Raw genomic sequence first — 55,010 nt, forward strand, 5'->3', positions numbered from 1 at the left:
GAGCAACGTGATGCCGTGCTGCCTGAATGGCTGCATTACTACAACTGGCACCGACCCCACATGGGGATCGGCAGCCAACCGCCTATTTCCAGAATCCCGCTGAACAACGTGGTGGGTTTACACAGTTAGTCGACTGCTCTTCGTTCCGGCGGCGCAAAACCCCGCGCTGCGCGCGATAGTCGACTAACAGTCGACTCTACCCCCTCCTCCACTGCTGGGAGGTGACCTTGCCGTTACGGCACTGCCGCCGTCACCACGATCTCGACCTTCCAGTCGGCGTGGGCCAGCTTGGCCTCGACCGTGGCGCGCGCCGGGGTCGCACCTTCCACCACCCACTCATCCCATGCCTTGTTCATGCCATCGAAATCGGCCATGTCGGCCAGGAACACTTCGGCGCGCAGCACGTGCTGGCGATCACTGGCCACCAGCGCCAGCAGCTTGTCGATCTCGGCCAGCACCTGCCGGGTCTGCCCGGTGATGTCCTGGCTGGTGTCTTCCGGAATCTGGCCGGAAAGGTAGGCGACCTTGTTGTACACGGTCATTTCGGACATGCGCGGTCCGACGTCGTAACGCTCCATCATGGGCGTGGCTCCTGCGGGTGATCAGGCCTGCATTGTCCTCCAAACCGGTCAACGATGGGTGCAGGGCAGCCTTCCACACACGGTCACTACCGGCTTCCGACAGCGACGCTGGTCAAATGCCAGCGACAGGCGCACGATGCGCCACGGCTGCATTGACACCGCCCTCGCCCTCCCTGACGCACCCTTGCGCCGATGACCGAAACCACCGACCCCGCCACCGCTCCCTCCACCCCGGCATGGAAGCGGGTCCTCACCATCGTCATCCCGCTGCTGATCCTTGCGCTGGCGCTGCACGGCCTGGCCAACGAGTTCGATGAGAACGGCTACCGCGCCATCCGCCATGCCTTCCACCAGCTCAGTGGCACGCAGATCGCGCTTACTGTCGTGCTGGGCCTGGCCAGCTATGCCTGCCTGATCGGCTTTGATGCCATCGGCCTGCGCCGCAGCGGCATCCGCGTGCATCCGGCGCGCATCGGCATCACCGCGTTCCTGGCACACACGCTGGGCCAGACCGTGGGCTTTGCCGCGCTCACCGGCGGTGCGGTGCGCCTGCGCGGCTACCGTACCGCCGGCCTCGACCTGGCGCAGATCGGCCAGGTCGTGCTGATGAGCACGCTCGGCTTCGTGTTCGGTGCGTGGCTGCTGATCAGCGTGGCGCTGTGCATGGAACCGGCGGCAGCGGCGCTTGCCCTGCCGCTGGACCCGGATGCGGTCCGCGTGGTCGGCATCGTCGCGCTGCTGGCCTATGCGGCCACCCTGCTGCTGGTCGGCCGCGATGGACGCCAGTTCAGCGTGTTCGGCCATGCGCTGTGGCTGCCCGACCGGCGCACGATGATCGGGGTGACCGTGCTCAGCGTGATCGAGCTGGTGCTGGCCAGTGCCGCGTTCTATGTGCTGCTTCCGGACTCGACGCCGACCGGCCTGCCCGGCTTCGTCGGCCTGTACCTGGTCGCGGTGCTGGCCGGCCTGGTTTCGACCGTGCCCGCCGGCCTCGGCGTGTTCGAATGGAGCCTGCTGAAGCTGCTGCCACAGGTGGCACCGGCTGCAGTGCTGGCCGCGGCGTTGATCTACCGCGTCACCTACTACGTGCTGCCCCTGCTGCTGGCCACCCTGCTCGCGCTTGCACCCGCGCTGCGCCAGCCGCTGCAGGCCAGTGCCGGGGCAACCCGTGCCGGCTGGAACGCGCTGCGCCCATGGTTGCCGCAGATCATCGCGCTGGCGGTGTTCAGCATCGGTGCTGCGCTGGTCATCGACGGCACGTTGCCCACGCCGCGCCGTCACCTGGTCAACGCATCACTGCCGATCCTGGAAACGTCCCATCTGATCGGGAGTCTCAGCGGCGTCGCCCTGCTGCTGATCGGCCAAGGCCTGGCCCGGCGCAGCCATGCCGCATGGATGCTGGCGATGGCCGTGTGCGTGATCACCCCGTTGCCACTGTGGCTGCGCGGTGGCCAACCGTTGATCGCGGTCTCCGCCCTGCTGGTGGCGATGGCGCTGTGGGCCGCACGCCGCGAGTTCTACCGCCAGGGCGCACTGCTCGATGAAGCATGGTCGTGGCCATGGCTGCGCAACCTCGGCCTGGTACTGGTGGCGGTCACCTGGCTGTTGTTCTTCACCTACAGCCATGTCGAGTACCAGAACGAACTGTGGTGGCAGTTTGCGATATCCGGCAACGCACCGCGTGCGCTGCGTGCGCTGCTGGTGGTGGCGATCGCGCTGGTGATGTTCGGCCTGGCGCGGCTGCTGCACAGTACGCGCAGCCCGCTGCCAGCCGCCGACGAGGCTACGCTGCAATCATTGGCGCCGGTACTGGCCGGTGCCACCGATACCCAGGCCTGCCTGGTACTGACCGCCGACAAGGCAGTGCTGCGCGATGATGCGAAACAGGGCTTCGTGATGATGCAGCGCTACGGCGGTTCGCTGATCGCGATGGGCGATCCGGTCGGCCCGCCTGATGTGGCGCGCGCGCTGATATGGCGCTTCCGCGAGGAAGCTGACCGGCTCGGCCTGCGCCCGGTGTTCTACCAGGTGGGCGAGACCTACTGGCAGACCTATCTCGACCTGGGCCTGGGCCTGGTCAAGCTGGGCGAGGAAGCGATCGTGCCCTTGCACGACTTCGGCCTGGAAGGCCGCGAACGCGCCGATCTGCGCCAGGCCTGGAACCGTGGCAAGCGCGGGGGCCTTTCGTTCCGCGTGGCACCGGTGGAAGAGATTCCCAGCCTGCTTCCCCGCCTGCACGCGATCTCCAACGCGTGGCTGGAAGACAAGGCCGGCGACGAGAAGGGTTTCTCGCTGGGCAGCTACGATCCGGATTACCTGGCGCGCTTCCCGGTGGCACTGGTCGAAGCCGAGGGCCAGATCGTGGCATTCGCCAACCTGTGGCAGGCACCGGCCGGTGCCGAGCTGTCGGTGGACCTCATGCGCCATGTCAACGAGGCACCGAAGGGCACGATGGACTTCCTGTTCATCGAGCTGTTCCTGTGGGGCCGCGCTCAGGGCTATGCGCGCTTCTCGCTGGGCATGGCGCCGCTGTCCGGGCTGGCCCAGCATCGCCTTGCTGGTCGCTGGAACCGACTGGCCGGCCTGCTCGCGCGGCATGGCGAACGCTTCTATGGCTTCAGTGGCCTGCGCCGCTTCAAGTCGAAGTTCGACCCGCAGTGGCGACCGCGCTATCTGGCAGCACCCGGCGGCATGCATCTGCCGGCCGCGTTGCTGGATGCCACGCGCCTGATCTCTCTGGACCCGCGGCGTAACTGAAGCCCTGAGCCGCCGGGCATGGCCCGGCGCTGCAAACCACCCGGTAGGTGTCGACCTTGGTCGACACGGCGGCGACAGCGTTCGGGCGTGGCCCGGCGCTACGCCCCGCCCTTGAGGATCACTTCGGCCAATCGGTCGTAATCACCATTGAAGTGATGGTCGCCCGGAAGCTTCACCTTCTGCACGCCGTCGTTGGCCGGCAGGCCGGGGCACAGCGCGTCGTCATCCTTGTCGCCATACACGCAGAGGGTCTTGGCCGCCGGCAGCTTCGCCACTTCCGGCGCGATCGGCAGACCATCGCCGCCACCACCCAGCCAGTTGCTGACGTGGAATTCAAAGTCGGCCTTCCTGCCTACCGACAACAGCACGATACGATCCAGCGCTGCGCGGGTATCGGCATCGAGCTGGTTGATGGTGGCCGGCAGCACGTCGGCACCCTGCGAGAAACCGATCAGCATCACCTTGTCGCGATGCCACTGCTGGCGGTAGTGATCGATGATCTTCTGCAGGTCAGTGGCAAATCCCTTCGGCGTGCGTTCGCTCCAGAAGTAGCGCAGTGAGTCGATGCCGACCACGGCCACGCCATGCTCGTTGAGCGACGATGCCACGTCCTTGTCCAGGCCGGCCCAGCCGCCATCGCCGGAAACGAACACGGCCAGCGTGTCGCCATTACCGGCAGCGGGTACTTCCACTATCGGCAGGCCCTTCAGCGCGGCTGGTGGCGGTGCCAGGCTGACGCCGGCCTGCGCGCCGATCACCCGCGCCGCCGCCACCAGGCCGGGTGAAGCATCGCCGCGCGCGGTGCGCTTGAACTCGCGTGCCATCGCCACCTGCTGCACGAAGCGGCTGGCCTCGCCAACCTTGCAGCCATGGTCGCCGGCGGCGCTCAGCCACGGGGAATTCAACTCGGCAGGCTGCAGCTTGTTGTGCTTCACACCATCGCCGCAGACCATGCGCTCGTGGCTGTGATCCGGGCAGAAGCCGGTGGTCAGCAGGCCGGCGAATACCTGGGTATCGGCCTGTGCGGCCAGCGTGTAGGCCATCTCGGCGCCTTCACCATCACCACCGACCAGCGGCAGGTGGTAGCCAGGCAGGTGCAGGGAGGCCTGCAACCAGCGCGAGAAGTTCTCGACGTCGCCGGAACCGAACGAACAGGTCGGATTCCCCTCGCGCTTGAGCACGCTGCGCAGATGCGCGATGTCCACGGCAGCGACCATCGCGCCATCGGCACGCAGGGCCTCGATCGGAAGGCGGCTGGTATCACCACCGGCGGTGGATTCATGGAACCAGATCACCACACGCTGCGGCGTGCCAGCCGGCATGTGCACCGGAATCTGCTCGAACCGCCCGTGGCTGAACTGCTGCACGTTGGCCGCCGCCATTGCCGGCAGCGCTGCCAACGCCAGAACCACACCCATTGCCCTGCCCAGCCCTGCACGCTTCATGTCGCATCCCCGATGGAATGCGCACACGATACGCCGCCGCCGCGTGCACGGCACGTACCGGCGCAGGCCGTTGGGGATTCAGTGGGCTGCGGCCCGACGGCTGCGCCGGTACAGGGCCATCGCCAGATACAGCAGCCAGCCAACGATCACCGCGATCACCACTTTCTGTCCCAGCCCACGCGGTGGTCCACCACGCCACAGCACATGCAGCCACAGCAGCACGAAGGCCAGCCATGCCCAGCCCCAGAGCAGGCCCGCGGCAGACTGCCAACCCGGTTCGCGGCGCAGATACCAGGCCTGCAGCAGCATGCCGACGCTGGCACACAGGAACGCGGTGTTGGCTGCCAGTCCATGGATGAACGGTGCCAGCAGCGGGGTCGCTTCAGGCAGCCAGCTGTCACCGATGGCGACCGTCGCCAGCCCCAGTGCAGAGACAGTGAACAACAGCGGCGCCGCCGCACTGCGGCGCGGCCCGATGCTGCCGCGATACAGCGCAATGCCAAGCGCCGCAATGGCCAGCGCCAGCAGGCAGTAGGCAGCGCGCAATGCCAGGCCCCACGGCCCGTGCAGGTACAGGCTCAAGGTTGCCCGCACCCAGTCCAGATCACTGCGCGCGACCTGGGTCCACAGCGCGGTACCCACGAACAGCAGCAGCGCCACCAGTGCCAGCACCGCCGCCGGACGCGCACGGCTCATGGCGTTGCCTCCGGATGCCGTGCCTTCCATTCGGCCAGCGCCTTGCGATAGCGCTGCAGCTCATCGGCATACAGATCCAGCACGCACAACGGACAGCCGCTGCCACAGCACTCGTTGGGACCGGGCTCTTCGGGGGGCAGCGGGCGGGGGTCGGGATCAGGGACGGACACAGTGGGAAGCGACAATCGGTGAGAGCAGGCCCAAGTGTACCGGTCCAGCTCAGCGGGCCAGCTGTCGACGCAGGTTTTCCCGAGCCGCCGCATCCAGGCGCTGGTGGAAGAAGTCACTGAGGAAGATGCGCGGCGCCCGCAGCAGCCCCTGCAGGAAACGGCGACGCCCGGCGCGGTACAGGAAGCCCGGCACGACCCCTTTGTACTCTTCGGCCACGCCACGATCGTAGGCGGCGAACACCGGCTCGGGCGCGGCCAGGATCGCCATGTCGCAGTCCAGGAACAGCGCGGCCTCGGCATCAACGTCGTCCGGGCCCAGATCGCCATGGCGGGCTGTCAGCAGGATCAACTGCTCGACCCGCGCGGCGTCGACGCCGGCCAGTTCCGGGGCCCGTGCGATTGCCTGCAGGGCCAGCGCCGCCGAACGCCCTTCGTTGTCTTTGCGGCCCGCCACATAGATCGCGTCGTGGTAGAGCACGGCCAGGTACACCTCGGCGGGCCTCTGCCAGCCCGGGCCGTCAGCCACGTCCTGGCAGTGCTGCAGCACCGCGCGTACGTGTCCGAAGTGGTGGTAGGCGCGGGGCGGCGTTGCGTAGCTGTCCTGCAGCGCCTGCCACTGCGCAGGAGCCAGCGTCAGCGGAGAGAAATCCATACCCGGATCATCCCGCCTGCGCAGCCCCGCGGCAAGCTGATGGTTTTTTCACCACATACTCACAACGCTTGCCCGGTGAGGCCTGGACGCGGTTGTCCACAGCTTTGTCGAGCGCTGGTCCACATCGGTTGTGGATGAAACGCCGTACCGGCCACGCGCCGACCAACGGTCACTGCAGCGCGGCGCCGCCGGGTCTACACTCGCTGCAGGCGGGAGCGCCCGCCGCTGCCGGGAACTGTCATGTACCGCCCTGCCGCCCGCATCTTCGTCGTGGTCCTGGCCGCTTTGATGGCCGCGCCGCTCTGCGCACAGGACCACCCGCGCACCGATGCACTCCCGCCCATCGGAAGCGTCCCCCCGGTGGAGGTCCCCTCACCGGAACAGGTCTTCGCGATTCCTCCCGCAATGCGCGCGATGCTGCAGGCGCAGGTGATCGACCGCAGTTCATCGCGCGAGCAGCGGCTGCAGGCACTGGTGGAAATGATCTTCGGCCGCCAGGGGCTGGACCTGCAGTACGACGCGAACGCGACCTATACCGTGGACGAAGTCTGGCAGCAGCGCCGCGCCAACTGCCTCGCCTTCACGCTGATGTTCGTGGCACTGGCGCGCGAGGCTGGCATCCAGGCCCGCGTCCAGGAAGTCGGCCAGGTCGTGTCCTGGTACCAGGACCAGGACGCCGGCGTGGTCTACAGTGTGGGCCACGTCAACGCGGGCGTGGAGATCGCGGGGCGTTACGCCACGGTCGACCTCGATCGCAACGTACTCTACGACCGCCGCGGCCCGCAGCCGGTCAGCCGCGCGCGTGCACTGGCGCATTTCTACAACAATCGAGGTGCCGAACGCATGGCCGAAGGAGACCTCGTCGGCGCCCGCGCGTTCTTCGATGCCTCGGTCGTGCAGGATCGCGCGTTCCCCTCGGTCTGGAACAACCTGGGTGTGCTCGACAACCGTGAGGGCAACACCGGTGCGGCGCGGGAGGCACTGGACCGCGCCCTGCGCCTGGACGGCCGCCAGGATGCGGCGCTGACCAATGCCAGCGCGCTGTATCGGCAGCTTGGGCTGGATGCGCAGGCCAAGGCTCTGGAGCGACGCTTGAAGTCGGTGCAGCGTGAGGACCCGTTCGCGCAGTACATGCTGGGCACGCAGGCCGAGCAGGCCGGAAAGCTGGCCGAAGCCATCCGCTATTACCGGCAGGCCGTACGCCTGTATGACACCGCGCACCAGTTCCACTTCGGGCTGGCGCGCGTGTATTTCCTGTCCGGGCAGCTTGAACGCGCCGACCGTGAACTGACCCGCGCGCAGCTTCTGGGTGGTGCACCGGAGCAGGCACGCTACCAGGCCAAGCTCGACAGCCTGGCCCGCTGGCGCGCGCAGCAGCAGGCCAGGCGCTGAGACCGATCAGGCCTTCTTGAGGAAGCAGGTCTTCAGGACCAGGCCCTTGATCTTGTCCGAGTTGCCTTCGATGTGCTCGGCATCATCTTCGACCAGGCGGATGTTGCGGATCACGGTGCCCTGCTTCAGCGGGATCGAAGACCCCTTCACCTTCAGGTCCTTGATCACGGTGACGGTGTCGCCGGCCTGCAGGGTATTGCCGTTGCTGTCACGCACGACCAGGGTCGAACCGGCACTTTCCTCGGCGGTCCATTCGAAACCGCAATCGGCGCAGATCCACAGCGCGCCATCGGCATAGGTGTTTTCCAGGGTGCACTGCGGGCAGGCGGGAACAGACGACATCGGCAAGTACCTCAAAGTGAATCAACAGCCGCCATTGTAACCGCCCGGTCCGGGGCCCCGGCTCCCTGGCAGGTGCCCGGCCGCCGCCATGACCACGGCTGGAGCAGCCGCGACGCTGGAACTTGCAGTCGGCGGCGAACTGCAGCAGAGTGCGCGGCCCCTGACCGCCCCCGGAACTCCCCATGCGCCTCGGCATCGACTTCGGTACCAGCAATTCCGCCGCCGCCATCGTGCATGAGGGGAAACTGCTGCCGATCCGTTTCGGTGACGCCGAACAGTTCCGCACCAGCGTGTACTTCCCCGGCGTGGTGCCCGACCCGGACGACTTCCAGCTCGACGACGGCCAGGAACACCAGCTGCAGCAGATGATCAATAGCGCCGCGCGTGCAGCCCGTGCCGCCGGCCAGGAACGCACCCCGCAGGCGCTGCGCCGTGAAGCCCTGCGCGCCCTGCGCCGTGAATGGATGGAGGCCCGCGCCGGCAAGGAACGCAGCGCCAGCGACCTGCTGCAGAACGCGGTCTACGGCGACGACGCGCTGGAAGCCTATTTCGAGGAACACGAAGGCAACCTGGTGCAGAGCCCGAAGTCGATGCTGGGCTACAACCTGCACCCACGCGCGAAGCAGACCATCACCGGCATCGCCGCGCACATCCTCGAACACATCCGCCTGACCGCCAGCGCCCAGCTTGGCCAGCCGCTGCGTGCCGCTCTGCTCGGCCGCCCGGTGCAGTTCCGCAGCTCGATCGGCGCGGCCGGCAATGACCAGGCACTGGATATCCTGCGCGAGGCCGCCACCCAGGCCGGCTTCGACCAGATCGATTTCCTCGAAGAACCCGCCGCGGCGGCCATGCACTACCACGCCGAAAGCCGCGAGCGGCACCAGGCGGTGATCGTCGACATCGGCGGCGGTACCACCGATATCGCGCATGCCGAAGTCGGCGGCGACGACGCCCCGCGTATCCACCGCGCGTGGGGTATCGCCCGCGGGGGTACCGACATTGATCTGGCGCTGAGCCTGTCCAGCTACATGCCGCTGTTCGGCCGCGGCATCACCCGCGTGCCCGCCCACCACTATGTGGAAGCAGCCACCGTGCAGGACATGACGCGCCAGCGCGACTTCCGCCAGCACAAATACGATCACGTCGACGAGCCGTGGGGCGGGCGCCTGCAGGCCCTGCAGGACACCGGCAATACCGCCCGCCTGTACCGCGATGTCGAACGCGCCAAGATCGCCCTCAGCGCCGCCAGCGAGCACCGCAGCACGCTGGACTACATCGCCCGCGACCTGCATGCCGACAGCAGCGCCGATGGCCTGGCCGCCGCCGCCCACGGCTACCTGGAGCAGATCCGGGAACTGCTGGCCCAGGTCCGCAGCGACATCGGGGGCGACCCGGATGCGGTGTTCCTGACCGGCGGCATGTCCCGTGCCGGCTACCTGCGCCAGGCCGTGGCCGAGGCCTTCCCGGGGGCCCGCATGGTCCACGGCGAGCCCTCGCTGGGCGTGGTCCAGGGCCTGGCGTTGGCGGCAGCCTGCCAGGATTAACAAAACGTTACGCGGTCTAAGTTACTCTTGGTCGGCTAGAACCCCGCTGCACCTTCCACCGGCCACGCCGGTGTGTGTCCACGGTGCAGCCTGGCCCGCCCTGCGGGCCTAGCGGCCATGCCTTCCTGGCTCGTTCATGGTCCGCGCAGCACCTGAGCCGCCATCGAGACCCGCTTTGGGCACCCGCCAGGCCCCTGTGGCCTTACAACCTGACGCAGCACCTGCACCCATCGACTGCCGCCGTTGTGACGCGGTCTGTTGCCGGCTGCCCGTGCTGCTGCAGCCCGGCGACCACGTGCCTGGCCAGTTCCTGTCACGCGACACCCACGGCCGTGCCGTGATGGCGCGCAACGAGGAAGGCTGGTGCGCGGCGATCGATCCCTATCACCTGCGCTGCACGATCTATTCGCAGCGCCCGGCGATCTGCCGCCAGTTTTCGATGGGCGGCGATGACTGCCGCCGCGAGCGGCAGGACTACCTGCGCCAGGCCGATGCCTGGGCGCTTTCCTCCCCTTCCACCTGACAGGAGCAACCATGCCCCGCAAGGCAAAGACCCCCGCGAAGGCCAGCAACAGCATCCGCAGCGAACGCAAGGGCGCGGCCGCCAGCACCGTGGTCAGCAGCGATTCGATCGCTTCGGACCTGGCAGCGTTCCGCAAGGCCGGTGGCAAGATCGAAGTCCTCGGCACCACCTGGGCGCTGAAGAAAGCCAGCTGACCCAGTACCGACCGCGGCGGCGCTGCCGCCGCGGCCTGCCGGACCGTGCTCAGCGATCCAGGCGTACCCGCACACTGCCCGAATGCGACTGGATGCGGATGTCTCCATCGCCGCCCCCCAGACGCGTATCGAGATGGCTGCCCGGCCCGTAGCGCGGCCGCTCCACCTGACCGGCGTCGCTGTTGATCGAGCCGCTGAAGCTGTTCACCGACAGCTGTGCCGACACCGTGCGTGGCAGGCTCAGCGTGACCGAGGCACTGACCGATTCGACATTGATGCGGCCGCCGGGCGCCAACCCGGCTGCTGCCAAATCGATGCTGCCCGAAACGGTTTCCACCGCCAGTCGCTGCACGCGCCCGGCGTCGACCTGGACCCGTCCGGACACCGTCTGCGCACCGATATCACCGGACACGCCACCGCCGGCCTCGATGCGGCCACTGACGGTGTTCACATCCAGCTTCGGTGTCTGCAGGCGTGCGCTGACACTGCCACTGACCGTGTTGAGCTTGCTGTCGCCACTGCGGCCAGCCGCGCTCAGGCTGCCGCTGACCGTGTCGGCCTGCAGCCGTCGCACGTCGATACCACTGATGTCCTGGCTGGCGCTGACCGTGCTCAGCAGCAGCTCCACCGATCGCGGCACGTTCAACACCAGCGTTGCACCACCGCTGTTGCTGCGGCGCGGATATTCGATCTCCCAGCGCACACGGTTGGCGCTTTTTTCCTGGCGCAACTGCAGGCCGTCGCTGAGCGTGCCGGTGAGCTGCACGTCATTGCGGTCCCAGCCACGCACGGTCACCTTGCCGGCCACGTTGCTCAGCTCGATGCGACCGCCCGCAGCCAAGGTGTGGCGCTCGTCGATGCGGATGTCGGCCAGTGCCACGGCAGGGGTCAGCAGCAGCGCGACACAGCAGGAAATCAGGGTTCGGGTCATGGGGGTCTCCTCAGGTCGTCAAGCCGGACTCGGCGGCATAGGCCGCCTGCCGGGTCAGTTCCAGCCGCAGCGCATAGGTGCGCTTGAGCTGGCCAAGCAGGTGCGGCGCACGCGGGTCCTGCGCCAGGGCGGCACGGATCTGCGCCGCGCTTTCATCCAGTTCGTGCAGGGCCGGCTGCCATTCCGGCGCCCGTCCATCGGGCAGCGAAGCGACGGCCTGCTGATACTGCTCGGTCATCGCCGCGGCCTGCAGCTGCAGGGCGGACGGCGCCGGCGTATCCGGCTGCGCATGCCGCCACGGCGCCACCGCATACAGTGCCAAGCTGGCAGCCAGGGCAGCGCCGGCCGGCAACCACCAGCGGCGCCGCGAACGCACCGGCAGGACCACCACGTTGTCCGTTGGCGCGGGCGCTGCCTGCGATTCACGCGGCGGCAGCCGGGCGGACAGGCGTGCCCAGCCATCGGCGGGTACATCGCGCTCGTTCGGCAGCGCGCGCAGCCGGGCCAGCAGGTCGTGATCGGAATCGTGTTCGTGTGTACTCATGTCATGTCTCCCAGCCGTGCGCGCAACAGGCCGCGCGCACGATGCAGCTGTGCCTTGGAACTGCCGACAGCCATCTGCAGCTGCTCGGCGATTTCCTGGTGTTTCCAGCCTTCGATATCGTGCAGCACCAGTACCGCACGCGCCCGTGGTGGCAGTGTCGACAATGCGCGCTCCAGGTCACGCTCGGTACCCGCGCAACGGTCATGCACCGCCAGTTCCAGCAGGCCGCCATCGACATCCTCCAGACTGTCGTGATCCTGCCCTGCGGCGCGACCACGCAGTTCCATCAGTGCGGCGTTGACCCCCAGCCGATGCAGCCAGGTGGACAGGCTGCTCTCGAAACGGAACCCTGGCAGGGCTTTCCAGGCCTGCAGGAAGGCCTCCTGCAGCGCATCCTCGGCACGTGCCTGCTGGCCGCCACACAACCGCCACAGGACAGCGAATACACGCGGCGCGTGACGCCGGTACAGCAGTTCGTAGGCAGCGGTGTCGCCGGCGGCCGCCGCCCGTACCAGAGCGGGTTCGTCGACGGCGTCGTTGGCGGCGGGCGGCGCGGGCATGGTGGTGTCGAGCATATCGCTTGGATGCGGCGACCCGGGAAAAGGTTTAGAGCCGATCGACGGCCGATGCCATGCAACCTTTTCGACGGCTGCTGCATCCATGGAAGGTCCTTCGCGAATCTGCCGTCCGGGAGTCCTGCCATGTCCAGCCCTTCCTGCGCCGCCCTGCTGGTGATCGCTGCCTGCGTCCTGCTGCAGGCGCTGGGCCTGTCACTGCAGCTGCGCCCCGACAACGGCCGCGCCTGCCTGCAGCAGCACCGCCAGGAGCTGGTCTGCCTGGCCTGGACCCCGGCGGTCGAATCCCCCGCACGCGCCGGGTAACATCGAGGGCCGTTATTGCCACCCGTCGTCGCCCCCATGATGTTGTCCCTGAAGGATCACCTGCCGACCTGGACCTACCCTTGGCTCCACGACGCGGGTATCGCCGTGAAGATCCTGCTCACCCTGCTGGCCGCGTGGCTGCTGCGGGTGCTGGCACGGCGCTTGATCCGCCGCTTCGCCGAGCACTACACGCTGCCACCGGAAATGGTGATGGGCGCGCGCCGGATCACCAGTTTCGTGGTCTATTTCAGCGCAGTGCTGTACATCCTCAGCCTGCTCGGCGCATCGCCGTCGGTACTGTGGACCGCGTTCACCGGCTTCGCGGCGGTGGGTGCGGTGGCCTTCTTCGCGGCCTGGAGCGTGCTCTCCAACATCTTCTGCACGCTGCTGATCTTCACCACGCGCCCGTTCCGCCTGCATGACTACATCGAGGTGCTGGAGAACGGCGAGAAACCGGGCCTGAAGGGCCGGGTGATCGACGTGAACCTGATCTACACCACGCTGCAGGAGACCGGCGACGGCCACGAGGGCACGGTGCTGCAGCTGCCGAACAACCTGTTCTTCCAGCGCACGGTGCGGCGCTGGCGCGACCCGGCGCAGGCCCCCGGCGGCATCCAGGGCGACGGCTGAGGGGGGGGCCTTTGCAGGGCTGCGCCCTGCACCTGCAGAGGCCGAAGCCGAAGCAAGATCAAGAGCGGCATTCCGTGGGATGGCGGGGCGGTGTGGGTGGTCAGGACACGCCGTGAACCCGTCCATGGGGGCTCGATGGCGCCATCCATGGCGCCAACGGTCCTGCCCACCCACACCGCCCCACCTCTGACAGATTCCGCGCGCTGTTGGTGGGTGCCGACCGTTGGTCGGCACATCTGTCAGATATCGATAGTCAAAATTGAATCCGACCCCGTGCCGACCAACGGTCGGCATCAGCAGCGGGTTCCAACAGATCGCGGAAATCTGTCAGAGGCGGGGCGGTGTCGGAGTGCGGGGTGTCCGCGGCATGGATGCCGCGGCCAAGGCCCCATGGACGGGTTCACGGCGTCCCCGCACTCCGACACCGCCCTGCCAACCCACGGAATGCCAGCCTTTGATGTTGACGTTGCTTCTGCAGGTGCAGGGCGCAGCCCTGCAATAAAACACCCCTTACCTCAGCTGGCTGTCCTTGCTGCCACGCCGGTTGTACCCGGCATGCGCCTGCTCTTCGTCGTCATGCGCCTGCTGGCACGCCACGCACAGCCGTACCCCAGGCACGGCCTGGCGCCGCGCCAACGGAATCGGTGCGTCGCATTCCTCACAGTGTTCCAGACCAGGGCCCTGCCGCAGCTGGCGCCGCGCGCGGGCAATCGCATCGTCGACGGTGGCGTCGATCTGGTCCTGGACCGCGCCGTCTCCCGCCCAACCGGTGGCCATGGCCATCCTCCGCAGGTGTGTCGCCTGATATGGGGACGATACACCCGCGCACAAAGGAGCAGACCTGTGTTGAGCAGAGCCATGCCCGGCTGATCTTCAGCAATCTGAGCAGAACGTGGAGGGCTTCAATCAGGTCGATCGCGACTTAATCCCCTCCGTCCCCTTTTTGCTTACCAGACCAGGTCGTCGGGCACCTGGAACTGCGCGTAGTAGGCGTCGTCCTCGGCGTTGCCGGTGGAGATCTCCGCGGTCGAGCCCGGCTGGCCGTGGTCGACGATGATCGCTTCCGGGGCGCGCTCACGCACCTTCTCGGCAGCAGCACGTGGCAGCAGCGCGTAACCGTCGCCGTGGGCAACGATGACCAGCACGCCGACCGACAGCGCCTTGCGCAGCTTGGGGTCGATCAGCAGGGTGCGGATCGCCGTGCCATCGCTGAAGCGGTACTCGTCATCGCCCTTGTGGGGCACGGCATGGGCCGCGATGATCTGCTTCGCCTGCGCCTTCTGTTCAGCCTGCCTGGCCTGCGCATTGCGCTCGGCGGCCAGCGCGCGGTCGCGCTCGACCTTCTCGGCGCGGGCCCGTTCAGCCTCGCGCTGGACGTCGGCCGAGGTCGATTCGGCCTTGCCCTGCCGGGCCTTGGCCTGCTCGCGCGCGGCGGCGCTGGCCTGCGACTTCTTGGCCAGGCCGGCCTTGAGCAATTGTTCCTGCAGCGCGTTGGGCTTTGCCATGGTCGGTGCGTACCGCGTGTAATCTTGGATGCCCCATTCTACCGACGCCCCGCCGCCCCTGCATGGCAGTCCTGAAGTACCTCACCGGCTATCCCGAACCCTTGGTCGCCCAGGTCAGCGAACTGCTGGCGCAAGGCAAGCTCGGCCCCTGGCTGCAGCAGCGCTATCCCGACCCGCACGAGGTACGCAGCGACCGCCAGCTGTACGACTACACCCAGGAGCTGAAGGACCGCTACCTGCGCAAGTCGGTGCCGCTCAACAAGGTCTGCTACGACAACACGCTGGAAGTGATCAAGCACGCGCTGGGCACTCATACCGCCATTTCCCGCGTGCACGGCGGCCGCCTCAAGGCCAGCCGCGAGATCCGCATCGCCACCGTGTTCCGCCAGGCACCAGCAGCGTTCCTGCGCATGATCGTGGTACATGAGCTGGCCCACCTGAAGGAATCCGACCACAACAAGGCTTTCTACCAGCTGTGCCAGCACATGGAGCCGGAGTACCTGCAGCTGGAGTTCGATACCCGCCTGTACCTGACCGAGCTGGCCAACCGCGGCCAGCGTTGACCGGCCGCAGCAGCTACACTGCGCGCCCCCTGCCCGACCTTGCCGCCATGGAACCGATCCGTCTCGACAAACGCCTGTCCGCCCTGCTCGGCATCCCGCGCGGCGAAGCGCGGCGCTACATCGAAGGCGGCTGGGTCACGGTCAACGGCGACGTGGTGGAGCAGCCGCAGCGCCCGGTCGATGACAGCGCGGTGATCGTCGTAGCCGCGCAGGCCAGCGATGAAAAGGCCGAGCGGGTCAGCATGCTGTTGAACAAGCCGGCCGGCGTTGCCGCTGAGACCCTGTGTGCGCTGGTCAGCAGTGACAGCCACAGCGAACTCGATGCCAGCGACATCCGTCCTCTGCAGCGTCACTTCCATGGCCTGCAGCTGGCCGCCTCGCTTCCGGCCAGCGACAGCGGCCTGGTGGTGGTCAGCCAGGATCCGGCCACGCTGGCCCATCTGCAGCGCAATCTGGGCCGCACCGAGCAGGAATACCTGATCGAAGTGGCCGAAGGCGGCCCGGAGCGTGGGCCATGGCTGATGGCGCGTCTGCAGCAGGAGGCCGGCGGCGGCAAGGTCAGCTGGCAGAGCGAACAACGCCTGCGCTTTGCCGGCAAGGGGCTTACCGCCAAGGGCCTGCGTGCAGCGGTGACAGCCGCCGGGCTGCAGGTGACCGGGGTGCGCCGCCTGCGTATCGGACGCGTGGCGCTGGGGCCGCTGCCGCCGGGGCAATGGCGCTACCTGGGCAGCCACGAGCGGTTCTGAGGTGTGCGGGTCAGAGCCCTTTCCTGTGGAATGGGATCCGACCCCATCGGTGACGCCCCCTCGGGGCGGGATCCCGTGCCGAAGGCAAGGGCTCTGACCCCCTGTCGATCCTGCAGGCATTCCTTCACGCATGGCGTGGCTCTACCATCGGGGCATGAGCCTGCCCAAGCCGCTGTGGCGACGCCTGCTGCGCATCGCTGCAATCATTCTCGCTGCGCTGGTGCTGCTGGTGCTGTCCGGCCTGCTGCTGGCCGACCACCTCACGCCGCAGGCACGGGGCACGCCTTCGCATGTGCTGCCACTGCAGTCGGCGCAGACCCGCATCGACCAGCAGATCGTGCCATTGCAGGAGGCCCATCCCGGCCAGTCCGGCGTGGCCTTCCTCAGTGATGGCATGGATGCCTTCGCCGCACGCGCGATGATCACCACGCACGCAGGCCGCAGCCTGGACCTGCAGTACTACATCTGGCACGACGACCTGATCGGCCACCTGATGGCCAAGGCGCTGTATGACGCCGCCGAGCGCGGCGTGCGCGTGCGCATCCTGCTTGATGACATGAATGCCAAGGACAAGGACGCGCTGATGATGGCGCTCGATGCGCATCCGAACATCGAGATCCGCCTGTACAACCCGTTCCGCAACCGGACCGGCATCCTGCGCATGGTGGAGATGGTGCAGCGCTTCTTCAGCGTGAACCACCGCATGCACAACAAGAGCTGGATCGCCGATGGCCGCGTCGCGATCGTCGGTGGCCGCAACATCGGCGAGGAGTATTTCAGCGCGCGCACCGATGTGAACTTCCAGGATCTGGACCTGCTGGTCGCCGGCCCCGCCGTGGAGCAGGCCAACCGCATCTTCGACGACTACTGGAACAGCGAAACCGCCATTCCGGTATCCGCGCTTGCCTTCCATACCGACGCACAACTGCGCCTGCTGGTGCGCGAATCGGACCACGAGGCGCAGCGGGACGTGGCCCGGCCGTACCTGGCGCGCGTGGCCGAATCGCGCAAGCGGCAACGCCCGAGCCCCGAGCCGCTGCGCTGGAGCGGTGCAGTGCGCATCGTGTCCGACCCGCCGATGAAGCACCGCAAGGACGATCGCGCTGCCTGGCTGGTGTCGACCCTGATCAGCGAGCTGCAGGCCGCCAGGCACAAGGCCCTGTTGATCTCGCCCTACTTCGTTCCCGGCAACGAGGGCCTGGATGGCTTTTCGGCCATGTCCGGGCGGGGCGTGCAGGTCGGCGTGGTCACCAACTCACTGGCCGCCAATGACGTCGCCGCCGTACATGGTGGCTACATGGGCTACCGCGTGCCGTTGCTCGAAGCCGGCGTCCACCTTTACGAACTGAAGGCACAAGGGCAGTCCGGCGATGCCGGCGTGTTCGGCAGCAGCGGCGCCAGCCTGCATACCAAGGCGTTCCTGGTCGATGACCGCCGCGGTTTTGTCGGTTCGTTCAACCTCGACCCGCGCTCGGCCTATCTGAACACCGAGATGGGCGTGCTGTTCGACGATCCGGTGCTGGGCGCACAGCTGCGGGACGAGTACCTGCGCCTGGCTGATCCCAGGCACAGCTGGTGGCTGGCGCTGGATGACCGTCGCCGGTTGCGCTGGCTGGAGCGCGAACCGCCACCGCACTGGGTGGAGGCGGAGCCGGGGGCAACGGCGCGCAAACGCTGGTTGTCGCGGGTGATCAGCTGGCTGCCGGTCGAATCGCAGCTGTAGCGCTCAGGGCGTTGGACCCGCCTCTTCCTGTCCGGCCTCATCACGTGTTTCCACGCTGCGTCCATGCAGGCGCCGCCAGATCCAACGCAGGGCATGCGGCGGCGCTGAAGGCAACTGTTCGAGCAGGGCCAGCATGCGACTCTGGCTGGCATGTCCATGCCGGCACAGCAGGCTGGCTGCCGCCGCAGCGCTGGCCAGACGCAGGCTGTCGGCGAGTGGGCCATCGGCCTCCGGCGCCAGTGCCTGGTGCACGGGCTCGGGCAGCTCCCAGGCTGCAGCCACGCGTTGTGCCAGCGGCAACGACCATTGCTGGAGCAGTTGCAGGGCCAGCGCCGGCTCCACGGTTTCGTCGCGTGCCTGCGCTTCCTGCAGCAGCTGGCGCATCACCAGCACTGACCCCAGCCCCTGCACCAGGCCCAGCCACTGCGCAGCGAAGGCATCACCGAAGGTGACCGTGCGCGCATGATCGGCGGCCGCACGCGAAGCCAGCAGTGCGTGCTCCCAGATGATCGTGCTGAACTGCGGAAACATGCCGCACTGCACCTGCATCACCGGCTGCACCAGCACTGCGCTGATGATCTGGCGCACGCCCTCGGTACCGACCAGGGTCACCGCACGCTGCAGGCTTTCCACCGGCCGCTCATGCACCTTGTAGGCCGGGCTGTTGGCGATGCGCAGCAGATTTCCGGTCAGCACCGGGTCCTGGCCGATGATGGCCGCCATCACCCGTGCCGAGGCGGCATCGTCGTTGACGGTCTGGATCAGCTGCGGCAGCAGTTGCGGGCGCCGCGGCAGGTGCCGGGCGGCCCAGTCACGGTCCTGCAGCGCGCGCGCCACCGCTTCGCCCAGTGCCGGATCCTGCACGGGGGCAGGCTCGCCGGCCAGCCGTGGGTACAGGGCAAGTGCATGCAGGCCGCGCTGCAGGTGGGCGGCGATCTCACCGGCCTGCAGCGCCTCGCCCTGAAGGCTGGCTGCGGCAGCAGCGACCGCCTGTCGCGATACGGCCGCGAGGCGCAACGGAGCCGTCCCGGTCGAGCGCGCCAGCCAGCCGCGCAGCGATCGCCACCAGGCCGGCGTCATCGCCGCCTGCCCTGTCGTTGTGGTGCCCTTGCCGTCACTGACCGCCCTGCCTCTTCACGCGAATCCGGCCACCCGCCGTCGTCGCAGCATCGGCCGCACTTTCATCTTCTTTAACCGGAAGGGCGGCGATGTCGACGGCAGCAACCGGGGGAATGGACTAGAATGGCGCCGCGCGACCCGTCCCCCTGCACTGACGACGTCGCTTTTTTTGTTTTGGGACCCTACCGTTCATTGGCCGTTCGCTGCAGTTCGCCGCTGTTCGCGCCATCGGAGACGCCATGCTATTCGAAACCCTCGCCACCACCGGCCACGAACAAGTGGTGTTCTGCCACAACCACGATGCCGGCCTGAAGGCGATCATCGCCATCCACAACACCACCCTGGGCCCGGCCCTGGGCGGCGTGCGCATGCGCCCTTACGCCAGCACCGACGAGGCGCTGGCCGATGTGCTGCGGCTGAGCCGGACGATGACCTACAAGAATGCGCTGGCCGGGCTCAACGTGGGCGGCGGCAAGGCGGTGATCATCGGCGACCCGAAGACGGACAAGACCGAGGTACTGTTCCGCGCCTTCGGCCGCTACGTCGATTCGCTGGGCGGCCGCTACATCACCGCCGAGGACGTTGGCACCGACGTCAACGACATGGAGAACATCTATCTGGAGAGCCAGTTCGTGACCGGCGTGCACCAGGTCCATGGTGGCTCCGGCGATCCGGCGCCTTTCACGGCCTACGGCGCACTGCAGGCACTGATGGCGTCGATGCGCTTCAAGTTCGGCCATGAGGAAGTAGGCAAGACCAGCATCGCGGTGCAGGGCCTGGGCCACATCGGCATGGAACTGGTGAAACTGCTGCGTGACCGCGGTGCCAAGCTGTATGTCACCGACCTGGACAGTGCCCTGGTTGATCGTGCAGTCAGCGATTTCGGCGCCGAGGCGGTCAAGCCGGACGAGATCCACGAAGTGAACGCCGATGTGTTCGCACCGTGTGCGCTGGAAGGCGCGATCAACGCCGATACGCTGCCGCGGATCAAGGCCAAGATCATCTGCGGCACGGCCAACAACCAGCTGTCGAGCCTGGAGATCGGCGACGAACTGCATGCGCGCGGGATCCTCTACGCCCCGGACTACGCCGTCAACGCCGGCGGTGTGATGAACGTGTCGCTGGAGATCGACGGCTACAACCGCGAACGCGCGATGCGCCTGATCCGCAGCATCTACCACAACCTCACCCGCATCTTCGAACTGTCGCAGCGCGAGAACATCGCGCCGCAGCGGGCCGCCGATCGCATTGCGGAAAGCCGCATCCTGTCGATCGGCAAGCTGAAGATGCCGCTGGGCCGCAGCACTCCGCGCCTGGGCAACCTGCGCGGCGGCTGAGGCTGCAGACGTCGCGCCGGGAGCCTTCCCGGCGCGACCGATTGCTAGAACCCGGTGCTGTAGCGCAACGCAGCCTGCCGCGCGCCCTCGCCACCGATACGCTGGTCGAAGCCCAGGCTCAAGCGGCCATTGCGGCCCCACCACGATTCCAGCGCCACGCCGATCAGCGCACTGCCGCGCGGCGCATCCCAGCCTGCCAGCGGCGCCCAGGCATCCACGCCGACAAAACTGGCCTGCCAATCGGCGTCACCGCCGTCCAGCCGCTGCTGCCACTCGGCGTGTCCGCGCAGGTTCCAACGCCCCCAGCCCCGCTCGCCGCGGATGCCGGCCAGCATCTGGCTGCGCTGCGCGCGGGTGGCATCACCCCGCAGGCCGAAGCCGAAACCGCCCAGCTCATTGAACGCATCGGTATCGACACGCGTGGTGCTGGCACCGAGGTAGGGCGTCACCGAAGCGCCTGCGCGGCCCAGGCGATATCCGCCTTCCACGCTGGCGCTGCTGAAACGCCCGCCGTAACGCGCCGAGACACCGTAGGCACCCGCACCCAGCAGCAGCTGGCGATCCAGCGCGCGGGTGAACTGGCCACTGCCGAACTGGGCCAGCGCATAGCCGCGCCCCAGGCTCCAGCCAGCGTACAACTGTGCCTGCGCCTGGCGGTCGCGCCCGCGATCACCGTCGAAGCTGCTGCCTCCATTGCTGCGGGTCTCACCGAAGGCGACGCCCATCAGGCCGTTGCCGCCCAGCGGCAGATCCTGGCCGGCCATCCAGCCCCGGCTGTCGGCGGCGTTGCCGGCGAAGCTGCCCTGCCCCGCCTCACCCAGCGCGCTCTGCCAGCTCCCGCGCAGGCGCGGGGTGGCCTGTACACGATCGAAGCGCTCGGCAATCGCACGCCGCGACATGTCGATGCTGTCGAAGGTGGCGGCCTCGGCGCGGGCATGCGCTTGGCCGGACAGGCTCTGCAGGCTGTCGGCCAGGCCCTGCTGGCCGCCTCCGGCCCACTGCAGCGCACCGGCTGCCGCACCGAAGGGCGATCCCTGCAGGCCGGTGTTGCCGTCGAGCACTGCGAATGCGCCTTCCAGGCGCTGCGCTGCGGCCTGTGCGGAGGCGCTCAGGCCACTGGCTGCGGCGGTGACGCTGACCTGGTTCACGTTCAACCAGGCGTTGTTGCTGTCGTAGCCATACGTGGGTGCCACCAGGGTCAGCCCCTGCAGACCGGTGGAAGTGGCTTGGCTACTGAAGGTGCCGTTCAGGCCACCCGCGGCGTGGATGAGGTCCTGGCGCGTTCCGCTCTGCGGCACATAGCCGGAGACGAAGCCGTGCACACGCACACCGCCATTGATCGTTGCGTTGCCGATGACCTGAAGTGCGTTGGCACCGAGCGCGATCATCAGCTGCGCGCCGGGCTGCTGGGTGTAGTTGCCCTCGATGGTGCCGGTGGTGTTGCCGGTGGTGAGGAACACGCTGCCGCCGTTGACCACATTGCCGATCACCCGCGGCGTGCCACCGTTGAACTGCAGACCGGTGGAGTCCGGGTCGGGCTGGGCGAGGATCGTCACATTGGAACGGATCACGCCACCGTTCTGCAGCGTCAGGATGCCGCGCTCGATGCGGGTGGCGCCGGAATAGCTGTTGTTGCCGGCCAGTACCAGCTTGCCTCCGCCCTGCTTGACCAGGCCACCGCTGCCGGTGATGTCGTTGCTCCACATCGAGTTGGTCGAGCCGGCATCAACGTTGGCAACCACATCGCCCCAGTCGAAGCGGCCGGGACCGTTGATCGCGCGACCGATGTCGAGCAGGCCATAGCCGAACACCGGATCCACGCCGGGCGCACCGATGTCCTTGGCAGTGCCCAGCAGGGTCTGCCTCACCAGATCGTTGCTGAAGTAGGGGAAGCGCTGCCAGACCAGCGCCGCCGCACCGGAGACCAGCGGCGCGGCGAACGAGGTGCCGTAGTTCCAGTAGTAGCTGCCACCGTTGGCATCCGGGTAGACCGCGCTGCCCGGCGCTGCCAGGCAGTAGCGGGCCGCCTGGCCGCAGGCGTTCGAATAGCTGGCCAGCGCGCCAGGCGTAAACGGGTCCACCGCCGTGGCCACCAGCCAGCCGCGCTCCAGATCGGCCGCCGGAAGCGTGCCTGCCACGCCCTTCTGGCTGGGCAGCGCGGCCAGGCTGCTCGGCTCGCTGCGGCCGTCATTGCCGGCGGCGAACACCACCAGGCCACCGTGGTTGATCACGAACGGCCGGTATTCGGCGGCTACCTGCGCGGTGGTCGGCAGGTCGGTCCAGTACAGGCCGCCCCACGAGTTGTTCATCACCTTCACGTTGTAGCTGATCAGGTCCTGGTGGACCTGGGCCACGCCCAGCGGCCCACTGAAGGCATTGCCCTGGCCACTGCCGTCATCGGTCGGCGGCTTGTCGGAAATGATTCTTGCCGAGACGATCTGGGCGCCTGGCGCGATACCGCCCGGCCAGGTCCCCACTGCTGCGCCGGCGGCGAGGCTGGCCACGGCGGTGCCATGCCCGACCACGTCATCAACCGCCAGGTTGTTCCTGGCGGGATCGATGTAATTGAAGTTGGCCAGCACGCGACCATTCAAGGCCACCGCGTTGCGCTGCACGCCCGAATCGACGATGCCGATGCGCACGCCCTGCCCGGTCAGGCCGGCGGCCTGTGCGGCACGCGCGTTGGTGACTGAAAGATGCGCATCAAAGGCCGGCTCCTGCGGCTTGGCCGGCGGTGGTGTCGTCGGCGGAGGCGTGGTTGGAGGGGGCGGCGTGGTCGGGGGTGGGTCGACGCGCACGTTGCTGCCGCCTCCGCCGCCTCCACCACAGGCCGTCAGCGCCATCGCCAGCGCGGTTGCCAGCACAGACCTCACCATCATCGTTCGCTCCATCGATTCCTTCCCGTGAACGTTGGCCTGCCTTCATCCCGGCAGGCGTTCGGCGCCGCACAGCGGCAGCCCTCCCCGACCCTCTATACTTGGGCCGACCCCCACGCAGTCTGCCGGGAAACCGGGGCGCATCCAACGGCCTCCGGTCTCCTTTCCGAACATTGCTTACGCATCAACGAGATTGCCATGTCCAACATCGTCATCGCGGCCGCCAAGCGCACCGCCATCGGCTCCTTCCTCGGCCAGTTCAACGGCGTACCGACCCCGACCCTCGGCGCGGCAGCCATCGCCGCCGCGCTGGAACAATCGGGTGTCCCGGCCAGCGACGTTTCCGAAGTCCTGATGGGCTGCGTGCTGCCGGCCAACCTCGGCCAGGCGCCCGCCCGCCAGGCCGCGATCGCCGCCGGCATTCCGCTGTCGGCCGGTGCCACCACGCTGAACAAGGTGTGCGGCTCGGGCATGAAGACCATCATGCTCGGCCATGACCTGATCAAGGCCGGCTCGGCCAGCATCGTGGTCGCCGGCGGCATGGAATCGATGTCCAACGCCCCGCACATGCTGCCGAACTCCCGTACCGGCAACCGTTTCGGCAACTTCCAGGCGGTCGACCACATGGCCCACGATGGCCTGGTCAACGCCTACGACGGCAAGGCCATGGGCGAATTCGCCGAGTGCGCGGTGGACAAGTACCAGTTCAGCCGCGAAGAGCAGGACGCCTATGCGATCGAGTCGGTCAAGCGCGCGCAGGCTGCCCAGGCCAATGGTGCGTTTGCCGATGAAATCGTCGCGGTGAAGGTAGCCACCCGCAAGGGTGACGTCGAGGTCGCCACCGACGAGCAGCCGGGGCGCTCGGACATCGCCAAGATCCCGACCCTGCGCCCGGCCTTCAAGAAGGACGGCAGCGTGACCGCCGCCAGTTCCTCCAGCATCTCCGACGGCGCCGCCGCGGTGGTCCTGCTGACCGAAGAGGACGCCGCCGCGCGAGGCATCACGCCACTGGCCCGCATCGTCGGCCACGCCACCCACTCGCAGGAACCGGAGTGGTTCACCACCGCCCCGATCGGCGCGCTGCACAAGCTGCTGGGCAAGACCGGCTGGTCGCTGGACCAGGTCGATCTGTTCGAAATCAACGAAGCCTTTGCTGTGGTGGCGATGGCCCCGATGCGCGAACTGGGCATCCCTCACGACAAGCTCAACGTGAATGGCGGCGCCTGCGCACTGGGTCACCCCATCGGTGCCTCCGGCGCACGTCTTGTGGTGACCCTGGTCAACGCTCTGCGCACGCGTGGTGGCAAGCGCGGCATTGCCACCCTCTGCATCGGCGGCGGCGAAGCAACGGCAATCGCCATCGAATTGATTTAAAAAGATTTAACGATGATTTCGCAAAAATGAATGCGGGATCGCTTGACACCCAATCTTGGCTTGTCATCATGTTGTCGGCGCGCAGCATGCGCGTTGCCTAATTCTAACGACGAGGATTTACACAATGAGCATCAACAAGCTGCTGGTCGCGATGTCCCTGGCTCTGGCCCTGGCCGCCTGCTCGAAGCAGGAAGCTGCCCAGGACGCCGCTGCTTCGGCCAACGAAGCCGCCACCGAAGCCCAGGCTGCTGCCGACCAGGCCGCCGCTGCTGGCGCCCAGACCGCCGACGCTGCCCAGCAGGCCGCTGACACCGCCGCCACCGCTGCTGACGCCGCCACCGACGCCGCTGCCCAGACCGCCGGTGCTGCCACCGACGCTGCTGCCGGCGCTGCTGCTGACGCTGCCAAGGCTGCTGAAGGCACCGCTGAGAAGGCCAAGGACGCTGCTGAAGAAGCCAAGAAGTAATAACTTCTTTCTTCACGCCGTTCTGGAAAAGCCGCTGGTTCGCCAGCGGCTTTTTCTTTGCGTGGATGCCGGCGATCAAGCCCCTGCATCGCGACCCGGTCTTCACAACGGCATGAATAGGCTGGCGTCCCCATCCATTGCAGTGCCGGAGACCGCCATGAAGATTCGTCCGATCACCACCACCCTGCTGGCCGCCTCCCTGCTGCTGGCCCTGGCCGCCTGCAAGGGCCCGGAAGCCGAACAGGCCAAGCAGGACGCGCAGCAGGCGGCCGACAGCGCCGGCGCTGCCGCCCGCGACGCCGTCGACAAGGCTGCTGCCGCCACCCGCGAAGCCGCCGACAAGACCGCCGCCGCTTCCGAGCAGGCCGCCGCCGATACCCAGCAGGCGCTGGACAAGGCCGCAGACGCCACTGCCAACGCCGCCGACAAGGCCAAGGACGCCGCAACCGACGCCGCCGCGCACGCCAGCGACGCCACCGCCGACGCCGCGCAGAAGGTCGCCGACAAGGCCCGCGATGTCGCTAATGACGCCAAGGCCAACGCCGCCAAGGAAGAAGCCAAGCACTAAGCCTTACCGGCAGCCGAGCACCGGCTCGGTTCCACAGGAAAAGCCGCGGCACTGCCGCGGCTTTTCTGCTTTTCGCTCCCTGCTTCTTCTGTTGATTCCGTGGTGTGCGCCCACGGAAAGTGTCCAAGGACGCGCGGGTAGGTTGCGCAGGGGCGTAAGCGCCATGGATGGCGCGCCCGAGCCTTATCTGATGAAAATCTGTCAGCGTAGGTGTCGAGAGCCGGCGTGGGCCGCCCCTACGGCAGCGCGCGCGCCAGCATCGCCGTCAGCTCCAGCCCCGCCGGCAGCGTCCCGAACGCCAGCCCATGCTCCGCTTCCAGCCGGCTACGCACGAACGCCTCCGCCATCGGACTGCGCGCACGCAGCAGCAGCGCCGCCTGCAGCAGCAGCGCAGTGCGCTCGCAGAACAGCCGCGCCTGCGCTTCCTCCGGTGGCGGCGCCGCTGCCCAACGCTGCAATGCCGCTGCATAGCGCGCATCACGGTCGGCCACCGACGCCAGCTCACCGCGCAACGCCGCCATCGCCTCCGGTTCACGCGCCAGCGCACGCAGCACATCCAGGCACTGGATGTTGCCGCTGCCCTCCCAGATCGAATTCAACGGTGCCTGCCGGTACAGGCGGGGCAGCATCGACTCCTCCACGTAGCCGGCACCGCCCAGGCATTCCTGCGCTTCATTGACGAAGGCCGGCGCACGCTTGCACAGCCAGTACTTGCCCAGCGCCGTCCCCAACCGCGCCATCGCCGCTTCATTGGCATCCACACCGGCACGATCCACCGCGCGTGCGATGCGCATCGCCAACACCGTGGCCGCTTCCGACTCCAGCGCCAGATCAGCCAGCACGTTGGTCATCAGCGAGTGCTCCACCAGCAGCTTGCCGAAGGTGCGCCGATGGCGTGCATGATGCAGCGCCTGCGCCAGCGCCATGCGCATCTCCGCCGCCGCACCCAGCATGCAGTCCAGACGGGTCATCATCACCATGCCGATGATGGTCGCCACGCCACGCCCTTCTTCGCCCACGCGCCACGCCTGCGCGCCACAGAACTCGACTTCGCTGGACGCATTGGACCAGTCACCCAGCTTGTCCTTCAGCCGCATCAGCCTGAATGCATTGCGGTCGCCGTCGGCCAGCCGGCGCGGCATCAGCAGGCAGGTCAGCCCGCCCGGTGCCTGCGCCAGCACCAGGAAGCCATCGCACATCGGCGCGGAAAAGAACCACTTGTGGCCGACTAGGCGGTAACGTTCGCCATCGATCGGCTCGGCGCGCGTGCTGTTCGCACGTACATCCGAGCCGCCCTGCTTCTCGGTCATGCCCATGCCCAGCGTGATGCCGGTCTTGTCCGCCACCGGCACGTCGCGCGGGTCATAGACCGGCGCGGCGGCCTTGCGCGCCCATTCGGCCAGGTGCGGCTGCGACTGCAGCACTGCCACCGCCGCATGGGTCATGGTCAAGGGGCAACTGGTGCCGGCTTCGGCCTGGTGGTGCAGGTAGCTCAGCGCCGCACGCGCGACGTGTGCGCCGGGCTGCGGCTCGTGCCAGGACAAACCCGCCACGCCATGCTGCTTCGCTGCGGACATCAGCTGGTGGTACGCAGGGTGGAACTCGACCGTATCAATACGGTGGCCCTGCGCATCGTGCGTACGCAGCCGCGGGCGATCACGGTTGGCATCGAAGCCGAGCCGGTACAACTCGTCGCCGGCCAAGGCCCCGTACACGGCCAGGCGTGGCGCTAAGGCACCGGCACCCTCGCGATGCACCGCCTCCGCCAACGCCACATCGTCGGTCCACAGCTGGCGGCCCGCGAACGGTGGCGGCTGGTTCAGCACCACATGGGTTTCAAACGGCGCGTTGCTGCTGAAGCTGGGTCCACTCATCCGGTCCATCCTGGCGGCAAGAGGTATGCGGCCCGATTGTGCCGCATGCCCCGCCAAGCCCGTGTTCAGGCCGGTTCTCACCGCCTGCACGAAGCGCAGGCCACAGTGGCCGCATGGAAGGCAATGACGATCTGGTGGTGCTGCGTCCGGAGGGGCTGTACTGCGCCGCGGGAGATTTCCACATCGATCCCTGGCGCCCGGTGCCGCGCGCGGTTATCACCCATGGCCACGGCGACCACGCGCGCCCGGGCATGGGTGAATACCACTGCAGCGAAGGAAGCCTGCCGATCCTGCGCTGGCGGCTGGGCGATGTTGGCGTGCAGGCACACGCCGAGGGGGTGCCGTTCCGCTTGGGCCGGGTGCAGGTATCGCTGCATCCGGCCGGTCATGTGCTCGGTTCGTCGCAGGTGCGCATCGACGATGGTGAACGGGTGTGGGTGGCGTCCGGCGACTACAAGCGCCAACCCGACCCGACCTGCACGCCCTTCGAAGTGGTGCCCTGCGATACGTTCATTACCGAAGCGACGTTCGCGCTGCCGATCTATCGCTGGCCGGACACCCCGGCGGTCGCCGCAGAGATCGTGGCGTGGCGCCGCGAATGCGAACAACGTGGCGAAGCGGCGATCCTGCTGTGCTATGCACTCGGCAAGGCGCAGCGGGTGCTGGCCGAGTTGTTGCCACTGGACGACCGCCCCGCGTGGCTGCACGGCGCCATCGCCAATGGCGTGTCGGTCTACCGGCAGGCCAACATCCCGATGCTGGAGACGCTCACCGTCGCCGAACAGGGGCGTCAACCCGATGCCGCCGGCCAGTTGATCCTGGCCCCACCCTCGGCCGCAGGCACGCCGTGGATGCGCCGCTTCGGACCGCATCAACTGGGGTTCGCCTCGGGGTGGATGCAGCTGCGCGGCAACCGGCGGCGCCGCAACGTCGACCGGGGCTTCGTCATTTCCGATCACGCTGATTGGCCCGCGCTGCTGCAGACCATCGAACAGACCGGCGCGCAGCGGGTCATCGCCACCCATGGCAATACCGATGCATTGATTCCGTTCCTGCGCGAGCGCGGCGTGGCGGCTGAAGCCTTTCGCACCGACTTCGGGAGCGAGGAATGAAGGCGTTCGCCGCGCTCTACCAGCGCCTGGACCGCAGTACTGCGACGCAGGACAAGCGCGCCGCACTGGTCGACTACTTCCGCCACGCAGCGGCGCACGATGCGGCGTGGGCGCTGTACCTGCTCAGCGGCGGCAAGGTCGGCGGCGCACGCCGCAGGATCGCCGCCAGTGGTGAGCTGCGCAGCTGGATTGCCGAGGAATCCGGACTGCCCGCCTGGCTGGTGGAAGACAGCTACGCTCAGGTCGGCGATCTGGCCGAAACACTGACACTGCTGCTGGATGACCCCTTGCATCCCGCCGCCGACCGGCCGTTGTCGGACTGGATCGAACAGCATCTGCTGGCGGTGGCCAACCAGCCCGAAGTGGTGCGCCGTGCGGCGGTCGTCGCCGGCTGGCAGCAGCTGTGCAGCGGCGAGCGCCTGGTGTTCAACAAGCTGCTCACCGGCGCGCTGCGCGTGGGTGTCTCGCAACGGCTGGTGCAGCAGGCGCTGGCAGAATGGTCCGGCCTGGACATCGCGCGCATCGCCCAGCGCATGCTCGGCGAGTGGGTGCCCTCTCCCGCGTTGCTGGGGCAGCTGCTGTCGCCGGATGAACTGCCACTGGACCGGCAGCAGCCGTACCCGTTCTTCCTGGCCTCACCGCTGGAGGGCGAACCGGGCGAACGGCTGGGTCCGGTCGAAGACTGGCTGCTGGAGTGGAAGTGGGATGGAATCCGTCTGCAGCTGCTGCGCCGACGCGGTGAAGTGGCGCTGTGGTCACGTGGCGAAGAACGGCTGGATGGCCGCTTCCCGGAAATTGAACAGGCCGCGATGGCGCTGCCCGACGGCTGCGTGCTGGACGGAGAACTGCTGGCCTGGGACGAGAGCGACGACCTGCCACGCGCCTTCACCGCGCTGCAGACCCGCATCCAGCGTCGCAAGCCCGGTGCAGCGACCTTGCGCAACACCCCGGTGCGCGTGCTTGCCTACGACCTGCTTGAACGCGATGGCGAGGATCTGCGCGGGCTGCCACTGCAGCAACGGCGTGCACAGTTGGCCGAGGTCATCGGTGCCCTCGGCGATACACGCATCCAGCTGTCGCCCGACGTACCCGCTGGAGACTGGCTGCAGGCGGCCACGTTGCGGGAGGCCGCCCGTGAGCGGGGCGTGGAAGGGTTGATGCTGAAACGCCGGACGTCCGCCTACCAGTCAGGGCGACGGCGCGGCGACTGGTGGAAATGGAAGGTCGCCCCCCTGACCATCGATGCCGTGCTGCTGTATGCGCAGGCCGGCCATGGACGGCGCAGCACGCTGTACACCGATTACACCTTCGGCGTCTGGGACGGCGATACGCTGGTGCCGGTGGCCAAGGCCTATTCGGGCCTGGATGACAAGGAAATCCTGGCCCTCGATCGCTGGATCCGCGCCAACACCCGTGAACGGTTTGGCCCGGTGCGCAGCGTGCGTGCCGAACAGGTGTTTGAACTGGGCTTCGAGGCAGTCAACCGCAGCAGCCGGCACAAATCCGGCATCGCCGTGCGCTTTCCCCGCATCCTGCGCTGGCGCCACGACAAGCCCGCCACGGAAGCCGACCAGCTGGCCACGCTGCAGGCGCTGGCGCGATGAACCGCCGCGAGGCGTTGCGTAGGCTGGAAGACTGGTTCGCTGCGCGCGGCTGGCGCTCACTGCCGTTCCAGCGCGCGATGTGGCGGCACTATCTGGCGGGCGACTCCGGGCTGCTGCACACCCCCACCGGCAGCGGCAAGACGCTGGCCATGTTCGGCGGCCCGCTGCTGCAGGCGATGCTCGATCCACCGTCGGCACCGCGCCGGGCCAGCGCGGTGCGGCCGCTGCAGGTGCTGTGGGTGACGCCGCTGCGGGCATTGGCCAGTGATACCGCACGTGCGCTGCAGGCAGTGGTCGACGGGCTGGGCTTGGGCTGGCGGGTCGGCCTGCGCAGCGGCGATGCCAGCAACCGCGAGCGCCGGCAGGCCCGCGAAGGCCGCGTCGACGTACTGGTGACCACGCCGGAATCGCTGGCACTGCTGCTGAGCTATCCCGACACACTGCCACGCATGCGCCAGCTGCGCTGCGTGGTGGTGGACGAATGGCATGAACTGCTGGGCAACAAGCGCGGCGTCCTGCTGCAGCTGAACCTGGCGGTGCTGCGCGACGCCGCTCCTTCCCTGCAGCTCTGGGGACTGTCGGCCACGCTGGGCAACCTGCCGCAGGCCCGCGACGTGCTGCTGCCTGGCCAACAGGATGCACCGATCGTACAGGGCGTTCGTCCGCGCGCGATCAGCGTGCGCAGCCTGCTGCCGGAACCCGGTGAACGTTTCCCTTGGGCGGGGCATCTCGGCCTGGCGCAGCTGCCGCGCGTGCTGGACGCGCTGATGGCCGTACGCAGCAGCCTGCTGTTCACCAACACCCGCGCGCAGGCCGAGCTGTGGCACCAGGCGCTGGCGGCGGTATGGCCGGAAGACGCGGACACGCTGGCACTGCATCATGGCTCGCTGGATCCAGCACTGCGCCAGCAGGTGGAAGACGGCCTGCGCGCAGGCGCGTTGCGCTGCGTGGTGGCGACCTCCAGCCTCGACCTCGGCGTGGATTTCCCGGAGGTTGAACAGGTACTGCAGCTGGGCAGCCCCAAGGGCGTGGCGCGGCTGCGCCAGCGCGCCGGGCGCGCACGCCATCGTCCCGGCGCCGGGGGGGCCATCGTCTGCATACCCAGCCACGCACTGGAACTGGCCGAATATGCAGCGGTGCGCCGCGCACTGCACGAAGGCGTGGTCGAAGCGCGTCGACCGCCGAGGTTGTCACTGGACGTGCTGGCACAGCATGCGGTCAGCCGCGCCCTCGCTGGCGGCTTTGACAGTGATGCGCTGCTGGCGCAGGTGCGTCGCACCCATGCCTTCGCCACGCTGGGCGATGAACAATGGCGGGCCGTGCTGGACTTCATCGTGCAGGGTGGGCAGGCGCTGGCGCAGTACCCCGATTTCCACAAGGTCGTGCGCGATGCCGATGGCAGCTACCGCATGCACGATCGCCGCCAGGCGCTGCGGCACCGCCTGTCGATCGGCACCATCAGCAGCGATGGCAGCGTGCGCGTGCAGTTCCTGCGCGGTGGCGGGCTTGGTGCAGTGGAGGAGCAGTTCGCCAGCCGCCTGCGTCGCGGCGACCGTTTCCAGTTCGCCGGGCGCCTGCTGGAACTGGTGCAGCTGCGCGACATGACCGCTTTCGTGCGGCTGGCACGAGGGCGCGGCGATGGTGTGGTGCCGCGCTGGCAGGGAGGCCAGTTGCCGCTGTCGATGCCACTCGGCCGTGAGCTGGAGTGGGTGCTGTCCGGCGCCGACGACAGTGCCGAATCCCGCTGGTTGTCACCGTTGCTGGCACTGCAGCAGCAGCTGTCGGCGCTTCCCGGCCCAGAGCACCTGCTGGTGGAAGAGGTGCGGCGCCGCGAAGGCCAGTTCATGTTCGTCTACCCCTTTGCCGGCCGCCACGTACACGAGGCACTGGCCGCGCTGTTGGCGCTGCGCTGCACCCGCCAGCAACGCAACAGCATTGGCTATGCGGTGAACGATCATGGCCTGGTACTGGCGCCGGCGCAGCCGATCGATCTGGATGAGGCGCAATGGCGTGCATTGTTCGGCAATGACCGCTTGCTGGCCGATCTGCGCGAGGCAGTGAACCTGGGCGAGCTGGCGCGACGTCAGTTCCGGGGCATCGCACGCGTAGCAGGCCTGCTGGTGCCCAGCCTGCCCGGTGGCATGCCACGGTCACTGCGCCAGCTGCAGGCGTCCGCAGGCCTGCTGTACGACGTGCTGCGCGAGCACGATCCGGAACACCTGCTGCTGGCGCTGGCGGAACATGAAGTGCTGTACGACAGCCTCGACCTGCCGGGGGTGCAGCAGGTACTGGAGCGGATCGGCACGCAGCAGCTGTCGCTGCAGCGACCGTCATCACTCACGCCGCTGGGCTTTCCATTGTGGGCCGAACGCCTGCGCGGTCAGTTCAGCAATGAAGACTGGCGTATGCGCGTGCAGCGCGCGGCCCAGCAACTGGAGCGCCGCCATGACCGATGAATTGCCGCTGCTGCTTGCTGGTGAGTCCGTGGTCCTGGTGGGCGCGCGTGCGCTGTACTGGCCCGCGCGGCAGGCACTGCTGATCGCAGACCTCCACCTGGGCAAGGCCGATGTGTTCCGTCGCGCCGGCATCGCGTTGCCCAGCGGCGGCACCGGCGAAGACCTGCAACGCTTGCAGCGGCTTCTGGACCTGCATGCCTGTCGCGAGCTGTGGATCCTGGGCGACATCCTGCATGGGCCGGCGCATCGCGCTGGGTGGTACCAGCAATGGCTGGGATGGCGTGAACGCAATGCTTCGCTGGACGTGCATGTCCTGCGCGGTAATCACGACCGCCAGCTGCCGCATGCGCAGTTGCAGGTCCAGATCCACGATGAAGTACGACTGCGGCCGTTCCTGCTTCGGCATGAGCCGATGCCCGATGCGGCGCTGCATGTGATTGCCGGGCATCTGCACCCGCAGGTCGCCTTGAAGCCACTGCGACGGCGCTTCCCCGCGTTCTGGCTGCGTGACCGGATGACGGTCCTGCCGGCCTTCTCCGCATTCACTGCAGGCATCGTGCCTGCCCCCGCCCGCGGCGAACAGATGATCGCCTGCGTGGAAAGCGGCCTGGTGGAACTGCCGGTCGCCTGACTCAGGCCGGGCCAATGCCCAGCTGCGGCATCAACTGGAAATCAGGGGTGTCATTCTCACGCCGCCGCGGCAAGGCCTGGATTGCCGCCAGCATCTCCTGCGCGCAGGTCCGGATGCGTGCGTGGTGTTCCGGCGACGCATGGCTGACCAGGCTGCCAACATGGAACTCGAATACATCCTCCAGTACGTCGGGCTGGTCCTCGTGCAGCATCTGCAGCAGTCCACGCAGCTTGCAGATTTCCGATTCCAGCTCTTCGACCGCGAACAACATGGCGTCCTCCTCTTCAACATCAAGCGGCACGTCCGGGCCGCAACAGGCCGCAACAGGCCGCAACAGCAGCGCTGCCCGGGCCACGCGCGATGTTGATCACGGAAAGGAAAACGGGCGACGCGCAGTCGCGTGCAACCTACTTCTCGCACATCCGCGGTGAGGCAACCGTTAATTCACGTGACGGCACGCTTCACACGCTGGCCGTGATCGCGTTGCTGCGAGGTATCTCCATCGTCGTCGCCAATGCGTCGATGAAGGCCGGATCCAGCGTAAGCGAACCGAACCACCCCTGCTGCGTGCCGCTGAGCACGCGCAGCATGTGGCCACGGCCTCCGGGCAGGCGCCCCATCGGGCCCAGCAGCACGTCGCGCGTCTTCGCCAAGGCATCGCGATCGGACTGGAACAGCGGCGTCAGCCAGCGACTCCAGCGCTGGTAGACCGCCACGTGGGCCCTGCGTTGCGCCTGGTAGGCCTGCAATGCAGCGGCACCACCGCCATGCGTGCGCACCGCATCGCGCAGCGCCAGCGCATCGAGCAGCGCCATGTTCACCCCCTGCCCCAGCTGCGGGCTCATCGCGTGCGCCGCATCACCTGCCAGCACCATGCGGCCCTGGTGCCAGCGCGTCATCACTGCATCGCGATAGACCGCGCGCGCCAGCTGGCCGGCATCGCGCAGGTGGGCGAAGCGCGCACTGGCCTGCGGCCACAGCGCATGCAGCTCGTCCAGCCAGGGCGTCATGCCATCGGCCTGCCAGCGCTCGAAGTCGGTGCGTGGCAGGCTCCAGAAGAAACTCAGGCGCGGCGTGTCATCGCCGGGGCGCGTGCCGACCGGCAACAGGCCGATCATCTTGCGCGCGGCCACGTAGCGCTGCCGCAGCTCCTGCACATGCGGCCAGTCTTCGGCCGGCAACAGGCACCACAGCGCTCCCCACGGATACACGCGGTCCAGCCCGGCACCGCCGGCAATGGTGCTGCGCAGCGTAGAGGCCGCGCCATCGGCGGCCACCACTAGGTCGAACGGGCCATGCAGGCGCCCTTCGCTGTCGCGCAGGCGGCCCTGCTCGGCATCCACGGCGGCGATGGTGACGCCCGCATGCAGATTGCCTGCCCCCGCGCGCGCCTGGTCCAACAGCGAGAACAACGCCCCACGCTGCATGCCCAGGCCATGCAGGCGCGCATCCAGACCGTCGTAGCGCATGTCCATCACCGCGCGCTCGCATGGCGTGTCGCCATACAGGCGGTGCACCGGCGCGGCATGCGCGCGCACCGCATCCAGCAGGCCCATCTGCCACAGCACCTGCAGGCCGCTGGGCTGCAGCAGGAAACCGGCACCCACCGGTCCCGGCGTCGGCACGCGTTCGAATATCTCCACTTCGTGGCCGTCACGGGTGAGGAGGATGGACACTGCCTGTCCAGCGGTGCCGTAGCCGATCACGGCGATACGCAGTCGTTCCGTCATGGCCACATTGTGCCCGAGGCGGGTGGATCGCGAACCGGCCGCGGGCACGCCGCGCAAAAAAAAACCCCGCCGAAGCGGGGTTTTCAACGCACTGTCGAGTGGATCACTCGGCCGGCGTGATGTTCGAAGCCTGGGCACCCTTCGGGCCCTGGGTCACGTCATAGGTGACACGCTGGCCTTCCTGCAGGCTGCGGAAGCCCTTGGAGTTGATGGCGGAGAAGTGCGCGAACACGTCGGCGCTGCCATCCTCCGGCGAGATGAAGCCAAATCCCTTGGCGTCGTTGAACCACTTGACGGTACCGTTCGGCATGGTGATGCGAGACCTTATGCAATGAATGGGTGGTGTACGCTGAACCCGCGCACAAGCTGAGTATGCAAAGCTTGCTCGGGGAAGACAATCACCCCCGCGCCAATTCGCCCACCAGTTCCGGAAGTCCGTTGCTGGCCGCCTGTACGTTGGCCAGCACTTCGGCCATCGTAATCTCCTCGCCATCACCACAGCCGGCAGCCCAGTTGGCGATGATCGCCAGGCAGGCGTAATCCAGCCCCAGTTCGCGTGCCAGCGCGGCTTCCGGCATGCCGGTCATGCCCACCAGGTCGCAGCCGTCGCGGCGCATGCGGGCGATTTCAGCGATGGTTTCCAGGCGCGGGCCCTGCGTTGCGCCGTAGCAGCCACCGTCATGGACCGTGACGCCGGTCACTTTGGCCGCCGCCAGGATCTTGCTGCGCAGCATCGGCGTGTACGGGTGGCCGAAATCGACGTGGACCACATCGGTGCCCTCTTCTTCACAGATGGTGCTGATGCGGCCCCAGGTGTAGTCGATGATCTGGTCCGGGCAGGCCAGCACGCGCGGGCCGAAGTTCTCGGTGATGCCACCGACCGTGTTCAACGCCAACACGCGCTGCGCGCCCAGCTGCTGCAGCGCGGCCAGGTTGGCGCGGTAGTTGATCTTGTGCGGCGGCAGCGAGTGGCCTTCACCATGGCGCGCCAGGAACGCCACGCGATGGCCGAGCAGCGTACCGACGCGCACCGGGCCCGACGGGCGGCCGAAGCGGGTGTCGACCTCGTGGGTCTGCACGTCGTCAAGCTTGGCCAGGTTGTAGACACCGGTACCGCCGATCACGGCCAGGGCGATCTGTTGCATTCGAAGCACTCCATGAAAAGACGAACGCCGGCACCCGAGGATGCCGGCGGCAGAAGAAGACGCGCCGCGGGCGGCTGCGCCGTTATTCCTTCATCGCGTAGATGGCCGGCACGCAGCGCAGGGTTTCGTTGACGTCCATGCCGAAGCCGAACACGTAGCGGTCCGGCAGTTCGATGCCGGCGTAGTCGGCGGTCACGTCCGGCAGCGCGCGGTCGTGCCTCTTCACGGTCATCGCGGCGATGCGCACGTCGGTTGCGCCCTGTTCCAGGCACCAGGTGCGCACGCCCTGCAGGGTGTAGCCCTCGTCAAGGATGTCGTCGACCAGCAGCACGCGGCGGCCGAACAGCGAGGTGGCCGGCTTGTGCTTCCAGACCAGGTCGCCGCCGGTGGTTTCACCGCGGTAACGGGTGGCGTGCAGGTAATCAAACTGCACGTCCTGGCCGCGCGCGCCCAGTTCCAGCGCCAGCTGGCCGGCGAACGGCAGCGCACCGTGCATGATGGACAGGAACAGCGGCACCTCGCCCTTGTAGTCGCGCGCGATGGCGTCGGCGATACCAGCAATGGCCTTGTCGATGGTGGGGCGGTCGACCAGCAGGTCAGCCTGGGCCAGGGCCTGGGAAATGGTGAGGTTGGGCATCAGACGGTTCTTCCAAGGGTTTCAAGCAGACGGGTTTGGGTGTCGCCATGGCGGGCATCGGCCAGCAGGCCATCCCAGCCAAGCGCGCCGCGGCCGATCAGGCCCAGCAGCGCAGCGGTATTGAGGGAGCGCCCCTGCACCGCGTGCAGGGCTTCATCGACCAGCTCCGGGTGGCAGACCAGCACCACGTCGCAGCCGGCGTCCAGATGGGCGTGCACGCGCGCCGGCACGCCGCCGGCGCTGTGCGAGGCGGCCATGCCGATGTCGTCGGAGAACACCACGCCACGGAAGCCGAGCTCGCCGCGCAGGATGTCCTGGATCCAGCGCGGCGAGTAACCTGCCGGTTCAGGCGCAATCTGCGGGTAGATCACGTGCGCCATCATCACCGCATCGGCACCGGCGGCGATGCCGGCCTGGAACGGCACCAGGTCCTGCGCACGCAGCTCGTCCAGCGCGCGCGGATCGATCGCAGTATCGACGTGGGTGTCTTCCAGCACGGTGCCGTGGCCGGGGAAATGCTTGAGCGTGGCGGCCATGCCGACCGAGTGCATGCCACGCACGTAGGCGGCGGTGAACGCGGCCACCACCTGCGGGTCTTCACTGAAGGCGCGGTTGCCAATGGCACGGTTGCCACGGCCAAGGTCGACCACCGGCGCGAAGCTCAGGTCCAGGCCGCTGGCGCGTACTTCGCTGGCCATCAGCCAAGCGTGCCGTTCGGCCAATGCCAAGGCCTGCTGCGGGTCGGTGGCATACAGGGCACCAATGTCCTGCAGTGGCGGCAGATCGCTGTAACCCTCGCGGAAACGCTGTACGCGGCCACCTTCCTGGTCAACGCAGATCAGCTGCGGGCGCGGCGCGGCGGCGCGGATCGCCGCGCTCAGATCGGTCACCTGCTGGCGGGAGGCGAAGTTGCGCTTGAACAGCACCACCCCGGCCACGGCATCGTGCTGCAGCCAGTCACGTTCCTGGGCGGTCAGTTCGGTGCCGGCAACGCCGATCAGCAGCATGGTCGATCTCCACAACGCGCGCCCGCATGGCGCAGTGCCGCATTGTCGCAGAACCGGCCGACAGGCGCAGTGGTCAGAAAAAGGGGAGTGTGCGGTCAGAGCCCCTGCGGGGCTCTGACCCCGGGGCCGGATCCCCGCAGGGGCCCTGACCCCGATCTGCTCAGACCTTGCAGCCGTCCGGGCCGCAGGCCTCGTCGTCGCCAGCCGGGGTGGCCGGGGCGCCCTGTTCGGCGGCAATCTGGCGCAGGGCGTTGGCGAAGGCCTCGGGGGGCTGCGCCCCGGAAATGGCCCACTTTCCATCGATGACGAAGGTCGGCACCGAGGAGATGCCCAGCGCATGCGCCTCCGCCAGCTTGGCTTCGACCTCGGCCAGGCCGCGGTCGGAGGCCAGCATCTGCGCGATTTCTCCGCCGTCCAGGCCGCCCGCCACACCGGCCTTGATCAGCACCGCGCTGTCCGCCAAGTTCTGGCCAAGCTCGAAGTGGGCCCGGAACAGCGCCTCCCCGACCGCGCCCTGCACGCCGTGCTGGCCGGCCAGCCACAGCACCCGGTGCGCCGGCAGCGTGGTCACCCGCACCTGGCCCCGGCTGAAGTCCATCGGCAGGCCTTCCGCACGCGCCGTGGTCTGGGTCTGGCCGAGGATCTGCTCGGTGCGCTCGACGCCACCGAACTTGCGCACATAGGCCTCACGCAGCGGCACCGGGGTTGCGTCCGCGTCCGGGTCCAGCTGGAACGGCTGCCAGTGGATATCGAGTTCAGGCGCATCGGCGCCCAGCAACTGCACGCCCTGCTGGAAACGATGCTTGCCGATCCAGCACCAGGGACAGACCACGTCGGAGTAGATGTCGATTCTCATCCCCCCGACATGGGGCCCGCCCCCACCGAAAAAAGGGGACGGAGGGGATTAAGTCGCTTTCCGCACAGGCGGGGTAAAGACGACTTAATCCCCTCCGTCCCCTTTTCAGGGTTTCACCACTGTGAATAGGGACGGCTCGCGAGTGCGACGTTGTAGTAGCGGGCGTCGTCGGTGACTTCCGCGCCGGCCCAGTCCGGCAGTTCGATGGCCTGGTCGGCGCTGTCCAGTTCCACCTCGGCCACCACCAGGCCGGCGTTGTCGCCGAGGAACTCGTCCACTTCCCAGGTCAGGCCGGCGTGCTCGACCAGATGGCGGCGCTTGTCGATCAGGCCACCCACGCACAGCGCCAGCAGCGCGCGCGCGTCCTCCACCGGAATCGGGTAATCGAATTCCTGCCGGGTGTGGCCGATGGTGCGCGACTTCAGGTTCAGCGCAGCATGGTCGCCCTCGATACGCACGCGCACCGAGGCGTTCTGGGTACCGCGATCCAGCGCGCCCATGTCGTTGATGTAGCCCTGCGCCATCGGGGTCACCCGGTGCGCAGCGGATCGCCAGCCATCGTTGATGACCAGGAATTTGCGTTCGATTTCAATGCCCATGGCGCGATTATGCGCCATGGGTGATGACAGCCGCTCAGCGCTTCTCGAACACCGCGATGCTTTCCACGTGCGCGGTGTGCGGGAACATGTCCATCGCACCGGCGCTGACCAGGGTGAAGCCCTGTTCGTTGACCAGATAGCCGGCATCGCGCGCCAGCGAGCCCGGGTGGCAGCTGACGTAGACGATGCGCTTGAACTGCTTCAGCGGCAGCTGCTGCAGCACTTCGATGGCGCCCGAGCGCGGCGGGTCCAGCAGCAGCTTGTCGAAGCCCTGGCGCATCCACGGCGTGCTGCGCTGGTCCTGGGTCAGGTCGGCGCTGAAGAACTGGGCGTTGGCCAGCCCGTTGCGCACGGCATTCTCACGGGCACGCGCGACCAGGCCGGCATCGCCTTCCACACCCACCACTTCGCGCACGCGGCGGGCCAGCGGCAGGGTGAAGTTGCCCAGGCCGCAGAACAGGTCAAGCACGCGTTCGTCCTCGCCCGGCTCAAGCAGGTCCAGGGCGTGGGCGATCATCTTTTCGTTGAGCTTGGCGTTGACCTGGATGAAGTCCAGCGGGCGGAACGCCAGTTCCACGTCCCAAGGCGCCAACCGGAACGACAGCGGCACGCCCTGCCCGTCCAGCGGCTGCACGGTGTCCACGCCGCCGGACTGCAGGTAGATCACGAAACCATGCTGCTGGCCAAAGGCGGCCCAGGCGGCGCGGTCGGCATCGCTGAGCGGCTGCAGGTGACGTACGGTCAGCACCACCGCCTGATCGCCGGCGATGAACTCGATCTGCGGGATGTCGCGCTTGCCATCGAGCGATTCGATGAAGGTCGACAAGGCCTCGACCTTGGTACCGATCTCCGGGATCACGGTCAGGCACTGGCTGAGGTCGGCGACGAAACGCGGGTCCTGTTCACGGAAACCGACCAGGGTCTTGTCCTTCTTCTCGACCCGGCGCACCGAGAAGCGGCCCTTGCGGCGATAACCCCAGCTCTCGCCGACCAGCGGCGCCAGCACCTTGCCCGGCTTCACATGGCCGATCCGCTCCAGGTTGTCCATCAGCACGCGCTGCTTGGCGACGATCTGCTGGTCTTCGTCCAGGTGCTGCAGCACGCAGCCGGCGCAGGTACCGAAATGCGGGCACTTCGGGGTCACGCGCTGGGGCGAGGCCTGCAGCACTTCCACCGTGCGTGCCTCGTCGAAATGGCGGCTGCGGGCGGTCTGTTCGGCCATGACCACCTCGCCCGGCAGGGCGCCGCTGACGAAGGTGACCTTGCCGCCCTCGCCTTCACGGCGGGCGACGCCGCGACCATCATGGCTGAGGTCGAGGATCTCGGTCTGGAAAGGGGTACGGTCGATGCGGGAGCGGGATCGGGCCACGTGGCAACAGGCTGCGGGCAAAAATGGGGGCACATTGTCGCAGATCCTGACTGGCAGGGTCCGGCCCCGCTTGCGCCCGCCGCCGCCGTGCTTGATGATTGCAGCAGCTGACATGGAGGCAGCCCTGATGCAGATGACCCCGCGGGCCAGCCGGCCCCGCTTCCTGCTTGTCGAGGACGACATCATCAGCCGCGGTTTTTTCAAAGCGGCGTTGGAAACGTTACCGGCGGACGTGGACACGGCAGATTCATTGGCCAGCGCGCTGGCCAGCGCCGAGCCCGGCGCGCATGACCTGTGGCTGATCGACGTCAACCTGCCGGACGGCAATGGCGCGCAGCTGCTGCGTGAACTGCGCCGTTCACACCCCGATACCCCGGCATTGGCGCATACCGCCGATGGCGACACCTCCATCCATGCCCGCCTGCGCGAAGCTGGCTTCAGCGACACGCTGGTCAAGCCGTTGGGCCGCGACCAGTTGCTGAAGGCCGTGCGCCGGGCACTGGTGAACAGCCCGGCGGGGATCTCCGTTGCCCCGGCTCCGGCAGCGGTCGAGCTGCAGGTACAGGACTGGGACGAGACCGCGGCACTGGCCGCGCTCAATGGCCAGCGCAACCACTTGATCGCGCTGCGCGAGCTGTTCCTGGCCGAGTTGCCGGGCGTACGCGACGCGGTCGAGCAGGCCGTGGACCAGCACGACGAGCGCCAGCTGCGCAGCCAGCTGCACCGGTTGCAGGCGAGCTGTGGGTTTGTCGGCGCGGCACGGCTGGGACGGGCGGTGCGGCAGCTGCATCATGCGCCGGAGTCCGGGCAGGCCCAGGACGGGTTCCGCGCGGCGGTGGCGGCCCTGCTGCATTGAGGGTGTTCGGCAGGGCTTGCAGCCCTGCACCTGCTTCAAGCCAGAGCAACAGCCGAAGCAACGGCAACAGCGGGCATCCCGTGGAATGGCGGGGCACTGTGGGTATGCGGGGACGGCGCAAGTACGTCCATGTAGCCTTGGTCGCGCCATCCATGGCGCTCACACCCCGCAAACCCATAGTGCCCCGCCTTCGACAGTTGACCGGTGGCCAGTAGATCCACGCCATGCGTGGATGAATCTCTGTCAGATATCGAAATTCAAACTGGGGTCAGATCCGTTTTCCTTCGGAAAACGGATCTGACCCCGTCGGCATGTCCAACAGCTCGCAAGAATCTGTCGAAGGCGGGGTGGGTCCGGTTGCGGGAGTGTCCGCGGCATGGATGCCGCGGCCAAGCCCCCAAGGACGGGTTTACGGCGTCTCCCGCAACCGGACCCACCCCGCCTACCCACGGATAACCAGCTTTTGCTTTTGACGTTGACGTTGACGTTGATTCGGCAGGTGCAGGGCTGCAAGCCCTGCCGAACACCCCCTACCTGCGGGGCGCGAGCTGCTCGAGCATTTCCCAGGACTTCAGGCCGCGTGGCCCGAGGTGATGGGCCAGCACCCGCCGCATCGGCAGGCGCAGGCTGGCCAGGTCGGCGGCAGCGGGCTCTTCGTCGGCCGCCAACGCCAGCAGCGCCGAGCCAGTGGCCGCCGCCCGGCGCTCCCCACCGCGCTCGCTCAGCAGGCGCTGCGCGCCTTCCTGTGGGTCCAGCTCGTAGCGCGCGGCCGGGTCGATCGGCTGGCCGTCGCTGGCACTGTCCAGTTCGAAACCCAGGCCCAGCGCGGACAGCAGCTCGCGTTCAAACCGACGTAGCGTCCAGGCCAGGCCGGCACCGACCGCCAGCCGCGCGCGCGCTTCGCCATAGGCCAGATACAACTCAGGCAACGGATCCTGGCGAGGTGCCAGGCGCAGGGTCAGTTCACTCAGATAGAAGCCGGCCAGCATCGCCTGGCCGACCAGGCGCGGGGCCGCATCCAGCGCTTCAGCGCCGCGCAACTGGGCCAGTTCACCGCGCTGCTGGGCGCTGAAGCGGATCCACTGCAATGGCTGCAGGGCAGCGCGCAGCACCTGGCCCTTGGCGGTTGACACACCACGCGCGAGCAGGCCGACGCGGCCATGCTGCGCGCTCAACACCTCGACCAGCAGGCTGGTCTCGCGGTAGGCCCGCGCATGCAGCACGAAGCCGGTGTCGTCCTCGATCATCATCGAAGCGACCGCAACGGCTTACTCGTAACCGAAGGCCTTCAGCGCGGCCTCGTCATCGGACCAGCCTTCACGCACGCGCACCCAGGTCTCAAGGAACACCTTGGCCCCGAACAGACGCTCCATCTGCAGGCGGGACTTGGCGCCGATCTCCTTGAGGCGGGCGCCGCCCTTGCCGATCACGATGGCCTTCTGGCCTTCGCGCTCGACCCAGATCACCGCGCCGATGCGCAGCAGGTTGCCGTCCTCGGTGAAGCGCTCGATCTCAACGGTGGTGGCGTACGGCAGCTCTTCGCCGAGCTGGCGCATCAACTGTTCGCGTACCAGCTCGCCGGCCAGGAAACGCTGGCTGCGGTCGGTGATCTCGTCCTCGCCGAACATCGGCGGCGCTTCCGGAAGCAGCTTCAGCACGTCGCGCACCAACGCTTCCAGGCCATTGCGCTTCTGCGCCGAGATCGGATGCACGGCAGCGAAATCACGGCCTTCGGTCACCTGCTGCAGGAACGGCAGCAGCGCGCCCTTTTCCTTCAGGCGATCGATCTTGTTGACCACCAGCACCACCGGAATGCCGGCATCGCGCAGCACATTGAAGGCCAGGCTGTCTTCTTCATCCCAGCGACCGGCCTCGATCACCAGCAGGCCGGCATCGACGCCCTCCAGCGAGCCGCGCGCGGCACGGTTCATCACCCGGTTCATCGCCCGCTTCTGCACCTTGTGCAGGCCGGGGGTATCAACCAGCACCAGCTGGCCTTCCGGGTAGGTGGCGATGCCCAGCAGGCGATGGCGCGTGGTCTGCGGACGGTTGGAAACGATGCTGACCTTCGCACCGACCAGGGCATTGGTCAGGGTCGACTTGCCCACGTTCGGGCGGCCGATCACGGCCACGCTGCCGCAATGATGAGGAGTTTGTTCGCTCACTTGGAATCCAGTTGTTCTAGGACGGCCGCAGCCGCCTGTTGTTCGGCAAGCCGCCGCGAGGCGCCTTCGCCCTCAGTGCTGGCGGCCGGGTCGGCTACGTTGCAGCGTACCCGGAAGTGCTTGGCATGGTCGTCACCGGATTCTGACACCAGTTCATACTGCGGCAACGCCTTCTGTCGGGCCTGCAGCCATTCCTGCAGGCGGGTCTTGGGGTCCTTCTCGGGACGGCCGGAGGCCGGCAGCGCCTCGATCGAAGCGCTGAACCAGGGCAGTACCACCGCCCGGCAGGCCTCGAAGCCGGCATCCAGGTAGATCGCAGCCACCACGGCTTCCACTGCGTCGGCCAGGATCGAGTCGCGGCGATGACCGCCGGACTTCATTTCGCCCGGGCCCAGGGTCAGCCGCTCGCCCAACTGCAGGGTGCGCGCGATCGCCGCCAACGCGCCTTCGCGCACCAGTTCGGCACGGGCACGGGTCATCGCCCCTTCGTCAGCCTTGGGCCAGCGTCGGTACAACGCCTCGGCCGCCATCATGTTGACGATGCTGTCGCCGAGGAACTCCAGGCGCTCGTTGTGCGGCGCACCGGCACTGCGATGCGTCAGCGCCTGCTTGAGCAGGGCCGGGTCGCTGAAGGCATGACCGATCAGGTCGCCACGTTGGATGAATTTACTGGGCACCGCTTCGTGTCAGGTCCTGGGAAGAATCGAATTTGCCAACCACATCGAGGTTGCCGATCAGCTGGCGACGCACTTCGTAGTTGACCTTGAGGGTCCAGCCATTGTCGCGACGGTCGAACTTCACGTTGGCCGGCTTCACATTGTCCGAGTAGTTGATGTACAGGCGCTTGAAGAACAGGTCCTGGATCCGCGACGGCTCCATGCTGCCCACGCCCGGCTCGTTGGCCAGGCTCTTCATCGCCGAGCGCACGGCGTAGTACTCCTGGTACATCGGGAACAGCTTCATGCCGATGTAGAGGAAGAAACCGACCACGATCAGGACCGTCAGGAACGAGGTCAGGGTCATGCCGCGCTGCGTGTTCATCGTCTTCATTGCGTTCTCCCCAGATACGCGTTGGATGTGAAGGTACTCAGTTGATGCCCGATCAGTTGATGCTCGAGCCGATCCGCGACGGCTCGAAGCCATCCTTGCAGAACCAGCCCTGGCAGTTCAGCCAGATCAGGAAGGCCTTGCCGCGCAGGTTCTCTTCCGGCAGCAGGCCCCAGAAACGGCCGTCGTCGCTGTTGTCGCGGTTGTCGCCCATCACCAGGTACTTGCCGGCCGGCACCGTCCACTGGCCCTGGCCGCGCGGGTAGTCGGTCTCCAGCACGGTGTGGGTGCGCCCCGGCAGGTGCTCGACCAGCAGGTTGGCGCCTTCGCCCTGGCCCTTGTGGCCGGCGTAGATGCCCTTGTTGTCGTACTTCAGCGGCTCGCCATTGAGGATCACGCCGTCGCCTTCGAAGACCACGGTGTCACCCGGCACGCCGATCACGCGCTTGATGAAGTTCTCGCCCTTGGCCGGGTCGTTGTCGCTGTGGCCGGGGAAGTGGAATACCACCACGTCGCCACGCGAGGGCTCGCCGAACGGCACGATCCTGGTGTTGCTGATCGGCAGGCGCAGGCCGTAGGAGAACTTGTTGACCAGGATGAAATCGCCGATCAGCAGGTTCGGCATCATCGAGCTGGACGGGATCTTGTACGGTTCGGCAATGAAGCTGCGCACGATCAGCACGATCGCCAGCACCGGGAAGAACGCACGCGAGTAATCCACCAGCACCGGCTCGGAATCGAGCAGGCCGGCGCGCTGGGCGCGACGCTTGGCGAGGTACAGCTTGTCCGCAAGCAGGATCAGGCCCGAGGCCAGGGTCAGCACGACCAGGAGGATCTCAAACAGTTTCATTCAGGGTCCTTTGCAACGTCACCGGACGACCGGCCCCGCAGGGCCGGTGCGGGATTACTTGTTGTCCATCTGCAGCACGGCCAGGAACGCTTCCTGCGGGATCTCCACGCGGCCGACCTGCTTCATGCGCTTCTTGCCTTCCTTCTGCTTTTCCAGAAGCTTCTTCTTGCGCGAAACGTCGCCACCATAGCACTTGGCCAGCACGTTCTTGCGCATGGCCTTGACCGTGGTACGGGCGATGATCTGCGAGCCGACCGCAGCCTGGATGGCGACGTCGAACATCTGGCGCGGAATCAGGTCCTTCATCTTCTCGCACAGCTCGCGGCCACGACGGTCGGCATGGCTGCGGTGCACGATCAGCGACAGTGCGTCGACCTTGTCGCCGTTGATCAGCACGTCCACGCGCACGAACGGGCCGGCGTCGAAGCGCACGAAGTGGTAGTCCAGCGAGGCGTAGCCACGGCTGACCGACTTCAGCTTGTCGAAGAAGTCCAGCACCACCTCGGCCATCGGCAGCTCATAGCTGATCTGCACCTGGCTGCCCAGGTAGTTGATGCCGATCTGGCTGCCGCGCTTTTCTTCGCACAGCTTGATGATGTTGCCGATGTACTCCTCGGGAGTGAGCACGTTGGCACGGATGATCGGCTCGCGGATCTCCTCGACCTGGTTCACCGGCGGCAGCTTGGCCGGGTTGTCCATGTTGATGATCGAGCCATCGGTCTTCAGGACTTCATATACCACCGTCGGCGCGGTGCTGATCAGGTCCAGGTTGTACTCGCGCTCCAGGCGTTCCTGCACGATTTCCATGTGCAGCATGCCCAGGAAGCCGCAGCGGAAGCCGAAGCCCATCGCCTCGGAGCTTTCCGGCTCGAAACGCAGCGCGGCATCGTTCAGGCGCAGCTTGTCCAGCGCTTCGCGCAGGTCCGGGTAATCTTCGGCATCGACCGGGAACAGACCGGCGAACACGCGCGGCTGCATTTCCTGGAAGCCCGGCAGCGGCTTCGGAGCCGGGTCGCCGGCCAGGGTCAGGGTGTCGCCGACCGGCGCACCGTGCACGTCCTTGATGCTGGCGGTGACCCAGCCCACTTCACCGGCACGCAGCGCTGGCAGCACTTTCCGCTTCGGCGTGAACACGCCGACGTTGTCGACCTGGTGGTTGCGGCCGGTGGACATCACCTGCAGCTTGTCACCGGCCTTGATCTCGCCCTGCATCACGCGTACCAGCGAGACCACGCCCAGGTAGTTGTCGAACCAGGAGTCGATGATCAGCGCCTGCAGCTTCTCGGTGTCGCGCGGTGTCGGCGGCGGGATGCGATGCACGATCGCTTCCAGCACGTCCTGCACGTTCAGGCCGGTCTTGGCACTGACCGGCACGGCATCGGAGGCGTCGATGCCGATCACGGCCTCGATCTCGGCCTTGGCGCGCTCGATGTCGGCGGTCGGCAGGTCGATCTTGTTGATCACCGGCACCACTTCCAGGCCCTGCTCCACCGCGGTGTAGCAGTTGGCCACCGACTGCGCTTCCACGCCCTGGGCCGCATCGACCACCAGCAGCGCGCCTTCGCAGGCGGCCAGCGAGCGGCTGACTTCATAGGAGAAGTCGACGTGGCCGGGGGTGTCGATGAAGTTCAGATGGTAGGTCTGCCCGTCCTTGGCCAGGTACGGCAACGACACCGACTGCGCCTTGATCGTGATGCCGCGCTCGCGCTCGATCGGGTTGGAGTCGAGCACCTGCGCTTCCATCTCGCGGGCCTGCAGGCCACCACAGAGCTGGATGATGCGGTCGGCCAGCGTGGACTTGCCGTGGTCGACATGGGCGATGATGGAGAAGTTGCGGATGTTCCGCATCGAATCAGAAGACATAGGTGGCGGCGGCGCGCGGCGTCGTCAGGGCAACGGTCGATTATCGCATGCCCGGCGCCCCACCGCGAAAGCGGACTGCTCGGGCCCCGCCCGGAAAGGCCGAAGCCCCGCCAGGGCGGGGCTTCAGGGGAGACACAGGGGCCGCCGAAGCGGCCCCGGCAGGCCTTACTGGCCGGCCTTGACCGCCACGAAGGCGCTGTTGCCGTTGCCGGTGCGCACCAGCAGCATCACCACGTCGTCCTTCTTGTAGCTGGACAGCGCCCGGTTCAGGCTCTCCACGCTGCCGACCGGGGTGCGGCCGACCTGCAGGATCACCATGCCCGGGGACAGGCCGGCATCACGCGCCGCCTGGCCCTTGACTCCGGTGATGCGCACGCCTTCGTTGCCATCCAGGCCGAACTGCTTGCGCTGCGGTGCGGTCAGGTCGCTCACGTCCAGGCCCAGCAGGGCATTGGCGCCGGTCTGCGGTGCCGCATCGGGCCTGGCGGCAGACGCCGCACGGGCATTGCCCTGACCGTCTTCGCTCAGCGCCGTGAGCGTGGCGCTGAGGTCGCGCGGCTTGCCGTCGCGGATCACCCCCAGCGTGACCCGGCTGCCCGGTGCCATCGCACCGATCAGCGGCGGCAGGTCGGACCAGCTGTTGACCGGGCTGCCGTTGACCGAACGCACTACGTCGCCGATCTGCACACCGGCCTTCTCTGCGGCACTGCCGGCGACGATCTGGTTGACCAGCGCGCCACGGCTGTCGGGCAGGCCCAGGCCCTGCGCCTTCAGCGCATCGATCGGCTCGACCACCGCACCCAGCTGGCCACGGGTGACCTTGCCACTCTTCTTGATCTGCTCGACCGCGCTCATCGCCAGGTCGATCGGGATCGCGAAGCTGATGCCCATGTAGCCGCCGGAGGCGGAGAAGATCTGCGAGTTGATGCCGACCACTTCGCCGCGGGTGTTCAGCAACGGACCGCCGGAGTTGCCCTGGTTGATCGCCACGTCGGTCTGGATGAACGGCACGTAGCGCTGGTCGGCGCCACCCGTGCTACGCCCCAGTGCACTGACGATACCGGCGGTGACCGAATGGTCGAGACCGAACGGCGAGCCGATCGCGACAACCCACTGGCCGGGCTTCAGCGTATTGGAATCACCCACGCGCACGGTCGGCAGGTTCTTGCCATCGATCTTCAGCAGCGCCACGTCGTACTGCTGGTCGCTGCCCACCACCTTGGCGTTGAACTCACGGCTGTCGCCCAGCTTGACCTTCACGTCGCTGGCATCGGCCACCACGTGGTAGTTGGTCAGCACATAGCCATCGGGCGAAATGATGAAGCCCGAGCCCATGCCGCGGCCCTTGATGCTGGGGCCACCGTCCGGGCCGCCCGGGCCCTGCCCCGGCATCGGGAAGTCCGGGCCGAAGAAGCGACGGAAGAACTCCGGCATGTCGTCGTCACCGCCCATCGGGCCCCGCGAAGCCTGGCGGTTGGTGCGGACAATGGTGGTGTCGACGTTGACCACACCCGGCCCGACCTGTTCAACAAGGTTGGTGAAATCGGGCAGGCCGGTAACCAGCGGCTGTGCCGGTGCCCTTGGCGCGGTGGCTGGAGCAGCCTGGGTCGGGGCGGCCGGAGCCGGTGCCTGCGCGCAGGCCACCAGCGGCAGGGTCAGGGCCAACAGGCCCATGGCCTGCGTGCGGAGTCGGGGAGTCATCGGACGGCAACCTCCGGATCGGATGGAAAGAGGAATACGGGCCCCGCTGACGGCGGGGCGTGAAAGCGCCCGGCTCAGTCGCGCGGGCGCGGCGGCACCGGCAGGTCGTCCTGCAGGCGCGGCTCGAACGGGTAGAAGGCGGCGCCACCGGTATGGGCCGGGAAGCTGGCATTGAGCGCGCCGCCGGCGGCAGGCGCCAGGCTGGAACGCGGCCACGGTCGCGCCTGCAGCCCACCGACCTCGCCAAACGGCATGTTGCGGCTGCCATTGGCCGGTATGGTCGGGGTCAGCGGCGCCTGCGCAGCAGCCACCGCGCGTTGCGGCACGTCCTCACGCTGGGCGGCACGCGCAGCCTGCTGGCTGCGGGTGGCACTGGCGCGGCGGGTGTCCTGGCGGCGACCGGCAGTGGCCATCGCCAGGGCGGGAGCCGCCGCCACAGCCATCGCGGCCGTGTCTGCAGAGGCTTCGGTAACCGGGGCAGGATCGGTCGGCACGGTCGGCAGCTCCGCCTGGCTGGCGATCACCTGAGGTGCCAACGGCTCGCCCGGGGTGGCTTCCTTCAGCTTCTCACCGCCCATGAACAGCGCCACCGCTGCCACTGAAGCGGCCAGTGCGGCACCACCGCCCCAGGCCCGCCAGCCACTGCGACGCACCTGACGGCGCGGCTCGGCCTGCGGCGCAGGCTCGGCGGCGATGGCAGCAGCCACGGCGGAACTGAACCCCGCCGGGGCCAGTGCCGACGCCTGCCCACGCATCACGTCGCCCAGCAGCTGCCAGCGCTCCTGGCAGCCGGCCAGTTCGGGGTCATGCTCCATCCGCCGCAGCAGGAAGCGCGCTTCATCGGCGCCCAGCTCGCCATCGACCAGGGCCGACAGCTGCTCGCGATGGCGCTGGTCCAGGCGCTGCCCGGCGGGCGATTGATGGTTCTGCGATTCGTTGAACGGATTACTGGTCATACGCGGCTCTTCTCACGGGTGGCGCTGCCGATGTCCAACAGCGGCCGGAGTTCGGTGTCGATCGCCTCGCGCGCCCGGAAGATCCGTGAACGCACGGTGCCGATCGGGCACCCCATTTTCTGCGCGATTTCCTCGTAGCTCAGGCCTTCCACCTCGCGCAGGGTGATCGCCGACCGGAGCTCTTCCGGCAGCGCGTTGACGGCCTTCATCACCGTCTGTTCCAGCTCTTGGCGCATCAACTCGCGTTCGGGCGTGTCGGTGTCGCGCAGGCGCGTACCACTGTCGAACTGTTCGGCGTCGCCGATGTCGATGTCATCGGTCGGTGGCCGTCGATTGTGTGAAGCCAGGTAGTTTTTGGCAGTATTCACGGCGATTCGATGCAACCAGGTTGAGAACTGGGCGTCGCCACGGAAACTTCCGATCGCGCGATAGGCGCGGATGAAAGTGTCCTGGGCGACGTCCTGACATTCGCTCCAGTCGGCGATGTAGCGGCCGACAAGGGCCACCACGCGATGCTGGTACTTGCGCACCAGGACATCGAACGCGGCGCTCTCGCCGTGCTGCACGCGCCGGACCAGTTCCAGATCCAGCTCCTGTGGTGTATCAACCTCGGCCATGAGGGGCCGCACTCCTGTCAGCCCAACCGACGTCGGGCAATGAGACTGCCAATCCCGGGAAAAGTTCAGTCGCCGATCACCCGGCGCCGCACCAGCTTTTAACCACCGTTCCGTTAGCGTTCCGGTCCACGGCCATGGATCCGGGGTCGCCACTCCCCTGCTATTGGGATTTGACGCGGGGGAAACAACCTCTGGATCATAGCCGCTTCTCCATACACAACCGGATGGAACGTCCATGCTCTCAGGCTTCGATGGTCTCCGCTTCAGCCACTGGCACCCCGAGATCCGCGACGACGGCGTGGTGGTCCTCTCCCTGGATCGCCAGGACAGCAGCGTCAATGCCATGTCGCAGGATGTGCTGCTGGAGCTGGGTGACCTGCTTGAGCGCATTGCACTGGACCCGCCCAAGGGCGTGGTGATCCAGTCGCTGAAGAAAGCCGGCTTCATTGCCGGGGCGGACCTGAAGGAGTTCCAGGAGTTCGACCGTCGCGGCACCGTCAACGATGCCATCCGCCGCGGCCAGGCTACCTACCAGAAGCTGGCCGAGCTGCCCTGCCCCACCGTGGCGGCCATCCACGGCCATTGCCTGGGCGGCGGCACCGAGCTGGCGCTGGCCTGCCGCTATCGCGTGGCCTCCAATGACAGCAGCACCCGCATCGGCCTGCCGGAAACCCAGCTGGGCATCTTCCCGGGCTGGGGCGGCAGCGCGCGCCTGCCGCAGCTGGTCGGCGCGCCAGCGGCAATGGACATGATGCTGACCGGCCGTACGCTGTCGGCCTCGGCCGCGCGTGGCATCGGGCTGGTCGACAAGGTGGTGGCACCGGCCGTGGTGCTCGACACCGCCGTGGCGCTGGCGTTGTCCGGCACCACGCGCCCGTTCAAGCAGCGCGCGACGGCCTGGGCCACCAACACCTGGCTGGCACGCACGCTGCTGGCACCGCAGATGGTCAAGCAGGTCGCGCGCAAGGCCAAGAAGGACCAGTATCCGGCGCCCTACGCGCTGATCAGCACCTGGCAGCGCAGTGGCGGCAAGCCGATCCAGGCACGCCTGGATGCAGAACGCCGCGCCGTGGTGAAGCTGGCCAGCACCCCGACCGCGCGCAACCTGATCCGCATTTTCTTCCTGACCGAACGCCTGAAGGGCCTCGGTGGTGGTGATTCCGGCATCCGCCACGTGCACGTGGTCGGCGCCGGCGTGATGGGCGGTGACATCGCCGCCTGGGCCGCCTACAAGGGCTTTGAAGTGACTCTCCAGGACCGCGAGCAGCGCTTCATCGACCCCGCCATGGAGCGCGCGCAGGCGCTGTTCGCCAAGAAGGTGCGCGACGAGAGCAAGCGCCCCGCCGTGGCCGCGCGCCTGCGTGCCGACCTGGAAGGCAACGGCGTGGCCGAGGCCGACCTGGTGATCGAAGCGATCATCGAGAACCCGGAAGCCAAGCGTGCGCTGTACCAGACGCTGGAACCGAAGATGAAGCTGGACGCGCTGCTGACCACCAACACCTCGTCGATTCCGCTGGTGGAACTGCGCGACCACATCCAGCGCCCGGCGCAGTTCGCTGGCCTGCACTACTTCAACCCGGTGGCGCAGATGCCACTGGTGGAGATCATCCACCACGACGGCATGGCGCCGGAGACCGAGCGCCGCCTGGCCGCGTTCTGCAAGGCGCTGGGCAAGTTCCCGGTACCGGTGGCCGGCAGCCCGGGCTTCCTGGTCAACCGCGTGCTGTTCCCGTACATGCTGGAAGCCGCCACCGCGTATGCCGAAGGCATTCCGGGCCCGGTGATCGACAGGGCCGCGGTGAAGTTCGGCATGCCGATGGGCCCGATCGAACTGATCGACACCGTCGGCCTGGACGTGGCCGCCGGCGTCGGCCGCGAACTGGCGCCGTTCCTGGGCCTGCAGATTCCAGCGGCCTTGCAGACGGTGGAGCCGGACAAGCGCGGCAAGAAGGACGGCCAGGGCATCTACACCTGGGAAAACGGCAAGCCGAAGAAGCCGGACGTGGCCAGCGATTACCAGGCCCCGGCCGATCTGGAGGACCGCCTGATCCTGCCGCTGTTGAACGAGGCGGTGGCGTGCCTGCACGAAGGCGTTGTGGCCGATGCGGACCTGCTGGATGCCGGCGTGATCTTCGGTACCGGCTTTGCCCCGTTCCGCGGTGGTCCGATCCAGCACATCCGTGCGGTCGGTGCCGATGCGATCGTCGAGCGGCTGAAGGCACTGCAGCAGCGTCACGGCGACCGTTTCGCCCCGCGCCCGGGCTGGGACAACCCCGCCCTGCGCGAACCAGTGGTTTGAGTTCATCGGCCGGGCCTGCGGCCCGGCGCCCGCAGAGGCAACCGCCGAAGCCAGAGCCAGAGCCAGAGCCAGAGCAACAGCCGGCTCTGGCTTTTCTGTTTGTTGGGCGGGGCGGTGTGGGCAGGCAGGACACGCCGTAAACCCATCCATGGGGGCTCGATGGCGCCATCCATGGCGCCAACGGTCCTGCCTGCCCACACCGCCCCACCCCTGACAGTTTCCCGGTGACGGTCGGTGAATCTCGATTCCGGTGTGGATCACTACGAACGGGTGGGTGGCTACCTGGGCCGCCACCAGGAGCGAAGCAACCAGCGTTTGATTTTGACTTTGATTTTCTTTTTTCTTCTCCGTGGCTGGACGCACACGGAAACTGTCAGAGGTCGGGCGGGGTGGATTCGCGGGGGTGTCCGCGGCATGGATGCCGCGGCCAAGCCTCCACGGACGGATTCACGGCGTCCCCCGCGAACCCACCCCGCCCGGCCAAGCGCGGCTTTTGCTTTACGCGACCAACCCCACAGCCACGAGGGGCTGCGCCGTTGGCTGGAACACCCTGTTACCCATACGGGGCATGTGCCCGTCACAGCCGCATGCGATGCTGACCGCCTGATCCCTGCCAGCGAGAACGCCCGCATGACCACCATCATCGCCCCGCGCGTGCACGACATCGGCGGACTCGAAGTCCGTCGCGCCGTCCCCACCCTGCAGGCGCGCAGCATCGGCTCGTTCGTGTTCGTCGACCAGATGGGCCCGGCGCTCATGCATCCCGGCACGGCCATCGACGTGCGCCCGCATCCGCATATCGGCCTGGCCACCGTCACCTATCTGTGGTCGGGCGCCATCGGCCATCGCGACACACTCGGTTCGGACCAGGTGATCCGCCCCGGAGACGTCAACTGGATGACCGCTGGCCGCGGCATCGCCCATTCCGAGCGCACGCCGCAGCCGGACCGCGATCACGACAACCCGATCCATGGCATGCAGACCTGGGTAGCGCTGCCGAAATCGCACGAGGAAATCGAGCCGGCGTTCTACCACCACGCCGCGGCCACCCTGCCCGAGCAGCGCCGCAACGGTGCCTGGCTGCGCGTCATCGCCGGCCGCGCCTATGGCGAGGAATCGCCGGTGAAGGTGTTCGCCGACACCCTCAACGTGGCAATCGATCTCGACCCGGATGCGGAAATCGATATCGACGACGGCCACCGCGAGCGCGCGCTGTACATCCTCGAAGGCGACGCACAGCTGGATGGCGTGGACATCCCTGCACAGCATCTGGTGATTCCCGAAGCCGGCGCACGTGGCCGCCTGCGCGCGAAGACGCCGGTGAAGGCGATGCTGTTCGGTGGCGAGCCGCTGGATGGCCCGCGTCACCTGTGGTGGAACTTCGTGTCCAGCTCGAAGGAACGCATCGAGCAGGCCAAGCACGATTGGGAGGCCGGCCGCTTCGGCACCATTCCAGGCGACGACAAGGAATTCATCCCGCTGCCGCAGTACTGAACATCGCGTGTTGCACACATCCGAAGGTGTATGCCTGCCCCCGGCGTTGACGCTACAGTCACCCGCTGATCATTGAAATGTGACATAAATCACACTTTCGACCGTCAAAGGAGTGCAACACATGAGCATGGGTAAACGCTTGTCCGCCGAATTCCTCGGCACGTTCTGGCTGGTTCTGGGTGGCTGCGGCAGTGCGGTGCTGGCCGCCAAGTTCGGCGGTGACAGCAATCCGCTGGGCATCGGGTTCCTCGGCGTGGCGCTCGCCTTCGGCCTGACCGTGGTGACCGGCGCCTATGCGTTCGGCCATATCTCCGGCGCGCACTTCAATCCGGCGGTCAGCGTCGGCCTGTGGGCCGGTGGCCGCTTCCCGACCAAGGACCTGGTGCCGTACATCATCGCCCAGGTGGCTGGTGGCCTGTTGGCCGGCTTCATCCTGCTGCAGATCGCCTCGGGGGCCAGCGGCTTCGCCATCGATGGCAGCCAGGCCGGTGCGTTCGCCAGCAATGGCTATGGTGCGCTGTCGCCCGGCGGTTACAGCGTGGCGGCGGCCTTCCTGTGCGAAGTGGTGCTGACCGCCGTGTTC

General features: G+C 67.6%; 55 protein-coding genes (1 of these 55 running past the window's edge). 23 read left to right on the forward strand and 32 right to left on the reverse strand.

Going from position 1 to position 55,010, the window contains the following annotated elements; genetic code table 11:
* Positions 1–129: integrase core domain-containing protein (locus AC5P68_RS00005; protein WP_197631242.1), on the forward strand; the 129-nt coding region annotated here is incomplete at its 5' end.
* A gap of 104 nt (positions 130–233) precedes the next feature.
* Here the strand turns inward: AC5P68_RS00005 and AC5P68_RS00010 are convergent.
* Positions 234–581: a RidA family protein gene (locus AC5P68_RS00010; protein ID WP_005410556.1), complete on the reverse strand. Its 348-nt coding sequence runs from the start codon at positions 579–581 to the stop codon at positions 234–236.
* Positions 582–773: 192 nt separating this feature from the next.
* Here AC5P68_RS00010 and mprF point away from each other — a divergent pair, with 192 nt between their 5' ends.
* Positions 774–3,338 carry a bifunctional lysylphosphatidylglycerol flippase/synthetase MprF gene (mprF, locus tag AC5P68_RS00015; RefSeq protein ID WP_005414230.1) on the forward strand — a complete coding sequence of 855 codons (2,565 nt, stop codon included), beginning with the start codon at positions 774–776 and terminating at the stop codon, positions 3,336–3,338.
* A gap of 98 nt (positions 3,339–3,436) precedes the next feature.
* On the opposite strand, the gene AC5P68_RS00020 is transcribed toward mprF, so the two are convergent.
* From AC5P68_RS00020 to AC5P68_RS00035, 4 genes are all read right to left on the reverse strand, one after another.
* Positions 3,437–4,783 carry a virulence factor family protein gene (locus tag AC5P68_RS00020; RefSeq protein WP_033834319.1) on the reverse strand — a complete coding sequence of 449 codons (1,347 nt, stop codon included), beginning with the start codon at positions 4,781–4,783 and terminating at the stop codon, positions 3,437–3,439.
* Positions 4,784–4,861: 78 nt separating this feature from the next.
* Positions 4,862–5,479 (reverse strand): DUF998 domain-containing protein, encoded by a 618-nt coding sequence (locus AC5P68_RS00025; RefSeq protein WP_033834321.1) that lies wholly within the window; start codon positions 5,477–5,479, stop codon positions 4,862–4,864.
* A complete protein-coding gene (locus AC5P68_RS00030; protein ID WP_049402330.1) occupies positions 5,476–5,649 on the reverse strand; it encodes an oxidoreductase-like domain-containing protein in 174 nt (57 codons plus the stop codon). Before AC5P68_RS00030 ends, AC5P68_RS00025 begins: the two co-directional genes overlap by 4 nt.
* 49 nt (positions 5,650–5,698) lie before the next feature.
* Complete coding sequence (locus tag AC5P68_RS00035; protein ID WP_049430886.1) at positions 5,699–6,301, reverse strand: HD domain-containing protein; 603 nt, start codon at positions 6,299–6,301, stop codon at positions 5,699–5,701.
* A gap of 240 nt (positions 6,302–6,541) precedes the next feature.
* Between AC5P68_RS00035 and AC5P68_RS00040 the strand changes: the two genes are divergently transcribed.
* Positions 6,542–7,693, forward strand: coding sequence for a transglutaminase-like domain-containing protein (locus AC5P68_RS00040; RefSeq protein ID WP_033834326.1), 1,152 nt, complete (start codon positions 6,542–6,544; stop codon positions 7,691–7,693).
* 6 nt (positions 7,694–7,699) lie between these two features.
* On the opposite strand, the gene AC5P68_RS00045 is transcribed toward AC5P68_RS00040, so the two are convergent.
* Positions 7,700–8,035, reverse strand: coding sequence for a zinc ribbon domain-containing protein YjdM (locus AC5P68_RS00045; protein WP_005414225.1), 336 nt, complete (start codon positions 8,033–8,035; stop codon positions 7,700–7,702).
* A 182-nt stretch (positions 8,036–8,217) separates the two neighbouring features.
* Here AC5P68_RS00045 and AC5P68_RS00050 point away from each other — a divergent pair, with 182 nt between their 5' ends.
* From AC5P68_RS00050 to AC5P68_RS00060, 3 genes are all read left to right on the forward strand, one after another.
* Entirely contained in the window at positions 8,218–9,579 is a 1,362-nt protein-coding gene (locus tag AC5P68_RS00050) for an Hsp70 family protein (RefSeq protein WP_231522934.1), read from the forward strand.
* A 229-nt stretch (positions 9,580–9,808) separates the two neighbouring features.
* Positions 9,809–10,102: a YkgJ family cysteine cluster protein gene (locus AC5P68_RS00055; RefSeq protein WP_053462562.1), complete on the forward strand. Its 294-nt coding sequence runs from the start codon at positions 9,809–9,811 to the stop codon at positions 10,100–10,102.
* An 11-nt stretch (positions 10,103–10,113) separates the two neighbouring features.
* On the forward strand, positions 10,114–10,296 hold the full coding sequence (locus AC5P68_RS00060; protein WP_005410566.1) for a hypothetical protein: 183 nt from the start codon (positions 10,114–10,116) through the stop codon (positions 10,294–10,296).
* 49 nt (positions 10,297–10,345) lie between these two features.
* Here AC5P68_RS00060 and AC5P68_RS00065 read toward each other — a convergent pair whose 3' ends face one another.
* Genes AC5P68_RS00065 through AC5P68_RS00075 form a run of 3 tightly spaced genes read right to left on the reverse strand, consistent with a single transcriptional unit; the run spans position 10,346 to position 12,346 of the window.
* Entirely contained in the window at positions 10,346–11,227 is an 882-nt protein-coding gene (locus tag AC5P68_RS00065) for a DUF4097 family beta strand repeat-containing protein (protein ID WP_033834330.1), read from the reverse strand.
* A 10-nt stretch (positions 11,228–11,237) separates the two neighbouring features.
* Positions 11,238–11,771 (reverse strand): hypothetical protein, encoded by a 534-nt coding sequence (locus tag AC5P68_RS00070; RefSeq protein ID WP_005410568.1) that lies wholly within the window; start codon positions 11,769–11,771, stop codon positions 11,238–11,240.
* Positions 11,768–12,346: an RNA polymerase sigma factor gene (locus AC5P68_RS00075; RefSeq protein WP_033834331.1), complete on the reverse strand. Its 579-nt coding sequence runs from the start codon at positions 12,344–12,346 to the stop codon at positions 11,768–11,770. The genes AC5P68_RS00070 and AC5P68_RS00075 overlap by 4 nt, the downstream gene beginning before the upstream one ends.
* Before the next feature lie 126 nt (positions 12,347–12,472).
* Here AC5P68_RS00075 and AC5P68_RS00080 point away from each other — a divergent pair, with 126 nt between their 5' ends.
* Both AC5P68_RS00080 and AC5P68_RS00085 read left to right on the forward strand, forming a co-directional pair.
* Positions 12,473–12,652, forward strand: coding sequence for a hypothetical protein (locus tag AC5P68_RS00080; protein WP_005410570.1), 180 nt, complete (start codon positions 12,473–12,475; stop codon positions 12,650–12,652).
* 36 nt (positions 12,653–12,688) lie between these two features.
* Positions 12,689–13,282, forward strand: a complete 594-nt coding sequence (locus AC5P68_RS00085; protein ID WP_080353465.1) for a mechanosensitive ion channel family protein — start codon at positions 12,689–12,691, stop codon at positions 13,280–13,282.
* 510 nt (positions 13,283–13,792) lie between these two features.
* Here AC5P68_RS00085 and AC5P68_RS00090 read toward each other — a convergent pair.
* The gene (locus tag AC5P68_RS00090) at positions 13,793–14,059 is read right to left on the reverse strand and encodes a DksA/TraR family C4-type zinc finger protein (RefSeq protein ID WP_005414219.1); all 267 of its coding nucleotides are present in this window, start codon (positions 14,057–14,059) and stop codon (positions 13,793–13,795) included.
* A 170-nt stretch (positions 14,060–14,229) separates the two neighbouring features.
* Positions 14,230–14,787, reverse strand: a complete 558-nt coding sequence (locus tag AC5P68_RS00095) for a DUF2058 domain-containing protein (RefSeq protein ID WP_033834333.1) — start codon at positions 14,785–14,787, stop codon at positions 14,230–14,232.
* A 62-nt stretch (positions 14,788–14,849) separates the two neighbouring features.
* On the opposite strand from AC5P68_RS00095, the gene AC5P68_RS00100 reads away from it, so the two are divergent.
* The 3 genes from AC5P68_RS00100 (at position 14,850) to AC5P68_RS00110 (ending at position 17,819) form a co-directional block, all read left to right on the forward strand.
* A complete protein-coding gene (locus AC5P68_RS00100) occupies positions 14,850–15,350 on the forward strand; it encodes a M48 metallopeptidase family protein (protein ID WP_049431303.1) in 501 nt (166 codons plus the stop codon).
* Between the two features lie 47 nt (positions 15,351–15,397).
* Positions 15,398–16,096, forward strand: coding sequence for an RNA pseudouridine synthase (locus tag AC5P68_RS00105; protein WP_033834386.1), 699 nt, complete (start codon positions 15,398–15,400; stop codon positions 16,094–16,096).
* A gap of 130 nt (positions 16,097–16,226) precedes the next feature.
* Positions 16,227–17,819 (forward strand): phospholipase D family protein, encoded by a 1,593-nt coding sequence (locus AC5P68_RS00110; protein WP_033834337.1) that lies wholly within the window; start codon positions 16,227–16,229, stop codon positions 17,817–17,819.
* 3 nt (positions 17,820–17,822) lie between these two features.
* Here AC5P68_RS00110 and AC5P68_RS00115 read toward each other — a convergent pair whose 3' ends face one another.
* Positions 17,823–18,899, reverse strand: a complete 1,077-nt coding sequence (locus AC5P68_RS00115; protein ID WP_231522935.1) for an HDOD domain-containing protein — start codon at positions 18,897–18,899, stop codon at positions 17,823–17,825.
* A 278-nt stretch (positions 18,900–19,177) separates the two neighbouring features.
* On the opposite strand from AC5P68_RS00115, the gene AC5P68_RS00120 reads away from it, so the two are divergent.
* Positions 19,178–20,275, forward strand: coding sequence for a Glu/Leu/Phe/Val dehydrogenase dimerization domain-containing protein (locus AC5P68_RS00120; protein WP_005410578.1), 1,098 nt, complete (start codon positions 19,178–19,180; stop codon positions 20,273–20,275).
* Positions 20,276–20,319: 44 nt separating this feature from the next.
* On the opposite strand, the gene AC5P68_RS00125 is transcribed toward AC5P68_RS00120, so the two are convergent.
* A complete protein-coding gene (locus tag AC5P68_RS00125) occupies positions 20,320–23,166 on the reverse strand; it encodes an autotransporter serine protease (RefSeq protein ID WP_111188690.1) in 2,847 nt (948 codons plus the stop codon).
* 183 nt (positions 23,167–23,349) lie between these two features.
* Between AC5P68_RS00125 and AC5P68_RS00130 the strand changes: the two genes are divergently transcribed.
* The 3 genes from AC5P68_RS00130 (at position 23,350) to AC5P68_RS00140 (ending at position 25,559) form a co-directional block, all read left to right on the forward strand.
* Positions 23,350–24,525, forward strand: coding sequence for a thiolase family protein (locus AC5P68_RS00130; RefSeq protein WP_033834339.1), 1,176 nt, complete (start codon positions 23,350–23,352; stop codon positions 24,523–24,525).
* A gap of 124 nt (positions 24,526–24,649) precedes the next feature.
* Complete coding sequence (locus AC5P68_RS00135) at positions 24,650–24,991, forward strand: hypothetical protein (protein ID WP_005410581.1); 342 nt, start codon at positions 24,650–24,652, stop codon at positions 24,989–24,991.
* A gap of 157 nt (positions 24,992–25,148) precedes the next feature.
* Positions 25,149–25,559 carry a hypothetical protein gene (locus tag AC5P68_RS00140; RefSeq protein WP_005410582.1) on the forward strand — a complete coding sequence of 137 codons (411 nt, stop codon included), beginning with the start codon at positions 25,149–25,151 and terminating at the stop codon, positions 25,557–25,559.
* Between the two features lie 236 nt (positions 25,560–25,795).
* Here AC5P68_RS00140 and AC5P68_RS00145 read toward each other — a convergent pair whose 3' ends face one another.
* Positions 25,796–27,433 (reverse strand): acyl-CoA dehydrogenase family protein, encoded by a 1,638-nt coding sequence (locus AC5P68_RS00145; protein WP_033834340.1) that lies wholly within the window; start codon positions 27,431–27,433, stop codon positions 25,796–25,798.
* A gap of 113 nt (positions 27,434–27,546) precedes the next feature.
* Between AC5P68_RS00145 and AC5P68_RS00150 the strand changes: the two genes are divergently transcribed.
* Genes AC5P68_RS00150 through pdeM form a run of 4 tightly spaced genes read left to right on the forward strand, consistent with a single transcriptional unit; the run spans position 27,547 to position 33,236 of the window.
* Complete coding sequence (locus tag AC5P68_RS00150; RefSeq protein WP_005414211.1) at positions 27,547–28,545, forward strand: ligase-associated DNA damage response exonuclease; 999 nt, start codon at positions 27,547–27,549, stop codon at positions 28,543–28,545.
* Positions 28,542–30,149 carry an ATP-dependent DNA ligase gene (locus tag AC5P68_RS00155; protein ID WP_033834341.1) on the forward strand — a complete coding sequence of 536 codons (1,608 nt, stop codon included), beginning with the start codon at positions 28,542–28,544 and terminating at the stop codon, positions 30,147–30,149. The genes AC5P68_RS00150 and AC5P68_RS00155 overlap by 4 nt, the downstream gene beginning before the upstream one ends.
* Complete coding sequence (locus AC5P68_RS00160) at positions 30,146–32,605, forward strand: ligase-associated DNA damage response DEXH box helicase (protein ID WP_049454075.1); 2,460 nt, start codon at positions 30,146–30,148, stop codon at positions 32,603–32,605. The genes AC5P68_RS00155 and AC5P68_RS00160 overlap by 4 nt, the downstream gene beginning before the upstream one ends.
* The gene (gene pdeM, locus AC5P68_RS00165; RefSeq protein ID WP_049402339.1) at positions 32,595–33,236 is read left to right on the forward strand and encodes a ligase-associated DNA damage response endonuclease PdeM; all 642 of its coding nucleotides are present in this window, start codon (positions 32,595–32,597) and stop codon (positions 33,234–33,236) included. Before AC5P68_RS00160 ends, pdeM begins: the two co-directional genes overlap by 11 nt.
* A 1-nt stretch (position 33,237) precedes the next feature.
* Here pdeM and AC5P68_RS00170 read toward each other — a convergent pair whose 3' ends face one another.
* From AC5P68_RS00170 to rlmD, 9 genes are all read right to left on the reverse strand, one after another.
* Complete coding sequence (locus AC5P68_RS00170) at positions 33,238–33,507, reverse strand: hypothetical protein (protein ID WP_024958257.1); 270 nt, start codon at positions 33,505–33,507, stop codon at positions 33,238–33,240.
* A 190-nt stretch (positions 33,508–33,697) separates the two neighbouring features.
* Positions 33,698–34,966 (reverse strand): FAD-dependent oxidoreductase, encoded by a 1,269-nt coding sequence (locus AC5P68_RS00175; RefSeq protein ID WP_033834346.1) that lies wholly within the window; start codon positions 34,964–34,966, stop codon positions 33,698–33,700.
* 103 nt (positions 34,967–35,069) lie between these two features.
* Positions 35,070–35,276: a cold-shock protein gene (locus tag AC5P68_RS00180; RefSeq protein ID WP_005410590.1), complete on the reverse strand. Its 207-nt coding sequence runs from the start codon at positions 35,274–35,276 to the stop codon at positions 35,070–35,072.
* Between the two features lie 88 nt (positions 35,277–35,364).
* Positions 35,365–36,111, reverse strand: a complete 747-nt coding sequence (locus AC5P68_RS00185; protein ID WP_005410591.1) for an S-methyl-5'-thioinosine phosphorylase — start codon at positions 36,109–36,111, stop codon at positions 35,365–35,367.
* Positions 36,112–36,193: 82 nt separating this feature from the next.
* The gene (locus AC5P68_RS00190; RefSeq protein ID WP_231522936.1) at positions 36,194–36,748 is read right to left on the reverse strand and encodes a hypoxanthine-guanine phosphoribosyltransferase; all 555 of its coding nucleotides are present in this window, start codon (positions 36,746–36,748) and stop codon (positions 36,194–36,196) included.
* Positions 36,748–37,755 carry a beta-N-acetylhexosaminidase gene (nagZ, locus tag AC5P68_RS00195; protein WP_005414204.1) on the reverse strand — a complete coding sequence of 336 codons (1,008 nt, stop codon included), beginning with the start codon at positions 37,753–37,755 and terminating at the stop codon, positions 36,748–36,750. Before nagZ ends, AC5P68_RS00190 begins: the two co-directional genes overlap by 1 nt.
* Before the next feature lie 160 nt (positions 37,756–37,915).
* Positions 37,916–38,611 (reverse strand): DsbA family oxidoreductase, encoded by a 696-nt coding sequence (locus AC5P68_RS00200; protein WP_231522937.1) that lies wholly within the window; start codon positions 38,609–38,611, stop codon positions 37,916–37,918.
* Positions 38,612–38,724: 113 nt separating this feature from the next.
* A complete protein-coding gene (locus tag AC5P68_RS00205) occupies positions 38,725–39,210 on the reverse strand; it encodes a CYTH domain-containing protein (RefSeq protein ID WP_033834349.1) in 486 nt (161 codons plus the stop codon).
* Between the two features lie 34 nt (positions 39,211–39,244).
* Positions 39,245–40,579, reverse strand: a complete 1,335-nt coding sequence (rlmD, locus tag AC5P68_RS00210) for a 23S rRNA (uracil(1939)-C(5))-methyltransferase RlmD (protein ID WP_005414201.1) — start codon at positions 40,577–40,579, stop codon at positions 39,245–39,247.
* Positions 40,580–40,706: 127 nt separating this feature from the next.
* On the opposite strand from rlmD, the gene AC5P68_RS00215 reads away from it, so the two are divergent.
* Positions 40,707–41,435: a response regulator gene (locus tag AC5P68_RS00215; protein ID WP_012480972.1), complete on the forward strand. Its 729-nt coding sequence runs from the start codon at positions 40,707–40,709 to the stop codon at positions 41,433–41,435.
* A 530-nt stretch (positions 41,436–41,965) separates the two neighbouring features.
* On the opposite strand, the gene recO is transcribed toward AC5P68_RS00215, so the two are convergent.
* The 9 genes from recO to rpoE all read right to left on the reverse strand — a co-directional run bounded on the left by recO (position 41,966) and on the right by rpoE (position 50,634).
* A complete protein-coding gene (gene recO, locus AC5P68_RS00220) occupies positions 41,966–42,685 on the reverse strand; it encodes a DNA repair protein RecO (RefSeq protein ID WP_033834350.1) in 720 nt (239 codons plus the stop codon).
* Between the two features lie 18 nt (positions 42,686–42,703).
* Positions 42,704–43,600: a GTPase Era gene (gene era, locus AC5P68_RS00225; protein WP_005410599.1), complete on the reverse strand. Its 897-nt coding sequence runs from the start codon at positions 43,598–43,600 to the stop codon at positions 42,704–42,706.
* Complete coding sequence (gene rnc / locus AC5P68_RS00230; RefSeq protein ID WP_033834352.1) at positions 43,597–44,277, reverse strand: ribonuclease III; 681 nt, start codon at positions 44,275–44,277, stop codon at positions 43,597–43,599. The genes era and rnc overlap by 4 nt, the downstream gene beginning before the upstream one ends.
* Positions 44,267–44,650, reverse strand: coding sequence for a DUF4845 domain-containing protein (locus AC5P68_RS00235; protein WP_005410601.1), 384 nt, complete (start codon positions 44,648–44,650; stop codon positions 44,267–44,269). The genes rnc and AC5P68_RS00235 overlap by 11 nt, the downstream gene beginning before the upstream one ends.
* A 52-nt stretch (positions 44,651–44,702) precedes the next feature.
* Positions 44,703–45,497, reverse strand: coding sequence for a signal peptidase I (gene lepB / locus AC5P68_RS00240; protein WP_005410602.1), 795 nt, complete (start codon positions 45,495–45,497; stop codon positions 44,703–44,705).
* Between the two features lie 54 nt (positions 45,498–45,551).
* On the reverse strand, positions 45,552–47,345 hold the full coding sequence (gene lepA / locus AC5P68_RS00245) for a translation elongation factor 4 (protein ID WP_005410603.1): 1,794 nt from the start codon (positions 47,343–47,345) through the stop codon (positions 45,552–45,554).
* Positions 47,346–47,525: 180 nt separating this feature from the next.
* On the reverse strand, positions 47,526–49,061 hold the full coding sequence (locus tag AC5P68_RS00250; RefSeq protein ID WP_033834355.1) for a DegQ family serine endoprotease: 1,536 nt from the start codon (positions 49,059–49,061) through the stop codon (positions 47,526–47,528).
* Positions 49,062–49,135: 74 nt separating this feature from the next.
* Positions 49,136–50,017 (reverse strand): sigma-E factor negative regulatory protein, encoded by an 882-nt coding sequence (locus AC5P68_RS00255; RefSeq protein WP_049402273.1) that lies wholly within the window; start codon positions 50,015–50,017, stop codon positions 49,136–49,138.
* Positions 50,014–50,634, reverse strand: a complete 621-nt coding sequence (gene rpoE / locus AC5P68_RS00260; protein ID WP_005414197.1) for an RNA polymerase sigma factor RpoE — start codon at positions 50,632–50,634, stop codon at positions 50,014–50,016. Before rpoE ends, AC5P68_RS00255 begins: the two co-directional genes overlap by 4 nt.
* 235 nt (positions 50,635–50,869) lie before the next feature.
* On the opposite strand from rpoE, the gene AC5P68_RS00265 reads away from it, so the two are divergent.
* The 3 genes from AC5P68_RS00265 to aqpZ all read left to right on the forward strand — a co-directional run.
* Positions 50,870–52,933: a 3-hydroxyacyl-CoA dehydrogenase NAD-binding domain-containing protein gene (locus AC5P68_RS00265; protein ID WP_043034534.1), complete on the forward strand. Its 2,064-nt coding sequence runs from the start codon at positions 50,870–50,872 to the stop codon at positions 52,931–52,933.
* A 630-nt stretch (positions 52,934–53,563) separates the two neighbouring features.
* The gene (locus AC5P68_RS00270) at positions 53,564–54,427 is read left to right on the forward strand and encodes a pirin family protein (protein WP_005410608.1); all 864 of its coding nucleotides are present in this window, start codon (positions 53,564–53,566) and stop codon (positions 54,425–54,427) included.
* 121 nt (positions 54,428–54,548) lie between these two features.
* Positions 54,549–55,010, forward strand: partial view of an aquaporin Z gene (gene aqpZ, locus AC5P68_RS00275; protein WP_005414195.1) — the 5' portion only. The gene runs 258 nt beyond the window's last position; 462 of the gene's 720 nt are visible here — the first part of the coding sequence; it begins with the start codon at positions 54,549–54,551; the stop codon falls past the right edge of the window.

It is taken from the genome of Stenotrophomonas sp. YJH_SMC_58 (genome assembly GCF_059369635.1).

Coding starts and splice junctions, on each gene's coding strand:
- AC5P68_RS00010 (WP_005410556.1), bottom strand. CDS start 581: ATGATGGAGCGTTACGACGTCGGACCGCGCATGTCCGAAATGACCGTG.
- mprF (WP_005414230.1), top strand. CDS start 774: ATGACCGAAACCACCGACCCCGCCACCGCTCCCTCCACCCCGGCATGG.
- AC5P68_RS00020 (WP_033834319.1), bottom strand. CDS start 4,783: ATGAAGCGTGCAGGGCTGGGCAGGGCAATGGGTGTGGTTCTGGCGTTG.
- AC5P68_RS00025 (WP_033834321.1), bottom strand. CDS start 5,479: ATGAGCCGTGCGCGTCCGGCGGCGGTGCTGGCACTGGTGGCGCTGCTG.
- AC5P68_RS00035 (WP_049430886.1), bottom strand. CDS start 6,301: ATGGATTTCTCTCCGCTGACGCTGGCTCCTGCGCAGTGGCAGGCGCTG.
- AC5P68_RS00040 (WP_033834326.1), top strand. CDS start 6,542: ATGTACCGCCCTGCCGCCCGCATCTTCGTCGTGGTCCTGGCCGCTTTG.
- AC5P68_RS00045 (WP_005414225.1), bottom strand. CDS start 8,035: ATGTCGTCTGTTCCCGCCTGCCCGCAGTGCACCCTGGAAAACACCTAT.
- AC5P68_RS00050 (WP_231522934.1), top strand. CDS start 8,218: ATGCGCCTCGGCATCGACTTCGGTACCAGCAATTCCGCCGCCGCCATC.
- AC5P68_RS00060 (WP_005410566.1), top strand. CDS start 10,114: ATGCCCCGCAAGGCAAAGACCCCCGCGAAGGCCAGCAACAGCATCCGC.
- AC5P68_RS00065 (WP_033834330.1), bottom strand. CDS start 11,227: ATGACCCGAACCCTGATTTCCTGCTGTGTCGCGCTGCTGCTGACCCCT.
- AC5P68_RS00070 (WP_005410568.1), bottom strand. CDS start 11,771: ATGAGTACACACGAACACGATTCCGATCACGACCTGCTGGCCCGGCTG.
- AC5P68_RS00075 (WP_033834331.1), bottom strand. CDS start 12,346: ATGCTCGACACCACCATGCCCGCGCCGCCCGCCGCCAACGACGCCGTC.
- AC5P68_RS00080 (WP_005410570.1), top strand. CDS start 12,473: ATGTCCAGCCCTTCCTGCGCCGCCCTGCTGGTGATCGCTGCCTGCGTC.
- AC5P68_RS00085 (WP_080353465.1), top strand. CDS start 12,689: ATGATGTTGTCCCTGAAGGATCACCTGCCGACCTGGACCTACCCTTGG.
- AC5P68_RS00090 (WP_005414219.1), bottom strand. CDS start 14,059: ATGGCCACCGGTTGGGCGGGAGACGGCGCGGTCCAGGACCAGATCGAC.
- AC5P68_RS00095 (WP_033834333.1), bottom strand. CDS start 14,787: ATGGCAAAGCCCAACGCGCTGCAGGAACAATTGCTCAAGGCCGGCCTG.
- AC5P68_RS00100 (WP_049431303.1), top strand. CDS start 14,850: ATGGCAGTCCTGAAGTACCTCACCGGCTATCCCGAACCCTTGGTCGCC.
- AC5P68_RS00105 (WP_033834386.1), top strand. CDS start 15,398: ATGGAACCGATCCGTCTCGACAAACGCCTGTCCGCCCTGCTCGGCATC.
- AC5P68_RS00110 (WP_033834337.1), top strand. CDS start 16,227: ATGGCGTGGCTCTACCATCGGGGCATGAGCCTGCCCAAGCCGCTGTGG.
- AC5P68_RS00115 (WP_231522935.1), bottom strand. CDS start 18,899: ATGACGCCGGCCTGGTGGCGATCGCTGCGCGGCTGGCTGGCGCGCTCG.
- AC5P68_RS00120 (WP_005410578.1), top strand. CDS start 19,178: ATGCTATTCGAAACCCTCGCCACCACCGGCCACGAACAAGTGGTGTTC.
- AC5P68_RS00125 (WP_111188690.1), bottom strand. CDS start 23,166: ATGGAGCGAACGATGATGGTGAGGTCTGTGCTGGCAACCGCGCTGGCG.
- AC5P68_RS00130 (WP_033834339.1), top strand. CDS start 23,350: ATGTCCAACATCGTCATCGCGGCCGCCAAGCGCACCGCCATCGGCTCC.
- AC5P68_RS00135 (WP_005410581.1), top strand. CDS start 24,650: ATGAGCATCAACAAGCTGCTGGTCGCGATGTCCCTGGCTCTGGCCCTG.
- AC5P68_RS00140 (WP_005410582.1), top strand. CDS start 25,149: ATGAAGATTCGTCCGATCACCACCACCCTGCTGGCCGCCTCCCTGCTG.
- AC5P68_RS00145 (WP_033834340.1), bottom strand. CDS start 27,433: ATGAGTGGACCCAGCTTCAGCAGCAACGCGCCGTTTGAAACCCATGTG.
- AC5P68_RS00150 (WP_005414211.1), top strand. CDS start 27,547: ATGGAAGGCAATGACGATCTGGTGGTGCTGCGTCCGGAGGGGCTGTAC.
- AC5P68_RS00155 (WP_033834341.1), top strand. CDS start 28,542: ATGAAGGCGTTCGCCGCGCTCTACCAGCGCCTGGACCGCAGTACTGCG.
- AC5P68_RS00160 (WP_049454075.1), top strand. CDS start 30,146: ATGAACCGCCGCGAGGCGTTGCGTAGGCTGGAAGACTGGTTCGCTGCG.
- pdeM (WP_049402339.1), top strand. CDS start 32,595: ATGACCGATGAATTGCCGCTGCTGCTTGCTGGTGAGTCCGTGGTCCTG.
- AC5P68_RS00170 (WP_024958257.1), bottom strand. CDS start 33,507: ATGTTGTTCGCGGTCGAAGAGCTGGAATCGGAAATCTGCAAGCTGCGT.
- AC5P68_RS00175 (WP_033834346.1), bottom strand. CDS start 34,966: ATGACGGAACGACTGCGTATCGCCGTGATCGGCTACGGCACCGCTGGA.
- AC5P68_RS00180 (WP_005410590.1), bottom strand. CDS start 35,276: ATGCCGAACGGTACCGTCAAGTGGTTCAACGACGCCAAGGGATTTGGC.
- AC5P68_RS00185 (WP_005410591.1), bottom strand. CDS start 36,111: ATGCAACAGATCGCCCTGGCCGTGATCGGCGGTACCGGTGTCTACAAC.
- AC5P68_RS00190 (WP_231522936.1), bottom strand. CDS start 36,748: ATGCCCAACCTCACCATTTCCCAGGCCCTGGCCCAGGCTGACCTGCTG.
- nagZ (WP_005414204.1), bottom strand. CDS start 37,755: ATGCTGCTGATCGGCGTTGCCGGCACCGAACTGACCGCCCAGGAACGT.
- AC5P68_RS00200 (WP_231522937.1), bottom strand. CDS start 38,611: ATGAGAATCGACATCTACTCCGACGTGGTCTGTCCCTGGTGCTGGATC.
- AC5P68_RS00205 (WP_033834349.1), bottom strand. CDS start 39,210: ATGGGCATTGAAATCGAACGCAAATTCCTGGTCATCAACGATGGCTGG.
- AC5P68_RS00215 (WP_012480972.1), top strand. CDS start 40,707: ATGCAGATGACCCCGCGGGCCAGCCGGCCCCGCTTCCTGCTTGTCGAG.
- recO (WP_033834350.1), bottom strand. CDS start 42,685: ATGATGATCGAGGACGACACCGGCTTCGTGCTGCATGCGCGGGCCTAC.
- AC5P68_RS00235 (WP_005410601.1), bottom strand. CDS start 44,650: ATGAAGACGATGAACACGCAGCGCGGCATGACCCTGACCTCGTTCCTG.
- lepB (WP_005410602.1), bottom strand. CDS start 45,497: ATGAAACTGTTTGAGATCCTCCTGGTCGTGCTGACCCTGGCCTCGGGC.
- lepA (WP_005410603.1), bottom strand. CDS start 47,345: ATGCGGAACATCCGCAACTTCTCCATCATCGCCCATGTCGACCACGGC.
- AC5P68_RS00250 (WP_033834355.1), bottom strand. CDS start 49,061: ATGACTCCCCGACTCCGCACGCAGGCCATGGGCCTGTTGGCCCTGACC.
- AC5P68_RS00255 (WP_049402273.1), bottom strand. CDS start 50,017: ATGACCAGTAATCCGTTCAACGAATCGCAGAACCATCAATCGCCCGCC.
- rpoE (WP_005414197.1), bottom strand. CDS start 50,634: ATGGCCGAGGTTGATACACCACAGGAGCTGGATCTGGAACTGGTCCGG.
- AC5P68_RS00265 (WP_043034534.1), top strand. CDS start 50,870: ATGCTCTCAGGCTTCGATGGTCTCCGCTTCAGCCACTGGCACCCCGAG.
- AC5P68_RS00270 (WP_005410608.1), top strand. CDS start 53,564: ATGACCACCATCATCGCCCCGCGCGTGCACGACATCGGCGGACTCGAA.